Origin of the sequence: Sphingobacterium sp. SYP-B4668, assembly GCF_027627455.1 — a bacterium.
GTDB lineage: Bacteria > Bacteroidota > Bacteroidia > Sphingobacteriales > Sphingobacteriaceae > Sphingobacterium.
Window position 1 is genome coordinate 4152344 of sequence record NZ_CP115483.1, and the last position, 57671, is coordinate 4210014.

The following is a 57671-nucleotide window of genomic DNA, read 5'->3' on the forward strand; positions in this document are numbered from 1 at the left end:
GTACTCAATAGCCCACTAATTTGCCATAAGATTAGGAATAAAAAACAAAATATGCAAAAAAACGCAATATTATTTTTAAGTAGTTGAAAGGAATTATCAAATTAGCAGGCCTATAGAACAGCCATTTTCTTGACCATCGAGTATGGACAGGAATAACGTCACTCAACAACGAGCGCACAACTGGCATAAAAACGCGAAGTCACATCTGATATATACCGCCGCTTAAACGGCTAACATGGATAGCCTTCAATGGGGAGTGAAGGTAATCGTGACGCTGCCGCGTAGCTCTTTTGCTTTTATTGAAAATGTCTACTATATTTGCGCTTAAAGATTCAATACATCCACTATGATGTTTCTTTCCGTATAATCACCATATCGCAAGTTCGCTACTTGAAGCCAATAGGTAGCTCGGGTTCTATAAAAAGAGTCCCCTAATGTGGTATGGTAAATCTCGATAACATTTAAACACTATTTTTTTAATTACGAACGTAATTGCTTCTTCGCTTTTGGGGCTGGAAGTGAACCTCGTTCCTTACATTTTTGAGATGATGATTTATCCAGAAAGCTTTGAACATAAAATAAATTTTAATACTGTCCGCGACCTCATTTTTGAAAATTGCTTAGGTAAGCTAGGACAAGAACAAGTAGCAGCCATATATTTCTCCTCCGATTACAAGATGATAACGAAATGGCTACAACAAACGGCAGAATTCCTCCAAATCTTACAGAATAAAGTGGATTTTCCGACACCCTATTGCTCAGATATGCGAACCACATTGACGCAAATAGCAAATGACGATATCGCTTGGTTGGCTGAAAAAGAAATCTTACCCTTGGTGGAAGCATTAGAGACCATTGGGCAGATAGTCGATTTTTTCAACACGACCGATTCAGTGCGGGTCAAATATCCAGAACTCAAAAAACTAAGCGATTCGATTAGCACATTTCCGACTATCATTGAAAAGGCAAATTCGATCTTGGATAAGTCCGGTCAAATCAAGGACAATGCCTCAAAACTATTGAACGAGGTCCGTAAAAGCAAAATAGGCGCTGCCAAAGATATTACGAAAAACATGCATGCCGCAATTCGCAATGCGCAGGCTCAAGGATTAATCGGGCAAGATGTACAGGCCGATATGCGTGGGGGATACTACCTGATACCGGTAACGGCTTCGAACAAACGAAAAATAAAAGGAATCCAAAGAGATGGATCTGGCAGTGGCAAAACCGTATATATTGAACCCGAAGCAGTGGCAGAGGCTTCCAGTCGCTTACGCGACCTGGAGAATGATGAAAGAAGAGAAATCTCAAGAATTCTAATGGAGTTTACAAATCTTGTGCGGCCCGACCTATCAGCAATACGCGATCTATATAATTTCATGGGAACCATGGATTTTATTCGTGCCAAAGCCATGCTCGCCTTACGTATACGAGCATGCAGCCCTATACTGGAAAACAGACCGTGTATGGAATGGAATCAGGCCAAACATCCCTTGCTAGACATCGCGCTACGTCAGCAACGACAGGAGGCACAACCTTTGGATATCCGATTGACGCCCAGTAATAGAATTTTAATCATATCAGGTGTAAATGCGGGAGGAAAATCATTGTGCCTAAAGACAGCAGCTTTACTGCAATACATGCTCCAATGCGGTCTTTTGATCCCAGTTGACAGCCATTCAAAAGCTGGCGTATTTGATCATATTTTTATGGATATAGGGGATGGACAAAATATGGAAAATAGCCTCAGTACGTATACAGCCCACCTAACCAACATGAAGTACTTTATCGAACACTGCAATAGCAGGACTTTGCTGTTGATAGATGAATTTGGCGGCGGCACGGAGCCTCAAATCGGGGGAGCCATTGCAGAGACATTGCTAGCTGAATTTAATAAAAAACAAAGCTTCGGACTGATTACGACTCACTTTGAGAACCTCAAACACTTTGCATACCGCACAGCAGGAGTTATCAACGGAGCGATGTTATATGATTCCGAAAATATGATTCCGTTATATAAGCTTTCGATAGGACACCCAGGCAGTTCGTTGGCGATTGAGGTAGCCCGACGTATAGGACTCCCTGAACGTCTTATCTCGAATGCATCAAAAAAAATAGGCGAAGAATTCGTGAACATGGATAGCTTGCCGCAGTCGATAGTTCGAGACAAACTATATTGGGAATCACAAAGGAAAGAAATAGATACCAACACCGCATCTTGTCAAGCAGAAGTACGAAGAAAAGCCGTCGATGACATTGAACGTGTCGAACAAGTGAAAAATATATCACTTGAACATGTTACGAAAATGGGAGACAAAGTACAAGTATACGGACAGACTGCCGTGGGAACCGTCGTGGAAATCCAGGGAAAGTATGCCATTCTATCATTTGGCATAATGAAAAGCAAGGTATCGATAGACCGATTGATCCGAGTGCCTTAAAGGATGACATTGACAAATAACATTTCCCCCGTCCAACCAATACAACGGGGGAAATGTAATGACACCCAAATATGTAACAGTTTGCCTATTGATATTCTATAGCACCGATATCGATAACAGCATGGTATCTCGGATTTCCAAGAAAATCTAAGGTGCCAGCTGAAGTGCCGTGTGCATTATTGCCAACATTGATGGCTGGCGATAGAGCTTGTAGACTAAAGTCTGGAGGACTAGCAGCCACATTGGCAAAAAGAGGATTGCCGTAGATGCCGTTGCTATCTCCACCACTCCCTCCCTTCCAAGCACTAAAGGAATTGAGTGCAGACCCGTTCCAGTACCACCTATTGGTACTGCCGCTGCTGAAATATAGATTGAAATCAATACCATTAAATGACCCCGTGCTATCATGCTTGCGGATAAACGTACCCATAGTAGGTCGACTGACAAGAATGTTATTATGGATCTCGTTGTAATGGCAATTGGAATTCAGGCGAATCTCCCCCACGTATTCACCGTAATACCCTAATTCTCCGGCGTTGTAGTACAAGGTATTATTTAGTACCAGACAACTTTTGGTACCTCCAGTGGTATAATTGGCGTAACCACCTAGATAAATTCCTTCAGCTCTATTGTTGTGGACTACATTGTTTCTAACGACACAGAATTCGGTCGGGAATCCATCATTTTCACTAACAAGTCCTATCCCGCGGTCACTATCCCAGATCCGGTTTCGATCGACGACGATATGTCGGGCGCCATCTATATAAATACCGATGGTACCAGCAGCCTGGAGCAATACGGGGACTTGCCCAGTGCGACCATCAATATTCCAAATCTTGTTACCGATAACTTGTCCATTGCGGGCATAGTCTACAGCTGGCAGACCATTGGCACCATATCCGCCCGCTATACAAATGGCAATATTCTCTCCATTGTAGATTTCATTATTTCGAATGACAAATTGATCTACATAGCCATTTATAGTCAAATTTTCGCTTGTGCCGGTACGATTATCATGTATACTATTGCCTTCTACCAAAATATTGGTCATAGCCGTACTCCCGGTACCTTTGATATGTATACCGTGTGCCTCGCGGCCAACAGAAGGAGAAGCGTTATTATGGATATGATGTACATGATTGTTGGTAATCTCAATATTGGAAGAGGTACCATTCACCAACAATCCATCAAGCATCTTGCCTCCATCTGAAGTGCTGTAATGCGCGATTTCCATCCCATTAATCTTGATCCAATCCATTGAAGTAATCTTAACCAATGCATCGTGCCCTGATGAGGGCAGTCCATTGCCACTGATCAGGGCATTTTCTCCGGGATAGGATGTCAATGTGATATAGGCTCCAGAACTACCTGATCGGGGGAACACTAATTTTTCGAAATATATACCTGTCCGGACAATGACCGAATCGCCAGGCTGTGCAAGTGAGAGCGCATATGCGATGCTCTTTAATGGCGATGATATGTCACCCGTGTTACTATCGTTGCCGCTATTGGCCACATAATAGTTTTGAGTCGCTAATCGTGCTGTCAACAGATTTGCAGAGGACAACATCGTCTGTTCACAAGCAGTAGCTCCTGCCAATAAAAACAGTAAAAAGAATTGTACTTTTCTCATAACATGATTTTTAGGGTTTATAATAATATCAATACGAGTAAATTAAGTTATCGTCCCATGATACGAGCAGCCATCTCCAGCTTGTGCGTTAAATAAAGATGGGCGTCGTCGCTAAATACCTTCATCGATGGGGCTACTTTGCCCGCCCAATTGGCCGCCTCCTCTTTTCCAAAACGCTCCTCCAAGAGCTGGTAGTATTCGTACTCTTCCAAACCCTTTCGAATCTGCTCCATACGAATACTACTCAAAGGACCGGAGCTACCTGGATATAAAAGCAATCCATCGCCATGCAGCCACTTGTATTCATCCGTGGGGGTAGTAATCGATACTTCAAGCTTCGCAGGCGTATTCTTATCAATGGTCGCAGGGTATTTCCAATCAATCTTATTGTATTGATTTACGCCCCAATATAAAAATCCATCAAACCGTTCATGGTAAGCCATCGCACTTAACAGTACCCTAGCATCTAAATATGGATTTTCAATACGCCAATTAGGCATCGGATGGTAAGGCTGCAAGGAAATGTACCCCCATACCTTTTTGCCTACAGCTCGCACCTGATCAGCAAAAGCTGAGTTATAAATGTCATCCGTGATATGCAGCACCAGGATATCGATTTGTAACTCTTGGAGTTGTTCGACACTCGTAATATGCATCGAAGTGGTCGCAATTGGAATCTGGGGATAAATGGATTTAATATGCCGATGTACTTTTTTCATCGTTTCGAAATGACTTGCATCATTCTCATCGAACCCATAAAACACACCATTTCCCTGTGACACACAGCCGCTACTGACGAGGGCATCGATGTAGGGTCTATTTTTTTCAAATCGAGCTATCAATTCGTCCGCAGAAGCATCGCGATCACTCCAAGTCGCGGTTATCGGATACACGACAAAGCCATTCATACGGTCGAGATAACGGTGATATTCATTTGGCTCGATTTTCAACTTCGCATCAGCGCCTTCCAAATCAATATACATATCCGTCGGACTTATCCGTTGAGCCATTAAGAAGTCAAACCATTTTTCCCGAATAGCAGGTGTAAAAGTAGGATACACTTTATTCAAATATTCCAACGATAGGGAGAACAAAGTGGGCAATGTGCTCTTACGGGGTAAGGTAAAATCGAATACGGTCAACTGCATATCAATAGTTTCCAATTGGCCTCCAATAGTTAGGCTTACCTTACCAGCGTACAGTCCTGGTGGTGTGCCAGTGGGTATTGGACAATTGACCCATAATGTATTGGACCAACCTTTGACAAGTGTAGGACGTTCATTTTCTAACAAAGGATCTGGATACCAGCCCGGGAGCAACCCCTTGATATCCTCAGTGGCGGGATGTCCATCAAATGTCGAAACGTATACGTATCCTACCTGATACCAAACTAGGTCACGGATAGTATGTACTCCATTGGTCAACTCGCTAATACGAACATCTACCTGCCCTAAATCGGCTTCTGAACGAAGGACGATTTGAAAACTTTCGGTTTCATTGGCCGCCGCAGCAAGTTCAATACGTCTACTCTCTTTAACAATGTCTGACGGCAATACCTTTATTGAACTATCTAAAGCAGAAATTGTATATTTTGTGATACGATTTGGGGCAGCCTCATCTGGGTGAGTCTTTTTGCAACTGCAATTGCCAACCCCAAATACGACTAGCCCATAGCCTAATATGGAGCTGCTTTTTATAAATTTTCGTCGACCGATAAGGACCGGTGTAGGTTTGTGCTGTGACTTCATAGCACCTCCTCCTTGATAATGCGACGGATACTGTGGTTATTAGCATCGACAACGTACACATCCCCATTGGGGCCTACAGCAACTCCCGTGGGATTATTTAACCTTGCTTGGTCTTCTAGGCCGTCAACAAACCCTCTCTCGGTGCCACCGAAAAAAGTAGTCACCGCCCATTTGGTAGGCTTTATCAAGCGTATACATTGGTTGGTATTATTACCACCATCACCATACCATGGGCCTCCATAAGGCCCGGAATCACCCGCGAGATAGAGTTCGCCAGTCGTGGTATTGCAAGCAATACCCCAAGGGCGATCAAATTTGGCCGATAAACCAAGTCCATCGAGATACCCTGCAACGCCATGTGTCCCCGCTACGACGGTAGCTTGTAGTGGCTCGCCGCTAAATCCCTTGAGATCGACTTGATGGACAACGGATTTCCCAGTTTCAACAACATACAACATTCCTTGTTGATTGATAGTGATGCCACTAATCCAATCCATTCCGGAGACCACAGCTCTGAGGGAACCGCCATTATCTACTTCATATACGGTGCCATTGGTCAATGAGGATACGTATATCTTGTTGTTGCGCGGATCTATGGCAATATTGACAATATCACCTACACCTGTCACAGTAGAGACCTGCCCGTCAGGACTTATTTTTCTTAACTTGGCGTTCCAAGTATCTGCTACATATAGATTACGATCCTTGTCAACAGCTACATCAAATGGGGTATCGAATCGTGCTTGTAAAGCAGGACCGTCGAGATAACCTGCAACCCCATTTCCGGCAATGGTCTCAACCGTACCATCCGGACTGATTTTGCGAATCCGATGATTGCCCGCATCTGCGACATATACATTTCCATCAACATCAACGGTCAGACCTGGTGCCCTAGCAAAATTAAATTGGGCGGATTTACCCATGCCGTCAGCATATCCGGCGACACCACTTCCGGCCAATGTCTCCATACGCCAGCGGTATACGGGTGGAAATTTGAAGGGGACGGAGCTTTTGACTTGATTGTCTCCAATCTGGACCTCGACAAGCCCCGTACCTGCGTCTTGGGGAACAATCAACAGGATACGTTCGGTATTGATACCCGTAATTCGCGCTTTGACTCCATTGATGTATACGGTTACTTGATTGGTATCTAACGAAAAGTTGTGTCCAAAAATCATCATTTCGGTACCTCCTTCGCCCTCTAGGGGAAGAAATTTTTCAATCACGATGGGCTTGGTGCCATCGTGTCCTAAACTCTCTTTATCTTTGCATCCTACAATCTGCAATAGAAGAAGGAAGAAAATATATAGTGCAATTTTGTTCATAATAGTTGTCATCATATGCTAAATAATAGACTAATTATACCCGGGATTTTGTGTCAAAGCACTATTCCGATTGATCTCAGATTGAGGAATGGGGAATAAATCATAGGTATTCTTATAAAATCGACTCTCTATCTTGAAGGGTAGATATTTCCAGTCCGAACCACTTTTGGTAATTTTCATACCGTGGACCTCTTTCAATATTTGCTCTCCAATACGCCATCTCCTGAGATCCCAAAATCGATGGGATTCAAATGCAAGTTCTATCCTCCGTTCGTTTTGAATGCGTTCACGCATCTGGACTTTGGTCAATCCTGCAGGCAAAGCGGGCATAGAAACTCGCGCTCGTACTTGGTCTACAGCTTGATAGACGGATTGATCTGGAGCAGAAAGTGCTTCGTTTTTTGCCTCGGCATAATTAAGCAAGATTTCGGCATATCGAATAAAGACAAAAAAGTGACTTCCAGGTCGCCAAATAGGGGTGATACTTCCATTTACATCCAATGTCTTGGCTAGGTAATATCCTGTACGTGTATAATTATCCCCACTCCCGTTGATACCGTCCAAACCGCCTTCGAATGTTTCAATAGGCAACCCACGCCAAGGCATATTGTTGTGAACAATAGTCATCTGAAATCGTGGGTCTCGATTCTCATAGGGATTGTCAGCATCATATAAGGGTGATTCGCTATATTTTTTCCCATCTTTCATTTCAAAGGCATCAACCAATTCTTGACTGGGGTGAACAATGGCAAAACCACCTTGGCTAGGCATCAAGTTGTTACGAAGCTGATCTTCATAATTGGCCGTATATTGAAAAATATTTTCTGCGGAATTGCGCGTATGGAGCACGTCTTTAAAGGAGCCATGTAGGCTGTATACCCCCAAAGAGATGACGTCTTGGGCTGCTTTTGCTGCCCGCTCCCAGAGCTCTATGTTATTGGAAGGGTTGTGCAAGGGACTGGCGGCATACAACAACATGCGCGATTTCAACGCCAACGCTGCACCTTTGGTGGCCCTCCCCAAATCTTTAGTGGTGTAGTCTGTAGGTAGCAGGGATGCAGCTTTGTCACAATCCTCTACTATAAAACCAACGATTGCTGCTGCATCGGCCCGTGGAATATTCAGATCGTCACTGACTTGCAAGACACGATCGATCAATGGTACACCACCATATCTTTTGAACAATTCGGAATAAAACCAAGCTCTGAGAAAAAAGGCTTCTCCTTTCATACGTGCTTTGCCAATCTCTTCTTCTTGATTCTTCGCAGAAACCGGAAGACCATCAATCTTTTCGATAAAGAGGTTGACCCTGCGGATGGCCGCATACAAATCGGCCCATTGGTCTATGGGATTATTAGATGGAGTCAAATTGCCATCATACATAAACTTGGGGCTTGGCCAGTAGCGGTATGCACAATAGCCATTGTCGGTCGCACCGTCATAGGAAAAAGACCAAAGTCCGCTGCCCACCCAATCGATTTTCAACCCGCTCCCATAGACTTGTGCTAAAAAGCGCTCTGTCTGACGATAATTGCCAAAGACTTCCTCCTCTAACATGCCTCCAGATTCTGCTTTATCAAGGTATGAATCCAGTTTGCTGCAACTGAACAAGGTGGATATCGATAAAGCAATTGCGGTTATAAGGTTTTTATTAATTGAACTAATCATGATTTCTTTATTTAACATCTTAAAAACTAACCGATAAACCAAAGTTATAGACCTTCTGCTGCGGATAGTTGTTACCGCTGCCGCTCCTAATCTCGGGATCATATGACCCACCTATCTTGTCCCAGGTAATGAGGTTCATACCGTTGGTATAGACGCGCACGGAGCTGAATTTTTTATCCTTTGTCAATTTGACATTTTTGAATGTGTACCCTATCTCTGCATTTTTCAGCCTGATATAGGATGCATCTTTTAAGAAAAAAGAAGAAGGTCTGTGGTTGTTATTATTGAATCCATAGTGTAATACAGGATAATTGGCTGTAGAGGCAGTCTCTGGCGTCCACCGATCCAAATGATGCTGGAGGACATTGCGTCCTTCTACAAATTCATACACGGCCTGATCGCTCAACAACACATTGAAACCATCTGCGCCTTGGAAAAGACAGCTTACATCAAATCCCTTCCAGTTCAGACCTAAATAAAGACCGTAAAAAACCTCGGGCACATCGCTTTTGCCAATGGGCCCAGCATCATTTTGGTCAATGATATTATCGCCATTTAGATCTACATAACGGATGTCACCTGGAATAACCTGGCCAAATTGCTGTGCGTGGTTTTGAATCTCTTCTACATTGTTAAAGAAGCCATCTGCTTTGAGGCCAAAATATTGTCCTATGGGACGCCCGGTATTGGTCAAATACGGATAAGGCTTAGACTCTTCATCCATAAAAATAATCTTGTTTCGAGCGAACGAAGCATTTGCCTTAACGAAATAAGAAACATCGCCGACTGTCTTTCTATGATTAAGCTCTATTTCGAATCCCTTATTAACAGTCTCTCCGAAATTGACTGGTGCGAGATTACCACTTGGAATACCGATCATCGATGGGACAGAACCTCTTGTAATCAAGATGTCATTGCGTTTTTCATGGAATAGATCCACATTCAATTCAATCAAGTCTTTCCATAGCTTGAACTCCATTCCTAGATTGCCTTTACGGGCTACCTCCCACGAAACCAATGGATTGGCGATCGCACCTTCACCAACTCCGGACATCCAAACTAACGGATCGCCAAAGTTGTATCCAGAATAATCATTATATTCAGAAATGAACAACCAGCGTCTTCCACTCAATTGGTCATTTCCGGTGAGGCCATATGACCCTCTAATCTTCATAAAGGTCAATACTTGATTTTCTTTTAGGAAGGATTCTTCTGAAACGATCCATCCGGCAGAAAATGCAGGAAAGAAGCCATATCGATTGTCTTTAGCAAAATTGTCGGTACCATTGTATCCTGCGTTGAACTCTCCGAAGTACTTGTTGTTATAGTTGTAGGTGAGCCTGGTGACCAATCCTTGTGATACATAGGGTATCTGCCCCCCAATAACCTTCTGGGTCCTGTTAGCGAGTAATAAGCCGCTGACTGCATGGGGCCCAAAAGTATTGGAATAGTTAATGGACGCATCCATCCAAATATCCCTATTCTGGTTGAAGGATGAAGATGGAGCAGACAGGGGAAGATCTTCTTGGGTATAGGTGTAGCTATCCAAATTGTCATAATCTCCGGTACCATTATAATAGGCGGCGCGCTCACTTCGAGTACGAGTAAACTGATTCTTGAAATAGCCATCAAAAGAATAATTCCCTTTAATCGAAAGGCCTTCGACGATAAAGTCCAACTTGCGCGTAGCGGATAGCATACCAGAGAGGGATGAATTAAAATTTTGAGCATATCCCTGCGTATTAAGCCAATAGAAAGGATTTAATAAAGAGGGGGTTTGGGCATAAAATCCAGTTGGATATTTAATCGGAAAGGCATTTGGGGTAACTTTTTGCAACATATCAAAAAGTGTGGATGCACTGGATCTAGGATAGCGTCCATTTTCAATTGCACCGAACAAATTCAAAGACATGCTGAAGTCTTTGTCAAAATCTACATCCACGTTAGACCGAAAATTGTACCTTTTGAAAGATACATTTGGATCGTATTTGGGCTGTTTTTCGGATTTATAGATTCCATTTTGATTGGTATATCCAATATTGACAAAATATCGCGTCTTGGGACTGCCGCCGCTGATGTTAAAATTGGATTGAGACAATAAGGAATTTTTCATGGCCTCTTGCATCCAATTGATATTTGGGTACTTTAGGGGGTTGATTCCTGTGCGATAGGCTTCTAGACTAATCTCATCATAGGGAATCAATATGCCATCTGGATTATCATTGAGATAAGCCTCATTGGAAAGCCGTGCATAATCATACGAGCCGAGGATCAATGGAAGTCTAGTAGGTGTCTGTACCGCCGTCTGAGTGGACAACTGCATCTGGGGAGCACCTTCACGCCCCCTTCTTGTCGTGATGATAATCACGCCGTTGGCTCCCTTGACACCATACAATGCTGTAGCTGACGCATCCTTGAGGATTGTAATATTCTCGATTTCGTTTACATCCAACAGGTTAATGGCACTGTAATCCTTTTGGACACCATCTATCGTAATTAGGGGAGACACGCTGTTAAAAGTAGAACGTCCTCTAATCAATAAGTCAGAATTATCATATCCCGGCTCTCCGCTTCGCTGCAGTGTAATTAGTCCAGGAAGTCTTCCGGCCAAGGCATTGGTAACGTTGGCGACTGGGCTTTGCTTAAGGTCTTTTGTGGAAATGGAGGCCAAAGAGCCTGTTTGCGCTATCTTTTTTTGAGACTGTCCAAACCCTAAAACTATCACTTCTTCCAAATCTGAATTGTCCAAAGTTAATATAACCTGAAGTGCTCTTTGGTCCGTGATCTCTATATCCAAGGCTCGATATCCGATTGCGGAGAAAGACAAAATTTCTCCGCTCTTAGCCGGAATTCTAAATTTTCCATCGTTGTCTGTCGAGGTCCCTCGAGTGGTTCCTTTAATCTTAATGGAGACCCCCGACAAAGGATTTTTTAGGGAATCTGTAACTTGTCCAATAATATCCTCTTGCACTTTTAAGCTTTTACTAGGGATAATGGACGAATGGCTACCCAAAGGGTCGATTTTTTTGATGACAATAATCTTGTCATGCAGCGCATAGCCCAAAGGTTGATCCGCAAATATTTTATCCAGTGTGACGTCTAAACGTTCGTTGTTTACGACTATCGTTACAGGTTTAAGTTGCTGGAGATCTCGCTTATTGTAAAAAAAAGTATAACCGACCTGCTTCTCTATCTTGTTAAGAATTTGAACCATTTGGGCTTTTTTCTCATTCAAATTTATCCGTTGCGCATATACACTTGCAGAAAGATGCAAAGAAGAGACCAGTAAGGTGATGATAATAATTTTAACCCTCATAATCATAAAGAATAATTCCGGTGATAAGGACATATGCTTCTTCAAGTGGTATCGTATGCGACAAAACACAATAGGATACAACTTGAATCTTTGTTTAAAATTCATATTTTTGAAAAGTTTTGGTTTATAAATTTATTCTTCGATAAAACTCTCTTTTTACAAAGAGGGAAATGGGCCAAGACAACGCCGGGTGTGTTGCTGCACACCTGGCCTTTTAGCCTTCTTATATATTCTTTGTTTCTTCCATATAATGTTGATTTAGGTTAGTATATAATCAGTTTTCTTTTTTCCATTTTATACTCGACGCCAGTTGTTCTTAATATGGCTAATGCGGTAGACAGATTGGTGTTACGTGGTATCTTACCAAAGAAATTGTATTTTTTAGTTTTATCTTTGATTTCGATATCAATATCATACCAGCGTGAAAATTCGTCAAGAACAACTTCCAAACTTGCATTTTCAAAGTAGAATAATCCATCTTTCCAGGCCAATATGGGGTCCAGGGATACATCAGAAATAGAAGTTGTATTGGACTGTGCATTTAGATGCAACTGCTGTCCTGGCTTCAAAAATTGACGTTGTGTAGACTGTTTAAAGCCGGCCTTAACCGATCCTTCAAGCAAAGTGGTAAAAACTTGCGTATGGAGATAGGTGTTGATATTAAACCTCGTACCCAATACCTCCAGTTCTTGCTCCTGAGCATGGACGATAAACGGAATATTTTTTTTGGATCGTATCGATTTATTTATCTCAAAATAAGCCTCTCCCTCTAGAAGCTCGACTTCTCGACGGTCAGCATTAAATATCAAAGGGTAGCGCAATGACGATGCTGCATTGAGCCATACGCGGGATCCATCGGGAAGAACAATTTTGTACTCACCTCCTCTAGGGGTACTGATTGTATTGAATGCATAGGTTGCTGCATCAGTCCCGCCACTAGCTAATCTATAAATCAGTTGGCCATCGGTATCTTTTTCTATGATGATGCCATCATCCTCAACAAAACTTCCGTTGACAATACTATCCAAGTCTATTATACTACCGTTTGAAAGGGTTAATAAAGCCTTGGGACCTCCGGGCTGTACGACAGAATGTGCGTGGAGACTTTCTTTAGCTGAATAACTAGATTTCCATAATGCGCTTATTAATGCAATGAGCAAAAGTGATGCGGCAAGACCTACCCATACAGTAGTGGAAACTTTTCTTGGTTGGGGTAACTGATGTACGGGATGGATCTTTTTGGTAATGTGCTCGAACATACGTCGACTCAATTCTTCCTCATTCTTCGCAAAAGAAGCAGGTACTTGCAATTCTTCTTGATTCAACAAAGCATACCACGCCGAAAATTCATCCTTTTCCTGTTGGGTAATACGGCCATCCAACCATTTAGAGGCGAGGTATTCGTAGTAAAATCGATCTTTCATAATGAGGCTCTTTACATCTATGTATCACTAGGTGTAAAAATCCATTAGTCCAAATTGAAAAAATTTATAAAAGAATTTGAAAGAAATGGGCCAGACGAGAGCGCAAATATTTACGAGCCTTACCTAGATGTGTCTCTACGGTTTTCTCTGAAATATTCAATTCTTTGGCAATATCTTTTTGGGAATATCCTTGTTCACGACTCAACTGAAAGACTAGTCGACATTTTTCAGGCAACTCAGCTACGTATTTTGATAACTGTCCGCGCAATTCTTCAAACAGCAGGTTTTCTTGCGTTGAATCATCTACCAGTGACATATCGACCAATGAATTGAGATAATTCCGATGCCGATAATGCTTATCAAGTACGCGAATAACTCGATACTTAACAGATACAGATAGATAGTTGGACAGATTACCCTGAATTTCGAGATTCATACGACGTGTCCATAAGCTGAAAAATATATCTTGCACAATTTCTTCGGCCTCCTCAAATGAATTTATCTTTTGACTGGCTATCACGAATAGTCTCCTCCAATGTCTTTGATAAATCATAGAAAAAGCATGTTCATTTCCTTCTTTCAGTAAAGAAACTAATTCTTCGTCTGTACTTTCTTGGAATATGGACATATCGAAACGTATTGAATTACTTACTATTTGGCGCCTGTGGGCAATAGGTTTATTGTTGGTACTCGTTTATAAAAGTTCAACAAGATACAAATTCAATCGTGATTACTCAATTTTTCACTTTTTTTTGATGAGAGATCGAGATTTGGAAACAATATGATGGAATCATTTACTTAAAAAAAGCTTCGAAAAGGAACAAATGGAACATTGCGAGTACGACTCTGCAAGTACAATCAATCTGCTTATCAAACACTATGAAAATAAAATACTTGTTCATGAGGAACAACCGTATTAACGCAATAACGGTATAACAAGTCAAAAAAGTGCTTAAAATAGAGATTATTTAGAAAAAATATTGATCGATCAGGATTCTAAAGATATTTTCATCGGTACGAAATTTACGAAGCAGTCGGGTCCAAGTCCGTTCACCAAATTGAAAGCGATTGCCAATACTATCCTCATAACTCCACTTATCAAAAATATCTTTCTTTAGAGAGGCCTTATCTTTGCCGGAGGTGAATTCAAGATCGCCATGTATATTTCGCTTTACAGAAATTTTCTCTCCATTGATTTCCTCCTCAAAACTATCATGCCCAAAAATATCTTTCCCCTCTTCCAATTTGTATCCTCTATTATCTTCGATGATAAGCTTATTAAAAATATCAATTTGATACTTGGCCCGGTAGCCTTCGGACTTTCTATTTTGACGCAACAATTCATAGAATATGTCGGTTTTCATTTTCTTATTTTGGCGAATACCTGGATAGGTACGATCCAAGTATTTCTTCTCGTAAACGACTTCGTTATTCTTGCTGTCGGTAAAAGTTAAATCATCAAAAATATTCTTTTCGAGTGTGGCAGTGTATTTGCCATCCTTAGAAATATAATCCAAATTTCCGAAGATATCTGTTTCAACGCGGCCCTGTTGGGCAAATACCTCGCTCAAACTACACCATAACAGCATCAATAAAAAGATCTTTCTCATATGCGACCGTTTACATAGTAAGATGTATTTTTGTGGTCGAAGTTTAATATCGAAATGAAAAAAAATCGAATAGCGGAAACGTCTTGCACCTCCCTTTGATAGGGGCACAAAAGGGCATGTCCTCTGCTTTTGTTTTTCAAAAAACAGAGGACACCCCCCTTTATTTCTTTGCACGAAGCATCAATAAAGCACCGATTACAAGAAATCCTAAACCTGTCAATACAGGAGGTAATAGATCTGCTTTTACGCCAAGGTAAATCATCCACAAGGCAATCAAACCGAGTATCGTAGTCAATGCTATCTTCATATGCTTTATATCCATGAGAGGACAGTTTAAAGATAGTGATATATGTCCATCGAGCATAATTGCTTTGTGACCTTGTCCCATAAGTCCTACAATATTGCTTAAAGCGGAACAAAAGTAAACATCCATTTTACTGGATTCTGCCAATCCATTCCCTCAAACCTGGCAACAGGAAGCTTGAGCAGCACTTCATTCCATCCTTTCTTGAGAATAATCTGGGTGGGTGATCTATACGAATAGCCTTCATCAACCAAGGGGATTTCTAAATCGCCTTTTGCTCCAGCTCGTTGCCACGTTGGCGGTACTATTAATTGTCGATTGACCCACACCTGACTAGACCTATTATCCCACTGACCTAAAACAGGTGAATCACTGGCGTAAGATCTTGATAGGTTATCAAAGCCAATCCAAAAAGGTCGTACCTCTTCCCTATCACTCCAGATACGCGTGCTAGCATACCAAGTTGTATTGGGCTCAGGATTAGGAATAGTACCCTTTATGATATTGGCCCACCAATGACGGAGGATCAACGTTCCCCCATCTGCGACAAAATTTGCTTTTAACGAGTTTAGATCAGACCCAATGAGCTCGGGTTCAAATACACGCTGTAAATGCCCCTCGTTGACATATGGACCATAGAAGTTCCACTGCAAACCTGCTTGGCGAGTATAAGGAAAGGGAAGATGCTGAAAATACAAACGCTTGTGGGCGAGAAGCCGCTCTTCGAAAGCTCGAAATTCCTGACCAGCAGGATGCGAGGCAGGATACATATTGCACACCCAGCCAGCCAGCCCACCGCCGTGCCAACTTCTCTCCGCAAATGTCAATAAACCGGGATACACGGCATTTTGAGTGAACACATCGCGTTCATTCGCCACTGCCCGATCGGGCCAGGCGCACAAGATACCTCCCAATAGATTGATATTGCCTCGACTCTGCTCACCAATCCGCCTGTGAAACAGGGTCGTAACAGTCTCCAAGGGATCCATATGATTGATATATAAATGCTTGGAATCAATAAACTGTTGAACTGAATCTGTCGTAATGGGCTTTGGGCCACCCATCCAGAGTTGACGGATGGTATGTGAACTTAAATTTCCTCCAGGTTCCCAGCCGAGTGTCTGCTTGCCCAGACTATCTATAAAGGTAGTCATCTCGGGCAGAAACTGCTGATTGGTGATCTTGACCTCATCCCCGCCAATATGCAAATAGGACAACTCTGGGTAAGTCATGACAAACTCTCGAACTAGCTCCTTAACATAGGTCATACCTTGTGGAGATTGCATATCGACGTTAAAATACCGACGGAATGCCCCACTGTGCCCTGGCATGTCAATCTCAGGTACAAGCGTAATATGCCGCTCCGCACAATAGGCGATTAAGCTCTTAAAGTCGGCCTCACTATAATATTTACCTGCCCAACGCAGCATGTTGGAAGCCTCGGTGAGTCCAGGGTATTGCTTACTGACCAAACGCCAAGCAATATCTTCTGTAAAATGAAAGTGAAAAATATTCATCTTATAGCTCGCCATGACGTCGATCTGTTCTTTAAGCGTCTCCAACGACTGATAATTCCGACCTACATCAACCAAATAACCACGCCATGCATAGGCTGGGCTATCGCTAATCATACAGCTCTGTATCGAGCTTACACTATCAAAAAGTTGCCTAAAGGTCTGCAAACCGTAATATATGCCTACAGCACTACCAGCCGTCAAATGAATGGCAGCCCCTTGTACCTTTAAGCGATATGCTCCTTCGGTGGTGTAATATTCATCTAACGAATCAAGTTGAAGTGTGAAAGTTATCTCACTCGATTGCTGATGGGGAAGTGATGAAATCGGCAACATCTGACTTTGAAGGATGGTGACCAAGACATTCACTTCATGCTGCAATGTTGGTTGTAACGATACAATTCGTACTCCATTCTTCAAATCGATTTTTTCTTGCCCCCACTGTACTTCCTGAGGCAGCGGGATAAGCGCAGGGATAGATTGAGCATACCCCACAGTACTGAAACCCAAAAGAAAAATATAGCTTAAATATTTTAAAAGATGCATCTTACTTGTAAGCTACAGGAACAAATACAATCTCTTTATAATCATCTTTTTCGTATAATACACCTATCTTCTTTTTACCAATTTTCACCATATCCGAATAGGCAGAAAAAGATCCCTTATATCCCTCAGGTGCTTTGGCGACAATTTTATTAAAATACCAATCCTTGCCTTGATTTTTGGAAACCCGTAATGTCAGATTGTTCCTATCTTGTTGATCGGCGGCATTGCATACTGCCAGGATATATTTATTTCCTTCTTTCCAAGATAATGTACTGCCTTGATTGACTGGATCGGGAAGATTTTTATCATAAAAAGTAGTATCCCATGTCACCCCTCCATCACTGGAGTAAGATACAATACGATTCCTGACATTGCCCTGTTGATTGCGGGTATTCATATACAGTCCATCCTTGGATATCTGAGCAGCCATGGTCTCATTGCCTCCTTCAAAAGTGATGGTCTCCGCTAGCTTGAAACTCTTACCGTGATCATCTGAATAGTATGCATGTGCATAGTAGTCCCGCCCTGCTGACTTGGGCACACCTGCAGAGTGGTTGGCAGGAATATAGAGACGTCCCTTATAAGTACCTGAATCAAATTGCAGACCGTGTCCAGGTGTATTGGCATAAGCTCTCCAATCTTGTTCAAAATTATACTCGACATTAATTTGTGGCTGCTTTGGACGATGCGCTTGTGTAGTGATATTCACCGCTTCGGACCAAGTCCTCCCTCCATCAGTCGAGGTGATATACCAGAGCTCTCGGAGTCCATTCCCTTTCCTCACCTCTCCTTCATGGTTATTGCCGGTATTGTAGAACAGAAAGATACGTCCTTGTGGATACTGAGGATCTAAAAGATCAACCACCGGCGCAGCATTTCCAGCTTGCAATTTATCATAGTCAGCAGCGACTTGAAGCTTTCCCCATGTCTTTCCATTGTCCGCACTAATTTTATAGACGATATCCACATTTCCATAGTCACCGGAATGATCGACTCGTCCTTCGGAAAAAGCTAATAGCTCACCCTGTTTATTCTTGACTATTGCGGGTATACGGTAACTGGCGTAACCGTCATCACCTGATTTAAAAACGATGGTCTCTTGTGCCGTCAAACTGGTAGCTAGCAGGGTAAGTCCCAGTAATGCTGAGATGGAGTTCTTCATATCTATATGTTGTTTGTTAAAAATTCATTTAATATTTGTAAACAGTACCATTCTTGTCTTGGTAGATGAAAAGGCCCTTTAAATAGGTTGCCTTTGGCGGTTTGTGCAAGCTGTCCATCTCGATGCAAATAGCCAAACCACTCGCCATGTTCAGGATCATGGAAATGGGTATATGCATAGTCATGAATCATTTTATGCCGCTCGGCATATTTCTGGTCACCCGTCATCAAATAAGCTAAAAGTGTGGCTATAATGGCTTCGTTCTGAGGCCACCAAAACTTCATATCCTGCCAATATTCTTGTACTGGCTTACCAAATACGTCTCTAAAATACAATATTCCGCCGTGTTCTTGATCCCATCCCCTATCCCACATATAATCCAACATACGGCAACCCAAATCGATCAGATGAGAATCATTACCGCGATACCTTGCTTCATGCAGGATAAACCAAGCACCTTCGATGGCATGTCCAGGATTGAGTGTCCTGCCGTCTATATGATCGATAATACTACCATCAGATGCTACTTGCTCCATCACGCAACGCAAATCATCCTTGACAAAGTTGTGCTCAATTTCAGCTATCCAATGTCGTATAGCTGAATCACATCTTTCATCTCCAATGGTCTCACGTAATTGCTGTGCAGTATTGATCATAATCATGGGAATCCCAATACCTTTACTGGGACGTGTGTTTTCAAATTTGGAAGTCATGGTCCTCGATCCATTTGCATATTCCATACAAACACCAAAGATTTCTCTAGCCAATCGAGCAGCCTCTTGGTCTCCTGATGCCTTTGCATAAGCCGCAAAAGCAATTACTGCAAAAGTCTCCGAAAAGAAATATCGGCGCATGCGAATAGGGGTACCTTGTCGATCTACATGAAAGTACATTTTACCACTGGCATCAAAACATTTGTTACGAAGGAATTCATAGCCCAATCGGGCGCCCTCAAGCCACTCCGGATTAGGAGCTACTGTATTATATAAGGTGGCTAAAAGCCAACATGCCCGACCTTGAATCCACACCGCTTTGTCAGTATCAATCAATGAGCCGTCGGCGTCACGCATAAGTAGATACCCTCCAAATTCGGTATCGTATGACCGTGGAAACCAAAAGGGCACGGTGTCATTTAGAAGCTGATTTTTATAAAAAGAAGCTAACGCTTCCAATTCCTTAGTATCGTACATTATTCTTTTATATTAAAGTTAAAAGTGGAAACAGGGACGCCTGCTTCATTTTCCAGATTAGCGAATGTTCTATCCTCGTAGACAAACCAACCATCCCCGTGTCTTTGTGCCTATCCTAGGCTTTCCATCGTCTCTAAGAATCGTAATGTGCTATTCAACCGCTTCGTGTTCTCTAGGTTTTAAAACAGCCAATTGGATAATCAACACCACAAACACAACAATGGCCAGCAATGCAAAATCACGTCCCAAACGGCCGGAGTCTGCCGATGCACCCAAAGCCCTTGTAATATACGCTCCGGCCATCACGCCTACCATATTCATGGTTCCATAGGCCGTGGCTCTGTACTTAGGAGACACAAACTGGCAGAGGATGGGCATATTATTGGCATCGAACATGCCAAAGCCAAAGCCAAACGTCAAGCCGGCGGCTACGATGGTCCAGACTTGGTTACCATAGCCAATTAAAAAAAGGGCAGGTATAGTCAATCCTAGTCCTATAGCACTGGTATAAATCCTGCCCCTTTTATTCTTTTGCACCCATCTATCGGATAATATGCCCCCAAGAATCACCCCTAAAAAGGAGGATATGGCAATAGTCACCGTCGATAAGGGACCTGCTTGGGTCATGGGTATATTGAGATTGTCAGCAAAGAGTGTAGGAAGCCAATTTTTTGTCGCCCATCCAGGTAAACTAGGGGCCGCAAAATAAAGTAGTATCACCCAAAAAGAGATATTAGATAGCAATACGGAGAAACCTTTCCATAACGGAACTCCGGGGGCTGTATCCGTCATGGCTTTGGTATGACCACGTGTCTCAAAGAAGGTGAAAACAAGTACAAACGCATAAATGATGCCGACGAGTCCAAAAATTTTAAAAGTCAAATGCCAGGAATAATTTGCGGCGACCGTGGCTCCAAACCCACCGAGAGCTTGTCCAAAGTAGAGCCCAGTCATGTGAATCCCTACCGCCAAAGACCTGGTCTTATCCGAATGATAATCAGCTATGAGCGACAGACCTGCCGGAATATAAAGTGCCTCACTCACGCCCATGATCGCTCTTAATACATAGAGCTGATTATAGGTAGTGGCAAATCCCATTCCGAAGGTAACCGCCGACCAAACGAACAAGCTACCAACGATCAACCATTTACGGCTAATCTTGTCAGCAATCACTCCTGCAACGGGACTCATCAGCCCATAAATCCAAAGAAAGATAGCCATTAAGTATCCAAAATTAGTCGCCATACGGAGCTCTGCAATGTCGATTTCCATCGCAGGACGCATAGTGGATAGCATCTGCCGATCCAAATAGTTGAGCAATGCAACAATCCACAGGAGGGCAACCACGACCCAAGGGTAATATTTTTTTGTACTTAATGACTTTATCATCTTCTTTAGTTTATAGATTAGTGATTCTTATTGAAGTTGACCACAAATTATTTTTGCTGTCCGTACACCTGCTTTTATCTCTCCACTTGGAATAACAACGTGTTTTCCCCATCGTACAGCGGTAGTGGTAACTGGCCCCTTAGTGGGCAATTCGCCAGCTTTATCCCAGACATTCCGTTTGAAATCATAACGCCATATTTGCTGCCCAAAACCAGGATGTTGTTCCTGCATGACATTTTTTTGTCTGATTAAATCAGCTCTTTTGACCGAATCTGCTTCCATGGATATGGAAGCAAGAAGGGTCTCTACTCTTCCAAAGGTGCTCCCATCGTCCCCGCTGAATACCCAAAGACCTCCGTCAGAGAGCAAAAGAGCCGTACCTGCCGCCGATTTTTGAGGCATAGATTGTAAAGCTTTCCACTGGTGCGTCTTAAGATCGAATTTCCAAAGACCATCATAAATGTCGCTTACCATGCCGAAGTTTCTCTTGCGCCCGCCTACTAAATACAGTGCATGACGATCGGAAAGGAGTTGAAGATGGGACACCTCATAAGGCAAATCAGCAACATGTCCCCAGCCTAGAGCTGTCTTTTTAAGATTCAAAACATATAATGCTTTAGAAACCCCCTCTTGTAGCTCACCTCCCGCTAGATACAGATAGTCACCCACAATGGAGGCTCCGGCATTGGTAATGGCAAACGGAAGGGCCGGAAGTTCTTGCAGTTCGAGAGCTTTCCTAACAGGGTCATATTTCAAAATATAGCAGGAGGACAATAAACCTGTTTCATTCTCGCCTCCAAGGATGAATATTCCATTTGAAGAGCTCACACTGGCACCATATGCCCAAGAAAATGGCAAAAGCAAGCTTTGGACAAACTGTACTTGACCTGCATGTTGTTTGTAGATAAAGAAATCACGATGATACTCTTTGCTCCCCCCCTCCCAGGGCATCTGCAATGGAAAATTCGCTCCTCCTCCTATACACAAAAAATCACCTTGAACACCTACCAATGGACCTGCCAACCCTTTGTGCGACATTCCCTGTTGACGAGGCAACTCGAGCCCAATGGACCAGTCGATGACAGCACTATGCTCCTGAGATTCACTTATTAATGGGACCATTGCAAATACCATCAAGCTGGAAAGTAGTGTGAGAGATTTCATACGATGTGCTTTAAGTTGTGGAATTGAAATTCTGAAATCCCAAGGCCTTAACATCTTGCCGAAATTGTTGAAAAGCCTCAGCTTCCATATTGCGTACGGGCAGTCTAAACTCTCCACAATCTAGCTCAATTAACTTCATATAGGCTTTGCCCGTCGCGATACCACCGTATTTACCTAATAAGGTGATCATATCAATTGCTTTTTGTTGTAATGCATTGGCTTTATCAAAATCTCCCGCCTCAAAAGCCGAAATTAGTGCATGATAGAGTGGAGCTGCATAATTGTATGTACTTCCTACAGCACCCTTACTTCCCAAGACCAATGAAGACAACATATTTTCGTCTCGTCCCCAAAGCATATCATACTTTTTATTCTTGTAATTCAAGCAGGACAAGAAATCCATAAAGTCTTCATGGGTATATTTAATCCCTTTGAATGTGGGAACTATGGATTCCACTTCTTTAAGCAAATCAAGCATGGCGTAATTACCACCAGTTAATACGGGAATATGGTAGTAATAGAATGCGGTATTGGGAGCGGCCTCAGCAATGACGGCACAACACTTAGCCAATTGAGTGACATTCGCAGGTTTAAAATAAAAGGGAGAGGTAAATGAAATTGCGTCTGCGCCCTCTTGTTCTGCAATAATCGCTAATTCCCTACATTCCTTTACGTTGGTGCCGCCCAAAAACATCATCAACACAAATTCTGTATCGTCTTTCGTTAGGCTTGTCCAAGCTTTCAACACACTCACTTTTTCGTCAAAAGTGAGTGCAACTCCCTCTCCAGTAGACCCACAAATAAATGCGCCCTTGACATCATTGCGTTTCAAGGATTGATAATATTCGGGAATCAGTTCCAAATTCAATTCACCATTTGCATGAAAAGGTGTGAAGGGTGCGGATATTAAACCTTCAATTTTGTGATTAAGCATATATAGTTTTATTTAATTTTCTAAACACAATTTACTATCCTGAAACAAACCAATCCCCTCTAGGGTTTGGTTGTTTCGTAGCCTGGAGTCTGATCCACCAAAGGATCATTCGTCCATACATCCCTACCAACCGGCCATAAAACCTTGTACCCTTCAGATACTTTATTTAAGACACCATAGGGATGTCCAGAAGTTTTAAAAACCAATGGGTCGCTTCCAAACTTCATGCGACGTATGTCGTACCAACGCTTGCCCTCCCATACGAACTCCTTCATCCTTTCCTCAAAAATAGCAATCTCGTTTGCGTCTTTGCTCCCATTTACAAACGGAGCCGGGTCAGCTCCATTGAAAGCTCGATTACGAATAGGTTGTATGAAGCTGCCAGGATCGGTCCCTTCTGCATTGGCAATTTCTGCCAACATCAATAATCTGTCAGCCTCGCGATATATTGGCCAGTCATCCGTCCAGTTACGAATGTTATTGTTGATAGTTCCCATAAACTTCGTCAACACCGTATTCCGTATGGTAACCTTATTAGGCGTTACTGTCCTATCTATCCCGTAGAAATCATAAAATGTTGCATTACGTCGCTGATCATGAATACCATAAGACTGAAACAGTTCATAGGTGTATGCATATCGTTGGATACCCCCGGCACTCGCTTGGGCTATATTAAGGGGATCGACTAGTTTAGGTGCATTTACATCAACCGTATCTTTGTAGTAAATACCATTAAAATTTGCAACAGGATATAGGAATAGACTCACATTTGCAGACTCAGCCTCATTAAATGCATAGGGGAGCGTAAAGATAATCTCGGCATTTTTCTTTTGTTTGAATACATCTCCAAAATTTGAAAGTAAACTATAGCCTGTTACCGCATTTAGTGCAGATTTGGCTTCGGTTAGATCTTCTATATTGCCGTACACTTTTGCTGACCAAAGAAATACTTCACCTTTCAGCATACGGCTAGCGTTTAAGGTCCAATAGGCTTTGTTGCTTCCCTGACTAGTCCCGAAATGTGTCAATGACTTAGCGATGTCAGCTTTGATTGCCGTTAACACATCCATCTCGGACGACCTTGCCAAGCGCAAGCTCACAGCATCTGGCTTGCCTATTAAAGCATCTGGACTAAGACGCAAGGGTACTCCTCCATAGGTTCTCAGCAAATGAAAATAGTAATATGCTCGCAACCCATAAGCTTGCCCTAATAGCATATCTTTTTTGTCGGTTGACAAAAAAGATAGGGGCTCCACTTTATTGATAAATAGATTGATTTGCAAAATGCTATTCATAAATCCAGCCCATGCCCCTATACCAGGGGACACTTCTGTCATTTTGTGCTCTATAACTCCTAATTCACTGAGTGACACTTCCATCCTCGCTGCATTGGTAAGCCCACCTCCGCGCATTTCACCCAATCGAAATAACATGAATTGCTGCGCTCTGAGGTTGCTGTGCACACCAACCATAAAATTATTGACCTGCGTTTCATTTTGCCAATAGTTTCCATCGGCAAAATAGTCTTCAGGTACGAAGTCCAAGCTTTTATTACACGCTGTCAAAACACAAGCTGACAGTGTAATCACTACTATTTTGATATATTTTCTCATGACTTTATCTCCTCTAGTTAAAATGTTATCTTACCTCCGAACACCAACATGGTGGGTACGGTATAGGCACTATTTTGGAATCCTGTGCGCTCGGGCAGCGCGTTCAATTTATTTGAAATATAACCCAAATTCTGTCCTGTAGCCGTCAGGGTCAAACCACTTATCTTTGCCTTACCTAGCCACTCTCTAGGGACTGAATAAGACAAGGATACTTCTCTGAATGCTAGATAGCTGGAATTCACCCAGAAAAGATTACTAGGTCGGTCAAAGTTTTTCATATTCAATTGGTCGGCCCACATGTACCTAGGATATTTAGCATTGGGATTGTCGGGAGTCCACGTATCTTTTACAATAGAACCTGCATTAAACTCTCCTTGCATGTAGCCTAAAGACCAGACATTCATCCTGTCCATTTGGATATGGCCCAACGCAAAATCTATCCGCGTAAAGAGGGATATTCCTTTGTAACTCACAGACGTATTGAAGCCACCTGTCCATTTGGGCAAAGTATTTCCTAATTTCACACGATCGCTTTGATTGATGACGCCATCGCCATTGATATCATCCCAGATCGCATCCCCCAACTGTGTCGGCAGATAGCCTGTCAATCCTTGTTCAGCTATTATTTTCTGACTAGCCACTCGTTTACCTGCCGCACCACCGATACTATAAGTATCACCAGCAGCATCATCCCTTACATTATAATTTGCTAAATCTTGTTCGTTACGGATGATGCCTTTCATCCTAAATCCGTAAACATCGCCCCATTCTTTACCTTCTTGCATACCTTCGACCCAAATCAAGCCATTTGAAGACGGATCGTACACCTGAGTGCCACCTTGTCTGTTCAATTCGTTACCATTATTAGGCAACTTGATAATCTTGTTGCGAACATAAGCCGCATTGACATTTACCGTCCAGTTAAATTTATCATTGTCAATGATTTTGTATCCTAACTCCAATTCGACACCTCTATTGCGCATTGTTCCATTGTTAGTACGGATGCGTTCGATACCTGCAGAGCTAGGTAAATCAATGTAAGCCAATTTGTCCGAAGTAATCCTGTTGTAATATGCTGCGGAGAAATTAAGTCGGTTATTTAACAATCCGATATCCATTCCGACTTCGGTAGTGTTGGTTTTTTCCCACTGGAGGGAAGACAATGTTGGATTTCCAAATAGGAATCCCCTCACCTGGTCATAGGCTGTCTGAACATTGTACGACCCCTGCACCTCATACTTTCCGATAGCCTGACTGGTACCGATACCTATATTACCATTCTTACCCCAACTGGCCCGAAGTTTCAAAAAGTCCAACCAAGGGGCTTGCTCTTGAATAAAATCCTCACGTGTTGCGACCCAACCCACAGATGCAGCAGGGAAAAAACCCCATCTATTCTCTGAATTCAAACGAGATATGCCATCATTACGAAAGGTAGCAGACAACAAATACTTATCGGCATAATCATAATTGACCCGGCCGAACTGGGAGATTATACGGTCATTCTCATGCGAGGAAGATGTCCCTCTGGTCGGGTTGGTAGCTGTATTGGTCGTCAAGCCTAAGGACATGAAATCATCTGTAGGTGCTAATGCGCCAGAGGCTCCTACTGAACGATAGTAAGAATCAAAAAATTCACCCCCGGCCAATGCGTTTAGGTTGTGCTTACCAAATGACTTGTTATAATTTAATACCGCATTATAGGTTTGTTGGATATCTCTCCAGAAAGATGCTGCACTATTTCGCTGTCTATTCCACCCTGCATCAGGATTGGTAGTGCTTAAGAAGCCTGTCCTGAAATCCTTATTGAAAGATTCAGCATACTCCTCGTGGTAATATAAAATACCCTTCATGCGCAAGGATAATTCTGGCAAAAAATTAATAACCAATCCTTGACTAAGGGTAAATTTATCGTTTTGATTGCGTCTTATATATTTATCGATGTTTACTAATGGATTGCCATCACTTGCGTCTCGTCCCAAAATCCAATCACCGGTGATAGGGCTTTTGCTACGCAACGTTGGTGGCGCAGAGAGCATGCGTCCCCAATAGTTTTCCTCGCCGTTTGTCAAGGTTTGATCCCGCCAATTGGCTCTTGTGTAATTAATACTTGATTCCGATTTGATCCAATCTTTGATTTTATAATCCGCATTTACTGCAAAATTATATCGACGATAGAAGGTATTTAATGATAATCCTTTTTCATCATAAATTCCGACATTACTATAGTAACTCGCTTTGTCATTACCCCCAGAGAAGGCCAGATTGTAATCCTGTGATGGTGCAGGTGAACGAAATGCAAGATTGCCGTAATTAAAATCTTCGTAAATCAAGTCATAGTACTGACCATTAGCGTCATAGTTTCCAGCTGCATTGGTAGGAACGACATCCTTCAATGATTTCCAACCCTGGTCTAGCAAAAAACGATTCTGATCGGTCAACCGCATCACACTCCAACGTGCTTCATTCACATAATTTCCATCTAAGGGCGTCTTGCCATCAGGTCCGAAATATACATTGCCGGTCCCGCGAGCACCTGGATTACCAAGTGCCGTATTTGCCAATGTACCAGCTTGTATAGCAGCAGTAGCGCCTAAGCGACTCCATTTAATATATTCTTCCGAGTTCAAGAAATCATAGGGTATATTTAAATAATTGATACCACGATTCACTTTAAAATCAAGCGAAGAGGACCCGGATTTTCCTTTTTTTGTCGTCACAATGACCACACCATTAGAGGCGCGCGCACCGTATATAGCGGTAGCAGCAGCATCCTTCTGGACATCGATTCTATCGATTTCCTCAGGATTGATATCTGACAGGTTACTCCGAACCTGACCATCTACCAAAATTAACGGGCTACCTGTACCATCAAAGTTTGTACCGCCGCGCAAAGTAATATTGGCCATGGCTCCGGGACGACCTGACCCGGTTGAGACGCGAAGCCCAGGAATCGTTCCAGCTAATGCTTGTGCCGGATTGGCCCGCATACCAGTTTCTAATACTTTCTTATCCAAAGTGGAAACTGAAGCTGTCATTTTAGAGCGCTTTACCGTTCCGTATCCCATGACCACGACTTCATCCATGGTCTGGATATCTGCTTCTAGCATGATATCGAATGATGTTCGATTGCCAACAGCAACTTCTTGCCGCTTGTAACCTGTGTAAGAAAAAACCAATACGGCAGAAGGGGAGACTGTTAGTGAAAACCCCCCGTTTTGATCGGTTTGGGTGGCCTGAGTACTGCCCTTCACCAGTATGGTAACTTTTGCAAGGACCTCCTTTGTAGACAGATCTACTACCTTCCCCGAGATAGTTTTGGTCTGTGCCCATCCATAGGTGAAGCTACCAAGCAACACCATTAGCAATGGAATCATTTTGAATGTTAGGTTTATTTTCATGTGGTTTATACTGTATTAAGTATTACATAATAAAGCAAATATAGACACAATATCGTAAAAACAAATTTTATTTTTAATATTATGTATAACATAATTAGAAACAAAAATTGTATATATTTGCTTCTTCAGCAGCGTTTGCGGATTTTCGTAAACAGTTAATCAATCTTGCATGGACACAAAACAGTCAATCATCGATCAATTAGGTACTATCGACACATCCAGTCTGGTAGATAAGGTAGAAATGAAACTTATTGACCTTTTTATCAACAAGGGTTTTAAAGTTGGAGATGCGCTACCTAAAGAAATCGAACTTTCGGATACATTGGGTGTTAGCAGGACCGTTGTAAGGGAGGCCATGCTACGGTTAAGAATGGTGGGACTCGTAGAGTCTAAAAAACATAGAGGGGCGATATTGACCAATCCAGACCTTTTATCTCCGTTGAAAAAATCCCTTCATCCAAGTATACTTGCTGAAAAGACCCTTCAAGATATTTTTGAAATGCGTCTAGTGTTGGAAGTAGGCATGGCCGATTTATTATTTGACAAGATTACAGATCAGGATATCGAAGATTTGGAAAAAATAGTTGCAAATGAGCCCGCGAACCCAGATGCTACGCTATTTAACATTGAAGACGAGGTCTTATTTCACGGTAAACTTTACGAAATCTCCAACAATCAAATGTTGAAAGATTTTCAACATATGCTCCTGCCCGTGTTTCAATATGTGCATACTAGTGGAATGCTAAGCAAGCCCAGCCAATCCAAAACTTTCATTTCTCACCGAGGTCTGGTGGATATTCTAAAAGTGGGTAATCCAGAAATTTTCCGCAACGCAATGCGCAAGCATCTGGACAATCATTTCGTCCGTTTATTTGAAAAATCGACAGAGCGAGTCGGCTAGAACAAGTCTGCCCCATGATTTCTCGATCATGGGGCAGACTGCTATCTGATATCTCTTAGAAACCAATGAACTAGAGTTCTTTCAGATGTTTATAATTTGATTTTATAGTATCAAACACCTCTTGCATCTTCCCTCCCAACATCAACTTGGTCATAGACTTGGCCATACCGACCATTTGATCTAGGTGTATTTTTGGTGGCATAGCCAGCGCACTCGGATTTGTAAATACATTCAACAAAACAGGTCCTGGATGATGGATGGCCATCTCGATTGCTCCGACGACCTCCTCAGGTGTACGCACATTTACCCCTTTAAAACCCATTGCCTCGGCTATCATGGCAAAATCTGGGTTGACCATATCGGTCTCATTGTCCATCAATCCTGTCACCTGCATTTCTAACTTGACCATGCCTAAAGAACGGTTGTTGAAAACGATGATTTTAATCGGCAAATTATATTGTTTAATAGTAGCCAAATCGCCAAGCAACATAGAAATACCGCCATCGCCACACAGCGCGAATACCTGGCGCTTCGGATAAGCCAAGGACGCTCCTATTGCCATGGGCATAGCATTGGCCATGGAACCGTGATTGAACGAACCTAGCATCTTACGTTGTCCGGTAGCTGTAATGAAACGCGCCCCCCATACACAAGTCATCCCAGTATCTACCGTAAAAATAGCATCGGAGGCCGCTTTATTGTCAATAATATGGGCTAGATATTCGGGTTGAATGGTGTCTTCAGCTCCTTTGGCATCGATATAGGTTTTCATATTTTCCTTTACCTTTTCGTAAAAATCAAGTTGGCTTATTAAAAAGCTGTCATCTATTTTTTGATTAAGTAAGGGTAGTAACGCTTGAATTGTGTGTCGTATATCTCCCACCAAGCCTAAGGTTAGTTTTGCTCTTCTTCCCAACCGCTCGGCTTGGGTATCAATTTGTACGATTTTATTGTCTGTAGGCATAAAATTTTCGTAGGGAAAATCAGTGCCTAATAAAATGACTAAATCAGAATCATGCATACTCTGATAGGCCGAGGGCATCCCCAAAAGGCCGGTCATCCCAATTTCATTGGGATTGTCATATTGGATGCCCATCTTTCCTCTAAAAGAATAACCTACTGGAGCCTTGAGCTGGTGGGACAGGTGAACGATTTCAGTATGCGCATGGGTAGCACCAATACCACAATAAATAGTGGTGCATGTACTGGAATTGATAATATTCGCCAACTTTAGGAGTTCGGCATCGGAGGGTCTAATGATGGGCTCACATTTAAAAATCTGAGTAGAAGTATCAGTCTCGACAGCCTTGAGTTCGGTCACATCTCCAGGAAGTCCAATAACAGCTACTCCCTTATGGCCGATGGCATGTTGTATAGCCGTTTGGATAATCCGGGGTGCCTGCTCGGCCGTTGTAATCATCTGATTATAACAACTGCAGTCATCAAATAGCTTAATCGTATTGGTTTCTTGAAAATAATCCATGCCCATTTCATGTGTATTAATGGTGGAAGCAATCACAATCATTGGGACATGTGACTTATGCGCATCATACATCCCATTAATGAGGTGCACATGACCGGGGCCACAGCTTCCGGCACAACATGCTATACCGTCCAATTCTGCTTCTGCAGCGGCAGCATAAGCCCCTACCTCCTCATGACGCACATGTATCCATTTTAAACGACCGTCTTTGCGAACAGCCTCATTAAAAAAATTCAAACTATCACCAGTAACTGCATAAACTCTTTTCACTCCAGCTTCGACAAGCATTTCTACCAACTGCTCTGCAACAATCTTTGCCATAAAATCACTTTTTAAAGTTAATACTAAGAGACCCGTGCCTCCTTACTACTAACGTTAAAAACCATAATGTGTTTTAAAATATTGAAAGCTATAGGAGCTTGCCGCTCAAGAAAAATGCTGCAATAGAGAAATAGATGACCAATCCAGAGACGTCTACCAAAGTAGCAACAAAAGGTGCTGAAGCGGTCGCAGGATCCATTCCTAATTTACGTAACACAAATGGAATAAATGAGCCTGAAAGAGTGCCCCACAGAACAATAAATACTAGAGAAACAGATACACTCAAACCAATGTAAATCCAATATTCGCCATAATCATAGATTCCGAGCTGCTGCCACAAAAGGATACGGACGAATCCAATAGAGCCCAAAATAAGACCTAAAATAATACCAGAAGAAATCTCCCGTTTCATCACATACCACCAGTCGCGAAGCTTGAGCTCACCTAAGGCCATTGCTCGAATAATTAACGAAGCCGCTTGGGAACCAGAATTGCCTCCAGATGAAATAATCAACGGAACAAATAGGGCCAATGCGATTGCCTTTTCAATCTCACCGTCGTAATAGCTCATAGCAGAGGCCGTCAGCATTTCGCTCAGGAATAGTATGACCAACCAGCCAGCTCTTTTCTGGACAAGCCGTAGTAGTGGAGTCTTTGTATAAGCGACGTCCAACTCATCCATCCCCCCGAAACGGTGGATGTCTTCTGTATCACGGTCCTCAACTCGATCGGCAACATCATCAAATGTTACAATTCCTACCAGTACACCGCTGTCGGTAATGATGGGAAGAGCACTGCGGTCATATTTTTGAAAAATCTCAAAGGCCTCTTCCATTGGTGTAGAAGCTCTAATGGCTGCAAAATTATAATCCACTAAATCCGAAATCTTACTTTCAGCATCAGCAAGTAACAACTGACCTATCTTGAGGTCGTCGATCAAGACATTGTTTTCGTCAACAACGTATACAAAATTCAGTGTCTCGGCTTTTCGACCAAAAAGCTTGATATGCTTAAAGACTTCTGATACCGTGTATTCTAGTCTAACTTGCACGTACATGGGCGTCATGAGCCTAGCAATACTGTCTTCCTTGTAGCCGATTAGTTCCAAGGCCATCTGCTTCTCGCGTTCATTTAGCAGATTAATCAAGTATTTGATTAGCTGATCGGGTAATTTAGAGAAAAGCTCGTTACGCAAATCGGGCTTGAGATTGTTCAGTAATTCGGTGAGTTCACGCTCTGAAAGCTGCTTCAATAGCGTGTATTGAACGGCACTATCAAAAAAGGAGAATATCTCAAGCCTTAACTCCAAAGGAAAGGAAGAGAAGGCTGTGTAAAGCTCCTTGCCCTTTAAATCGGATAACTGCTCTGCAATATCTGCTGGATGTAGGAGAGGATATTTGTTCATAGCAATATGGTTTCAATATTCACTAATAGATATATTTTTACTTCTGCGTACGATTCTAAAAGATTAGAAGTCGATTTTGCCTGGGGAGAGTTCTATGGGAGCCTTCCCCTTCTGAAACAAACGGGCTTGCAGATTTCCCTTCAATTGAATCTCCCCCTCCTCAACCAACAGCCAACTTCCTTCTCTAATACCCAAAACGGGTTGTTCATTATAGAAGTGGAATTCATTAATACGCGTCTCGCGTGTTTCGCCCTTATGTGTAGACTGCGGATCGGGGTCCAAATAATGGGGGTTGATGTTAAAAGGGAGTAGTCCTAATGCATCAAAGTCAATAGGTAGCACAATCGGCATGTCATTGGTGGTGCCTATCGTTAAACCTGTGATATTAGAGCCGGCTGATGTTCCTACATAAGGAATACCATCACCGAGACGCGCTTGCAGCACAGATAGAAGTCCTTGCTCCTGCAAGGTTTTGAGCAATAGAAAGGTATTGCCCCCACCCGTCAATATTGCCGAAGCCTCTATTAAGGCTTTTCCAGGATTTTCAAACTCATGGATCCCAGACACCTTAATCCCTAGAGGGGATAATGCATCTGCTACCCGCTGGGTATAATCCTCATATGATACACCCGATGGTCGAGCATAAGGAATGAACAAGACATCCTTTACTTGGATAAAATCTGCTATTCTATCTCGTATATAGGCCAAAAAGTCACTTCCATATACCGTACTGGTACTGATGACCATAAGACGAAGTTTATTGTTAATTTCCATAATCACGCTATTGTCTAGACAAGTAAATCAATATTAAGCAAAAAAATTAGAAGGTACCCCATTATCATCAAAATTCTCCAGACCCCGTATAGCCTTCCTGTAACGAAAACATAGAACTCTAACAATTAAATCATAATATAAAATGTTTTTTATAATTTCATTTTTAGATACAAAGTGACATTAACCTAACATGCCATATCACATACTAGAAACAGAATTAGACAAGCTGGAAGAAAGCCTTTCGCAAAACGGAATACTAACCCCATCATGTGTCAAAAAAGATATTTTCCTAGAGATTATCAATAGTAGCGAATACTTAATAACAATCCATGATGTAGAGTTTTATAGGCCAATCTGCATCAATAACGCTATGGCTGAATTTTACGGATTCAAGAGTAATAGGCTCTCGGGTATGGATTATGTATATTACCTAAAGACAATTCACACTTCTACCTACCATACACTTATTGACTCCATTGCATTTTTCAAACTGGATAAACAGCGCTACCTAAATCTAGAGTACAAACTACTCCATCGGGACAATGAGTGGAAAAATGTAATCGGTAGCACCAAGACCATACTTAGAAATGCAAAAGGTAAACCGTGCTATGCCCTAACACTTGCAAAAATCTTCGAAGGGGAGACAAAATCATCTTTACTTGAGAAGATAAAAACATTGACGAAAAGAGAAAAAGAAATCATTGCTCTCCTCACGACAGGGTACTCAAAAAAGGAAATCGCGAGCAAATTATTTATAGCCACCTACACGGTCGAGACACACACGAGAACAATTTATAAAAAATTAGAAATAAACAAAGTGTCCGAGTTGGTATCCATTGCCGAAACCTATAACATCTAATCATCTTACTCTTCTCATCTTGAGAGAATGTTAAACAACAATCTTTATCTATTTTGTGAAGAAGGCATAAGTGAGGATAAATCAGTAAATTTAGCACATGTTGAAACAGTCCTTTCCTCCTATTTATAGCGAAAATGCCAAGTTTCTAATTTTAGGTTCGTTACCTGGAGACAAATCCCTAAAGGAAGAACAGTACTATGCACACCCACAAAATAGATTCTGGAAGCTAGTATTCAAGTTAATGAATACCCCTTTTCAACATGGCTATAATGAGCGCACCCAACTGCTGAGGGACCATCACATTGCATTGTGGGACACCTGTGCATCAGCAATCCGGCCGGGCAGTATGGACAACGCGATACTAGCAGAGGTACCTAATGATATAATAGGGCTTCTAGAACGGACTCCTTCCATACATACTGTTCTCTTCAACGGCAACAAGGCTCGCCTTCTTTATGACAAATACCACAGGAGGGTAGCTGATATAACCTACCATAGTCTTCCGAGTACAAGTCCTGCAAATGCGCAATTTTCCTTTGAAAGATTGTTAGATACTTGGAGCATCCTTAAATCAGGTTAATATTATGCAATAAACTTATAAATATCAGGATGATTGATTATTTTTGCCCCAAGATGTCAGATTTAAAATATAATCAAAGAGGAGTATCCGCTGGAAAAGAGGATGTACACAATGCAATAAAAAACATTGACAAAGGTCTGTTCCCCAAAGCTTTTTGCAAAATCATACCAGACATACTTGCTGGAGATGAGCAATGGTGTAACATCATGCATGCAGATGGCGCAGGTACAAAATCATCTTTGGCCTATATGTACTGGAAACAGACAGGGGATATTTCAGTATGGAGAGGTATTGCGCAGGATGCCATCATTATGAATCTAGATGACTTGCTTTGTGTGGGGGCAATAGACAATATCTTACTTTCATCGACTATTGGTCGTAATAAAAATGTAATCCCTGGTGAGGTTATCGCCGAAATCATCAACGGGACCGAAGAGATTTTGGCCGAATTAAGGGATTTGGGAATCGGTATCTATTCGACTGGAGGTGAAACTGCAGATGTGGGAGACCTTGTGCGCACGATTATCGTAGATAGTACTGTTACCTGCAGAATGCGACGTCAAGATGTCATCTCCAATCACAATATTCAACCGGGAAATGTAATCGTAGGACTAGCTTCATCCGGCCAAGCAACATATGAAAAAGAATATAATGGCGGGATGGGCTCGAATGGACTGACTTCTGCTCGTCACGACGTATTCAACAAATCTGTAGCGGAACAATATCCCGAAAGCTATGACCCTGCAGTACCCTATGATTTGGTATTTTCAGGCAGTAAGTCGTTGACAGATATTATTGAAGTGGAAGATGGGCAGCAGATTACGGCTGGCAAGCTTGTGCTATCACCTACGCGTACCTATGCTCCTGTAATTAAGAAAGTATTAGACAAATACCGTTCGCAAATAAATGGAATGGTTCACTGTTCAGGAGGTGCGCAGACGAAAGTCTTACATTTTGTAGATAATGTGCATGTTGTTAAAGATAACTTGTTCCCCATTCCCCCACTCTTCGAATTGATTCAAAAGGAATCAAAAACGGACTGGCAGGAAATGTATAAAGTATTTAATATGGGACATCGTATGGAATTATATGTTCCAGAGACCATTGCTCAAGACATCATTGCCATATCTGAATCCTTTGGTATTCCGGCACAAATCGTTGGAAGAGTAGAGGCCGCTGACACGAAAAGGGTGACCATCAATTCACCATACGGAACATTTGAATACGAATAAGAACCCATGGCGGAGATGCGAACAATCGGTTGGTACGAAACGGTAGACCTCCCCGAACTGGGACTATACAATTTTAAAGCAAAGATTGATACCGGTGCCCGTACTTCTGTACTCCATTGCGAAGAGTACCATATTGAAGAGGAAAACGGGCATAAGTTTATACAATGTACGATTATAGATAATTTTGAAACGGGTGAAACACGTGTGATTCGATTCCCTATCGTACGGCAGGGTGTCGTGAAGAGTTCATTTGGTCACTCCGAGATTCGCTATATGATTTTTACAAAAATTAAACTTTTTAATAAACTATACTCCATTAAACTATCGTTCCGAAATCGTTCGGGCATGAAATTTCCCATGTTGCTGGGACGTAATTTTATAAGTAAAAAATTCTTAGTAGACGTATCGCAATATAATCTTTCTGAAAATTCTTCATTGTAAGAAAAAAAACCAAGCAGCGTATCTTTTGTTATAATACTACAACATCATCATTTCAGTGAAAATCGCTATTCTTTCAACTAATAAAAATTTGTACTCTACACGAAGACTCGTGGAGGCTGCTGAGAAAAGAGGACATGAATGCGTGGTCATGGACCATAGCAAATGTTATGTAGGCATACGTCAGGATACTCCAACAATCCATTATCGGGGTCAGGAAATCGCTGAAATAGATGCTATTATTCCCCGCATTGGATCTTCTGTGACATTCTACGGATCGGCCATTGTTCGTCAATTTGAAGTGATGGGCGTAATATCGGCGAATCCTAGTCAAGCCATCACGCGCTCAAGAGACAAATTGCGCTGCATGCAGATTCTATCTGGTGCAGGAATTGGGCTTCCCATTACTGGCTTTGCTAGAACAATCTCGGATGTCGATGACTTAATCAGCATGGTAGGCGGCGCGCCTTTGGTCATCAAGCTCTTGGAGGGGACACAGGGAATAGGGGTGGTCCTCGCAGAGACAAAAAAGGCAGCTTCTTCTGTGATTGAGGCTTTTTACGGGCTCGGAAACAACATACTGGTGCAAGAATTTATCAAAGAATCCAAAGGAACGGATATTCGAGCATTCGTTGTAGGGGGCAAGGTGGTTGGAGCTATGAAAAGAACTGCTAAGGAAGGTGAATTCAGATCAAACATACATAGAGGAGGAAGTGCCGAAATCATCAAATTGACGAAAAAGGAAAAGGACACTGCTATTGCTGCTGCAGCCGAATTGGGCCTTACGGTATGTGGGGTAGATATGATACCCTCAGATAGAGGTCCGTTAGTATTGGAGGTCAATTCTAGTCCTGGTCTAGAGGGAATCGAAAAAGCAACAAAAAAAGATATAGCGAGCGAAATCATTATGTATCTCGAAAGACAGTATGAAGTCAAAAAAGCTTCAAAACCAGAAATCAGAAAGAAGAAAAAGGAAAGCAAACTTTAGCCAACCTTACTTTAATTGCTATACTAAGAAAGCCACTCTATCCTATTGTTTAGCGTGGCTTTCTTAGTATGGTTCAAAAGACTATCTCAAAATCTTCTTGATTAAGCGCTGATAAGCGACAGCAATCTTCATCATCCCCAAATCATTGGGATGGGCATAGTCCACTGTAGACTCCAAATCCATCGACATCTCTTTATTGGTCAATAAATATAGGTGTTGAACTTTTTCCTTCTTCATACGTCCCATAAATGCACGTAATACCCTTGTAGAGCCGGTGTACTCTTGCGTGGACCCAAGATTAAGGACATTGGCATCAAAGCCAGCGCTTTGCTCGGTAAGGATAATTGGCGTATTTGGATGTTTCTTCCGCAAAAAAGATACTGCATTGGTGAGCAAAGAGTCCAATTGGCGTTCGGAAAGATTGGCGTTCAGGGAGAGGTTGGGAATACAATCCAGTACAAAAATACGGGCATCCACCTCACCAATCAGCGACAATATGGGTTGCTCTAGCCGTCCATTTCCCGAAAACCCTAAATTGACCACAGGAAGTTTCAATTGACGCCCTAAGATATTGGTCCATGCCAAACCGGGTCTACTGGCGCATGCACCTTGGGCTATTGAAGTGCCATACACAATTATGGGTTTTTCTTTTTCAAGGACAAATTTAACCTCTTGTCCGTCCTCTACTCCTATTTGCATCCACTCCACCGTATTATACAAGGGGAGATATAAACGGTATGTACGAGAGGTGCCATTTCCTAATTTGGAAAAGGTAAAGGACGTTGTATCTCCAAAACTATAATTACCATAGGCCCATTTCCAATCTTTGGAGATATCATCATAAGCATATAAATCCAGACCGCTTACACCGGTGGTGGGCATATGAGGCATATTTAACGACCCGCTCATCTTGTATCGTACAGTCACGGCGGATGCTCCAGTATGAAAATCAATATATAAGCCAGCAGCATTGGTACCTAGTGACCATACAGGAGGACGTACGACATCCTTTAAACCGGCAGGCAGACGGTGATAGGTAGTGGTAGCCTGTTGATGATCTGCAATACGCCCACTCACAGCTTGCTGTTCAAGAGGGTTGTACCAATTGAGAGATTGCTGACCATAACTTACGAGGGCGGACAGCATGACGAGGACTAACAAACAAGGCTTAAGATTCATTGTTATAGGTTTATGAAGTAATATATAGAAAATGACTAATTTTACGGAAACGAATATCCTAATAAAAAATTAAAACATCGTGCTATTCCTGAAATCTATTCAGAATAAAGGTTTACTTACAGCAAATAATCAATGTTTGGATCAAAGAAGGTGAATTAATTAGAAAACGAAGGCTAGTAAACGTCTTTAGAAACAAATGACAAGGACAAAGCAAACTATGTTGATGAAATCATCACGGATATATACTTACAAACAAAAATGCATAACGGACTGATAATAGGTCAGTCGACTTTAAAAGATAATTTTATTCGAATGAAAATACTAGCATTTGCAGGCAGTAACAGCTCTACCTCGATCAACAAAAAATTTGTCACAAGTGTGGCTAAATATTATAAAGAGATAGACGATGAAATCAAAATCGTCGATCTTAACGATTTCAAAATCCCCCTCTTCAGTAAGGATACGGAAATCCAAGAGGGTATTCCAGCTACTGTTTATGATTTTGCAGCGTTGATTGACTGGGCGGACTTTTTGATTATTTCACTTGCTGAAAACAACGGCAATTATAATGTAGGATATAAAAATCTTATCGATTGGATATCACGTATCCCCCGGAGACGCATATTTCAGGATAAGCCAGTATTCTTACTAGCAACTAGCCCCGGAGCGCGTGGTGGGCAATCTGTACTCAGCATTGCCGAAGCCAGACTGCCATTTGATGGTGCAGAGGTACTGGATACGTTCTCCTTGCCAAGTTTCAATGACAACTTTGAAGAGGGAAAGGGAGTGACCAATATGTTATTGAGAAGTCAACTGGAGGCAAAAGTGCGTAAAACCAAACGAACACTTGCGACAAAGAACCTGCCTAAATCATGACGTATATTTTACGGTACAGATTCTAGCAAACAAGGGATAAGTAGTATATTTCGTTGAACAAAAAAATGACTATCATGGCAAAAAAAATCTTGTTATTAGTAGGTGATTATGTAGAAGATTATGAAGCAATGGTACCCTTTCAAGCAATGGGGGCTATTGGGATCGAAGTCGATGCAATTGCACCGGATCGTAAAAAAGGAGATGTAGTGCCAACAGCAGTACATGACTTTACCGGAGACCAGACATATAAGGAACTGCGAGGTCATAACTTTGGAATCAATAAGGATTTCGAACGTGTGAATCTGGCCGACTATGATGGGCTCTACATCGCTGGGGGACGATCAGCGGAATACATTCGCCTCAATAAGCGCGTCTTAGAAATCACAAAGCATTTCTTTGATGAAAATAAACCAGTAGCTGCTATCTGTCACGGTATCCAGGTATTAACAGCTGCCAAGGTATTAAAAGGTCGTACATTAACAGCATATGTAGCAGTCGGACCTGATATTGAGCTTGCAGGGGGCACATGGAAGAATGTACCGGCTGACCAAGCTGTAGTAGATGGAAATTTAGTAACCTCGCCAGCATGGCCAGGGCATCAAGCCATACTCAAAGAATTCTTCAAACTACTTAACATCCAAATCTCGCTTTAATGAAAGGAAATAAAAAGAGAGCTTGGCTACTTTTAATTCCCATCGTTTTGATAGTAGCCTTTATTTTTAAGGATTCATTGACCCAGAAAAAGATCGAGGATTTAAAAGGCGATTTCAAAGAAGTAGCTTTCATACGCAATGAACAGAACAAAGGAGGCATTATTCGGATATATGCTGTAGCTGTAGGGGATATCTCGAATGCCGATTATGAAGGTGCAGCAGACTTATTTCCGACTAACGACTATGGAAGTTCGACAACGGTGTACTTCTTTGACAAGGATTATCCTTATCCCACAACACTTACGATAGAAGCTCCTCATTTTGATTTAAACAAATACAAGTCGATTATGATCATTAAGAGAACTGGATCTAAATAATTTAAAAACCTTCCTTTGATACGCTTGTTCGTGATGAGGAAAGTTTTTTTGTCCCTCCGTCCTAAGTACATCTATTGCCAAATGACCAAACAAAACAACGGACTATCCATACATCAACTGCGCGCTATACATAGAGCCTTGATATCATTTACTATGGCCTTAGGCATCTTCTTGATTATCCCCGAATATGAACCGCATTTGGTACAATACCTATACGCATGGCTTGCGTTTTGTTGCTCTTACATCATTTTGTCGTGGATTACATTTTATACTATGCCTATACGCCAGATCATAAGATTGGCAACTATTGAGGACGGTAGTCGTTTATTTGTCTTCCTCTTAATTCTTGTGGCTTCATTCGCGTGCCTATTCGCAGTACTGCTACTCATCATTTCACATTCGGAGCATACACCACAACATCCATATTATATCGTCATCGCTGTAGGGAGTATGCTCGCTTCTTGGGTATTGGTACACACGATATATACCTTCCACTATGCACATCTCTATTATACGACAATGGGAAAATCGGGCTCAGGACTACTATTTCCGGGTGAAGAACAACCAGACTATCTTGATTTTGCATATTTTTCATTTGTGATGGGTTGCACATTTCAAGTCTCAGATGTGCAGGTGACGAGTAAAAGAATAAGACATGTCAGTCTTTTTCATGGCCTGTTATCCTTTGCATTGAACACTTTTGTGGTCGCCTTGACTATAAATATCATTGCTGGACTAATCAACTAACCAAGATGTAACAAACTAATAAACAGAACAATACCCACACATCACCATTTCTTGGCACCGCCTTTGCATTTACACAAGTGAAAAACAAATTCTTTAAACGCAAAAAACATATTACAACTATGGAAAAAATGATGAAAATTATGGGATTACTGTTGGTGGCTACAATATTTTTCACGGCCTGTAGTAAAGACGATGACCCTGCTGATAACGATATCTTTATTGGCAATTATAAAGGCAAGATATCCTACACAGACTTAGGAAACAGCGAAAATAACAAACCGCTTGCCGATGGCACTGTAAATGTCAAGAAATTAGGAAACACATATTATTTTTCATTTTCCAATGATATCCCTGATCTAAATGGGGTCGAGTTTGAGAAAAAAGGAGATAATGTATTGGTTAATATAGACTCTAAAGAAGGTGCATTGATCAGAATCGATGCAGGAAAGCTCACCATAGCCTTCACAAAAGATAATAAAATATGGACGGCTGATTGTCAGCGATAAAATAAGAGCTACAGCAAATAATAAAATAAAAAAGCAGCTCAAGAGCTGCTTTTTTATGTGAATCTATTATCGCTCCCAAAAATAAGGAGGTTCAATGTTGAGTGCACGCAAATAAACGTATCCTTGTCCCCTATGGTGGATTTCGTTATCGATAAAATAAAGAATATTGTCATAAACTGGTGAGTTATATTGACCGAAAAGATTAAAACTATCGTGAAAATCTTCTTCCTTAATCTTGTTGAAATACACATCTACCGCGTCGGTCGTCTTGTCCCACTGTTCCAATATTTCCTTCTTGGTCCTTAGGTCTATTTTTTCTTCGTAAGGTTCCTCAACACGGTTCACGATACCTTGTAGACCAGGACCAGCGATAGAGATAAGTTCCTGAGCTAAATGAGCGAAAGAACGCATCCCTCCAATTGAGAATTCAAAAAGGTCTTGCTCTGGAAATGCTTCGATAACTCGACGTGTCAAACTGCGATGGCCTTGCCAGTGTTTCAACAATTCTGCTTTGGTAATAATCTCTGGTGTTTTCATATGCTTGATTTTAAATTATACCCAAATTTAGTGTAGCACAATGACAGCAGTATGTCAACAGTTAAAGTCGTCATAAAAAAAGAGGGATGTGATACACATCCCTCTTTTTTCTTATTTGCTTTCGGCCTTATCCTTTTTTTTAATCTCGGCAACGACCGCCTTCTTTTCGAATCCACGAGGTCTACGCTTTCCGTACGAACCTGCTGTAATCTTTCCTTTTCTTGTCTTTATATCTCCTTTTCCCATTGCTGTGATTTATTTAAGTGATTTATTAAAACCTAACAACTTCCAATTTAAGCAATTAGAATGACAAAAACAAGGATGGGTAAAATTACCTCCGTGCAGAATGCTCTCTGATAAGGGTGAACGAAATGACCTAACGAGTCTACTGTATCTATGTGTAAACAAAAGAAGGGGCTGTCCTTAATCAGACAGCCCCTTCCATGTTTATTTAATTATAGATTAGCCCCTACTGTTATAGTTGGGTGCTTCTTTTGTTATCGAGATGTTGTGTGGGTGCGATTCCCGTAATCCAGCTCCAGTAATTTTAACGAATTGGGCTTCTTGCAACCTCGCGATTGTAGGTGCTCCACAATATCCCATAGATGCTTTCAATCCGCCGATGTATTGGTATACGACTTCAGCCAAAGTTCCTTTATAAGGCACTCGCCCTACGATACCCTCTGGAACCAATTTCTTGATATCATCTTCGACATCTTGAAAATAACGATCTTTGGATCCCTTTTCCATGGCTTCAATAGATCCCATACCACGGTATGATTTAAACTTACGTCCTTCATAAATGATTGTCTCTCCAGGAGCCTCTTCTACCCCAGCAAATAACGAGCCTGCCATAATCGTACTTGCCCCTGCTGCTATTGCTTTGGCGATATCGCCGGTCTGCTTGATACCCCCATCAGCAATCAATGGTACCCCAGTACCCTTTAATGCTTTGGCGACTTCATACACCGCATAAAGTTGAGGAACCCCTACCCCAGCGATGATACGAGTAGTACAGATGGAGCCCGGACCTATCCCTACCTTAACTGCATCCGCTCCGGCTTCAGCTAAAGCTGTTGCCGCTGCACCAGTAGCAATATTACCCACGATAACCTGTAATTCAGGAAATTGTGATTTAACTAATTTTAATTTATCAATGACTCCTTTGGAATGACCGTGTGCCGTATCGATGGTCACTACATCTACCCCTGCTTTGACCAAAGCATCCACACGATCCAATGTATCAGGTGTAACCCCTACAGCCGCCCCAACCAATAGTCTACCGTGAGAATCCTTTGCCGCATTAGGATAATGCTTATATTTTTGGATATCTTTAAAGGTAATCAATCCTTTTAGTACGCCTTCGTTATTAACGACTGGAAGCTTTTCAATCTTATAATTCTGAAGAATCAACTCGGCTTGTACCAAATCCGTTCCCTCTGGAGCAACAACTAGATTATCCTTTGTCATCAACTCGTTAATAGGGCGTTTCATATCTTTTTGGAAACGCAAATCACGATTCGTCACGATACCAACCAAGCGGCTATCCGGATCTACCACAGGAATACCTCCTATTTTATGCTCACTCATGATTTTAAATGCATCCCCTACTGTTGCAGTCGCTAACAGGGTAACGGGGTCTTGAATCATTCCACTTTCAGAGCGCTTCACCTTACGGACTTCCGCTGCTTGTTCGGCAATTGTCATATTTTTATGAAGCATACCTATACCACCAGCCTGCGCAATAGCGATAGCTAAATCTGCACCCGTCACGGTATCCATTGCTGCAGATACTAAAGGAATATTCAATTTGATTTTCTTGGTCAAATAAGTACTCGTATCTACATCACGAGGCAATATTTCTGAGTAAGCGGGGATTAATAATACATCGTCGTAGGTAAGTCCTTCAGCAACGAATTTTTGTGGATCTAATTGCATGGCAAATATGTGTTGGAGTTTCTATTTGCCAGGCAAAATTACAAATAAATATCGAATATTAAAACGTTTTTTAACAATTGACATCTAAATGATGAAACCCTGCATAACCAAATGTAAAGAGAATGTGAAGTGAAAATTAAGTTTGGCAAGTTATTTGCTAATCTAGCTATAGATTAAAAATGAATAATATTATTGCTATGAAAAAATTACTACTTTCTTTCGCCGCTGCAGCTGTTTTAGCACTTGGTGCTCAAGAAGCAAAAGCACAGACTCCTTATAGAACGGCTCTTGGTCTTGGTATCGATTTAGGAGATGGTGAGACTTTGTTCGGCCCTCAAATCAAACACTCATTTGGCGGAGCCAATGCGGGTAATGCACAAGTTTTATTTGGAGACAACCATATTGTAATAGGGGCTGACTATTCTTATAACAGACCATTCGCTGGCACAAATGGCTTAGGTTGGTACGTAGGTGTAGGTCCTCAATTGTCATTTATTGACTTTGGAGATGAAGACAGAACTTACTTTGCCATCCGTCCAGCAGCTGGATTAGAATACAAAATCCCTAATACACCTTTAGCGGCACATTTTGATTGGAAACCATGGTGGAATTTGAGCAATAACTCTGATTTTGAACCTTCGCGTTTCTCACTAGGATTTAAATTTGTATTGAAATAAGCAACTCAAAACAAATACAGGAAAAAGCCTGATGGAGTACCATCAGGCTTTTTTTACGCACTCTTCCTTCCAATTCCTATCCTGAATCTAGACAGAATGGGACTTCATCTGTATTTAAATCGGTATAATCCATGATGATGCAAATTTTATGATGTTAAAATCACGATCCATATTTGCATTTTATAATTATTTTAATCATGTCGGGTTCATTATATAAAAATTTTATACCTTTGCCATTCTTGGTAAAATGTAATAAAACCAAAGTAAAACTATAAATATACTATATATCAAACTAATACACTAAAGAGACAATGCAAGGTAAAGGGCTGATTAAATTTTTGGTGATAGTGGTATCGTTAGCGTGCCTCTATTCCCTATCATTCACTTTTGTGACGCGTAAAGTTGAGAAAGAAGCGGAGGCGTTTGCCAAAGGTGACATGGCCAAGGAAAAAACTTACTTAGATTCGATGGCTGGACAGGTTGTATACAACCTTGGATTCGCAAAATTCACTTATCGGGAAGCTAAAGCTAATGAACTCGCTCTAGGGCTAGACCTTAAAGGCGGTATGAACGTAACGATGGAAATATCGTTGGATGAATTGATTAGCAATTTGGCCAACAATCCAAAAGACGGTAATTTCAATACAGCGTTAGGGAATGCAGTAAAGAAAAGTAAAACTTCCAATAAGTCATTAGTCGACTTGTTCATCGAAGAGTATAAGGCTACAGGTTCGTCTACTCCAATTGCCAGCTTTTTTGCGACCCAATCTAATGCTGCTCTGATCAAAGCGACAAGTTCAGATGGAGATGTTGCTAGATTTTTACAGAAAGAAGCAGATAACGCTATCCAAAATTCGTACAAGGTACTACGTACCCGTATTGATAAATTCGGGGTGGCTTCTCCAAACATCCAGATTCAACAGGGAACTAATCGTATTCTAATCGAACTACCAGGTGTAAATGACGAGCAACGTGTTCGTAAGCTTTTACAAGGGTCAGCAAAATTAGAGTTTTACGAAACACATAATAACCTCCAAGTATATTCTTTGTTAGAAAATGCGAATAAGACGTTGGCTTCGACGTTGAAATCTCAAAAGACAGTTGCTACTGCTGATACAGCAAAAACAGATACAACTAAAAAGGAGAATTTATTGGCTAACTTAGGTGCTGGAAAAGGAAAATCGGATTCAGCAGCGATAAATGCAAAATTAGGAGAAGAAAACCCACTATTCGCAGTATTAAGACCTGCGGTGTACATGGGACAAAACAACCAAATGCAATTGATGCCTGGCCCAATGGTTGGTATTGCTGAATTGAAAGATACAGCAAAGGTAAATGCACTATTGGCTAAACCAGAAGTTAAAGCAATCATCCCAGGTAATCTTAGATTGTTATGGGCTGTAAAACCAGAGCAAAATTCACCTGATGCATTGTCGTTATATGCTATCAGACCCTCGGGAATTGACAATGGAGCAATTTTGACTGGAGACGTTATTACAGATGCTAGGAATGATATCGACCCTGTACACAATCGTCCAGTGGTATCTATGCAAATGAGTAACGAGGGTGCGCGTGAGTGGCGCAAAATAACTGCAAAAGCAGCACAGGGTCAGGAAGCAATCGCTATTGTACTTGACGATGTAGTCTACTCCGCTCCTAATGTAAATGAAGAGATTCCGAATGGTAGCTCACAAATATCCGGTTCTTTTACAACGGATGATACCAAAGATTTGGCTAACGTATTGAAAGCTGGTCGTCTACCGACTACGGCAAAAATCGTGGAAGAAGCCATCGTAGGTCCATCTTTAGGACAAGCGGCAATTGATGCGGGTGTCAACTCAGCAATCATCGCATTCGTAGTTGTTCTTATTTTCATGGTAGCTTACTACAACCGTGGGGGATGGGCAGCTAATATAGCTGTTATCATCAACGTATTCTTTTTATTAGGAGTATTAGCCTCGCTGAACGCCGTACTGACCTTACCGGGAATCGCGGGAATCGTGCTCACGATGGGTACCGCCGTGGATGCCAACGTACTGATATACGAACGTATTCGAGAGGAGCTCGGCCTCGGAAAATCTATGAGACAGGCGATTGCTGATGGTTACAAACACGCAATGCCTTCTATCTTAGATTCGCAGATTACAACATTCCTCGTTGGTATAGTACTCTTCTTCTTCGGAAGTGGACCAATCTTAGGTTTTGCAACTACGTTAATGGTGGGTATTGTCACTTCATTATTCACGGCAATCTTCATCTCCCGCTTGATTTTCGAATTCATGCTGGATAAGGATATGAAAATCTCCGTGTCTTACCCATGGTCAGCAAATACTTTGAGAAATGCTAATTTTAAATTCATCCAGAAACGTAAGACATTCTATATTATCTCTATCATCGCTTCTGTAATATGTTTGGCTTCTATCTTCACTAAAGGATTTACCCTAGGCGTGGATTTTCAAGGTGGACGTACGTATACCGTTCGTTTTGATAAAGTAGTTAATTTAGAAGAAGTGCGTCAAAATCTAGATGAGGTATTCCAAAAGACGACGGAAGTAAAAACGTTTGGAAGTGAAAACCAACTTCGTGTTACTACGACATACAAAATCGATGAAACTAGTGATGCCGCAGATAAAGAAGTATTGGATAAATTAAACCTTGGTTTATCAAAAATCGCAGACAGCAAGCACGAAATCCTATCTCAACAAAAAGTAGGACCGTCTATCGCGAATGACATCAAATCAAGAGCCATGTACTCTGCTATATTCTCGATTATTATTATTGCAGGATACATCCTTATCCGCTTCCGTAAATGGCAGTATTCAGTAGGTGCAGCTATTGCAACGGTACATGATGCGCTTATCTTATTGGGCTTATTCTCCATCTTAGATGGGCTGGTACCATTCTCTTTGGATATAGACCAACACTTCGTAGCTGCAATATTAACCGTAATCGCATACTCGGTCAATGATACAGTTGTTGTATTTGATAGATTGAGAGAATTCGTGAACAAACCGCATAGCCATAACGAGAAAATGAGTGATATCATTAATCATGCAATCAACACCACATTAAGTCGTACAATCATTACATCGTTAACGATTATCTTCGTACTTGCGGTACTATTTATCTTCGGCGGTGAGGTAATCAGAGGGTTCTCATTTGCAATCCTTATCGGTGTAATCGTAGGTACCTATTCTTCTATCTTTTTGGCGGCACCTTCAGTATATGATTTACGTCAAGGACGTCATTTAGCTGAAAAAACTGACGTAAAGAAAGTTGAACCAGCGAGACCCTAATTAACTTACATATTCTCAAAAAGAGGCTTCTGTTAAAAAACAGAAGCCTCTTTTTTTTTGTAATGCCCCCCTCCTTTCACAAATACGTACATCGGCACTTGTCCTATTTGAAATGTCAGGTCCTTTTGAGTACACTTAATATTGACATTTATTCGACAAATAAAAGCACTAGGTGATAAAGAAATGAATATATTTGTTGCACTAAATATTGTTATGCAAAAAGAAAAATTCAACATGTATTCCTTTATTTTAGACCGAACGGCTAGAAAGGTAAAACAGTATGCCCAATCCTCATTTTCGGAAAAAGGATTTGATTTGACAATCGACCAATGGGCAGTCATCAAAACCTTGTACGAAGAAGAAGATCTTTCCCAAAAAGACCTCGCCGAGAAATGTGGGAAGGACCAACCTACCTTAACGCGGATAGTTGACCTGTTGATTAAAAAAGAACTGGTCGTTCGTCAGAATCATCCTACCGATAGACGGAGTCTTTACCTTAATCTGACTATCCAGGGAGCTGAGAAAGTGGAAACACTCTCCCCTCACATTGCCAATATCAGAATGAAAGCATGGGAAAATCTGACAGAGGATGATTTCCAGCATTTCACTAGAATACTCAATACTATACACGACAATTTAAATCAAGATAATCATGGTGACAACTGACATATGTATCATTGGCGCAGGCCCCGTAGGTCTATTTGCAGTATTTGAGGCAGGACTTTTAAAGATGAGATGCCATCTTATTGATGTATTGCCTCAAGTGGGTGGACAACTATCTGAAATATATCCCCATAAACCTATATATGATATCCCTGGATACCCTACTATCAAGGCGCAAGAACTGATTAATAACCAAATGGAGCAGATTGCCCCATTTCACCCGACATTCAGTCTGGGTGAGCGGGTCGAAGAACTCAACAGGCAAGAGGATGGGTCGTTCTATGTTATGGGATCTGAAGGGACAATAATCCATTGTAGAGTAGTTGTAATCGCCGGAGGATTAGGATGCTTTGAACCGCGTAAACCTGAAGTAGCTAATCTTGAAAACTTTGAAGGACAAAATGTACATTACATGGTCAAAGACCCAGAGCGCTTCCGGAACAAAGAAATTCTAATTGCGGGCGGAGGTGATTCCGCGTTGGATTGGACAATCTTTTTGGCAGATGTAGCTAAAAAAGTTACTTTAGTCCATAGAAGCGATAGCTTTAGAGGAGCACCTGATTCGGCTGAAAAGGTATATTTACTTGCTAATGAAGGTAAAATTGATCTTCTTCTATCTCATAATCTTGTTGCCCTGACAGGCAACGGCTCGTTGGAGCAGATTCAATTGACCAATAAGCAGAAGGAACTAGTAAACGTCAGCACGGAGCACTTTATTCCGTTATATGGTTTGAGTCCGAAGCTGGGTCCAATTGGCGAATGGGGTCTCAATATCGATAAAAATGCCATCGAGGTCAATACATTTGATTACTCGACTAATGTAGAGGGTGTCTTTGCGATAGGCGACATTAATACGTACCCAGGAAAGCTGAAACTTATTCTGTGTGGATATCATGAAGCAGCACTAATGGCTCAAAGCGCATTCAAGCATGTGTACCCGAATCAGAAATTGACGTTTAAATATACAACTGTAAATGGAGTAAATGCCTTTTAAACATGGAAAATTTAATCACGATATACATCGAAGACAGAGACGGCAGCTCGAGATTGGTGGAAGTGCCTACAGATATCAACTTGAGTCTAATGGAGATCTTGAAAGCCTCTGAATATGATATCCTCGCTACCTGCGGAGGAATGGCGCTATGTGCGACCTGTCATGTACAAATCCTGGAAGGGGCGGACCAACTTCCTGAAGCTCAAGACCAAGAATTGGACATGTTAGACACGCTTCCTGATGCTGATGATGAAAGCAGGTTGGCGTGTCAAATCAGATTGAGCAATGACAATGATGGACTCCATGTGAGGATAAGAGGAGCTTTACAATAAGACTCATAATCGACAAGAAAATGACCATGTATGAGAGGAGAAATCTCATTTTCATATTTGAAGTCATTCAGATTCGTCAGCCGATACTATAACTATCCGTATTTTATCCATCCTATTTATCTCTGTTTACTAATTTCAGAAGAAATCCATCGGATAGATACTTTTACATCGTCTTGCACAAAATATACTCGTGTAGTACGTTAATCTAGTCGGAAAATATTTTCATATCTCTTGGTGTAGATAGTGCATAAAGGTTCTAATTATTATTCTTAAATTTGTGTACTTTGTACACTATTAAACATTCTGATTAGAAAGCGATAAAACAAACAAAATCAACTGATTTCTGTTGTTATAAATAAAGTTGTTGTGAAATCTATTTCTTTTAAAATTTTTCTAAGTCAGTGTGCATGGTTAATTGTAGATAATTTAGTTTTCTGCAATAAAAATTAAGATATTTGCAAAAACTTGCAAAAGTTTATAGAATTAAGATAAAACAACTAATATGCTAAGCAGTCGTTCAGAGAGAAGTTTTCCAAGAGTTATCGTAATTGGCGGTGGATTTGGTGGAGTAGAGGTATCTAAACACCTCAAAAACAAAGACGTAGAAGTATTACTTCTTGATCGCAATAACTTTCATACATTTCAGCCATTACTTTATCAAGTGGCAACCGGTACCCTAGCCGCGGATGCTATATCGTTTCCACTCCGGAAGATGTTTAAATCTCAAGAGAATTTCAAATTCAGAATTGCAGAAGTTGCCAACATTGACGCTGTCAATCAAGTTGTGCAAACGGATATCGGTGAATTTGACTATGACTATCTAGTTATCGCGACTGGTGCTACAACCAATTTTTTTGGAAACCAACAGGTAGCAAAATACTCGCTTCCGATGAAAAGTATCAAAGAAGCGCTTAACATACGCAGCTATGTCCTTCAAAACCTAGAGGTGGCCGTCACAAAAGAAACAGCAACACAACGTGCGTCATATCTTAATTTTGTGATTGTGGGTGGGGGACCAACAGGTGTTGAACTTTCTGGAGCTATTGCGGAAATTCGGAACCACATACTACGTAAAGACTACCCTGAGTTATCTACTCAAGAGATGAACGTATATCTTGTCGAGGGGCAAGACAAAATATTAGCAGCCTTATCACCTCAAGCATCTGAAAAAGCGGAAACGTATTTGAAAGAACTGGGTGTTAAAGTTTTGTTGAACAAACAGGTCACAAATTATGACGGCAATACTATTTCCTTCAGTGATGGAGAGAGCATTGATACCAAGACCGTCATCTGGGGCGCTGGAGTAATGGGACAGTTTCCTGAGGGATTGGACAAAGAAATCATCCAACGCGGCAACCGCATCAAGACTGATGCAGAATGTCGTGTAGAGGGCCTAAAAAATGTCTTTGCTATTGGTGACGTATCTGCAATGATTACAGAGGAGCTTCCACGCGGACTTCCTGGAGTAGCTCCTGTAGCACAGCAACAAGGAAAATTCGTGGCGCACCAAATCATGCATCTTCTTAACGACCAGCCGCTTGAAAAATTCAGTTATTTCGATAAAGGTTCGATGGCAACTGTAGGTCGTAATAAAGCTGTCGTGGATATGGGAAAAATTAGATTCCAAGGCTTCTTCGCTTGGTTCGTATGGATGTTTATTCACTTGATGTCCATCTTCGGATTTAGAAATAAATTGGTTACTTTCGTCAATTGGACGGTCAAATTCTTTACAATGAATGGTGGGATACGCCTCATTATCAACAAGTATGAAAGACCCAAAATAGAAGCTGAAAAACAAATAACCACTGAATAACGATAGTAAAAATGGAAAACAAAGTCATTGCCAAGTTGTTTAAATTAGGGAGTCAACTTATGGAACTTCATAATGAAAATCCTTTTAGAGCTAAGGCAATGGCTTCTGCTTCCTTCAAAATAGATAAACTTCCCTTTCAAGCCGCTACGGCTACGATTGAAGAGTTGAGTGCACAACAGGGCATCGGAAAAAGTACAGCCGAAAAGATACAGGAAATCTTGCGAAAAGGATCTTTTGCCGAATTGGATCAGCTTATTTCGATTACACCTGAAGGACTTCTAGAAATGCTCCAAATAAAAGGTCTTGGACCAAAAAAGGTTCAAGTTGTCTGGAAAGAATTGGGCATTGAGACCGTTGGAGAACTGTATTATGCTTGTAATGAAAACAGACTGATCGAGGCTAAGGGATTCGGTCTCAAAACGCAGGAAGAAATCAAAAAAGCAATAGAGTTTTCAATTGCAAATCAAGGTTGGTTTTTATTCGCTAGGGTGCAACCTGCTGCTGAGGCGCTGTTAAATAGGATAACAGATGCATACCCTGTAGGTACCCTAATCTCCTTTACGGGAGACTATCGCAGAAAAGTGGAAGTGCTTGACCACGTTGGCTATTTAGTCTCGGTAACAGTCGATCAATTGAAACAGACTCTCTCAGGTATACCCGATATAGAACAGATTGAGAACGTCCAGGACCATTTAGTAGCGAAGGACAGCAATGGCTACCTCTTCAAATTATATTCGACAACTCCTAAAAATTTTGCGCGAGACCTGCTCATATCCACAGGTTCGACCACTCACATCGATCAACTGGAGGCTATCCAAAATCCAATTCCGCAGGGAATGTCCGAAACGGATATCTATCATGAATTGGGTCTACAATTTATCGCACCAGAGTTGCGGGAAGGAATAGATGAGATTGTGCTGGCAAAGAAGCATGCTCTTCCAGACCTCATCACATTCGAACAGCTGAAAGGAACAGTACACAATCACTCTACATATAGCGACGGTGTACACAGTCTAGCTGAGATGGCCAGATTCTGCAAAGAAGACCTTTTACTAGAATACCTGGGTATATGTGACCACTCTCGTACCGCTGTATATGCAAATGGATTATCGATTGAACGCCTTGAACAGCAATGGATCGAAATAGATACCCTCAATCAAAAGCTCGCGCCTTTTAAGATATTCAAGGGCATAGAATCCGACATTCTATCTGACGGTTCGTTGGATTATCCTGATGAAGTACTCTCTAAATTTGATTTTGTAGTGGCCTCTGTTCACTCCAATTTAAAAATGGCAGAGGATAAGGCTACCGAACGTCTCATCAAGGCAATCGAAAATCCGTATACGACGATACTTGGCCATCCGACTGGCCGTCTTTTGCTAAGTCGATCGGGCTATCCATTGGATTTCAAAAAAATCATTGACGCTTGTGCTGCAAATCAGGTGGTCATCGAAATCAATGCAAATCCGCTCCGGTTGGACTTGGATTGGAGATGGCATCGATATGCATTGGAGAAGGGAGTATTGCTGTCGATTAATCCAGATGCTCACCGCACAGAGGGACTACTCGATATGCATTATGGAGTACATGTGGCTAGAAAAGGAGGACTGAGCGCACTTAATTGCCTTAATGCATTCACTTTGGAACAGGTAACAGATTTTTTTAAGACCAGAAAAGCAGCTAAAGGAATTTAAACCTTTCTTTATTGGCTTGTTTTAGTATTTTTATGGCCTGATGATGAAGTCAAGTTACAAAATGCGTTATATCCTTTTACTCCTATTATTGGTTTTGACGGTGTCCTGTTTTGGACAATTTTTGAACCAAACGACCACATTCACAAAGGCAGATTCGCTAAGGGGCCAGCTCTCTCCTCTTCGGACGTGCTATGATGTCACATATTACCACTTAGACGTAGCCGTTGACCTGCACGGCAAATCGATTACGGGGAGTAACCTCTTTACCTTCAAAGCCGTAAAGAACTTTCAAGTGCTACAATTCGATTTGTTTGATAATCTCAAAATCGAGAAGATATTATACAGAGGGATTGAAATACCATATACTCGAGAATTTAATGCGGTATATCCCAAATTCCCGAATATGATTTTAGCAGGCTCGATAGACTCTTTTCAAGTATTTTACTCCGGAATACCTATTGCTGCAAAAAAAGCACCTTGGGACGGTGGATTTGACTGGAAAAAAGATCAAAATGGTAAAGCTTGGGTAGCAACAGCCTGCCAAGGCCTAGGTGCAAGCTCCTGGTGGCCCAATAAAGACCATCTCTCGGATGAGGTGGACAGTATGCTCATCTCTGTAACTGTCCCTGAGCCACTTATGAACATTTCGAATGGACGCTTGAAAAGCATAGAAAAGCCGCAAGCGGGATACCGCAAATTCAATTGGTTTGTATCCAATCCGATAAACAACTATAATGTTGCCCTCAATATCGGTGACTACGTCCATTTTAACGATAGCTATCAAGGCGAAAATGGCCCATTGGACATTGACTACTACGTCATCCGAGGACATGAATCTATTGCAAAGAAACATTTTGGTGCAAATGTAAAACCGATGCTAGAAGCATTCGAACACTGGTTTGGCCCTTACCCTTTCTACGAAGACAGCTTTAAACTAATAGAGACTCCACACTTAGGCATGGAGCATCAAAGTGGTATCGCATACGGCAATCAATACAAAAACGGATATCTAGGTCACGATGGTTCGGGCACGGGTTGGGGATTGAAATGGGACTTTATCATCATACATGAAGCGGGGCATGAATGGTTCGGCAACAACATTACGGCCGGGGATATCGCAGACCTTTGGATCCACGAAAGCTTTACCAACTATTCGGAGGCCCTTTATATAGACTATCATTTCGGTAAAAAAGCCGGCCAGGAATATGTGCATGGCAATAGAAAGGGAATTCAAAATGACATACCCTTACAGGGTCCTTATCATGTCAATAAAGAAGGTTCGGGTGATATGTATGTAAAGGGCGGCGTACTGCACAATATGATTCGGACAATTATCAATGATGATGACAAATGGAGAAGTATATTGAGGGGTCTCAATAAGGACTTTTTCCATCAAACAGTCGATTATCAAGATATTGTCTCTTACCTCTCTAGACATTCGGGGATAGATATGTCAACGATATTCGAACAATATGTACAACATACTGATATCCCGACTTTAGAAGTCAAATGGGGGAAAGACGGCTTACCGCAGGCGAGATGGATCAGTGACGTGAGGGACTTTAAGATGCCTATCGCGATAGGTATAAAAGGAAAGGAACGTCAACAGATACAGCTGACCACGGTATTCAAACCATTAGAAATATTGGGATTGAGTAAAGCAAACATTGACATCGACACCTTTAATTACTATATTAAGGTATCGATGTAATCCTAAATTGGCTCTGTCTACTTCCATGTGGGCGGGTCTACACCCAACAAATGCTTGACAAAGAAGTCCCGCCGCTTGTGTTCTCCATACGCACCACCACTGGTATGATCCAAACCTGGCAACAGGATGAATTCGTGGGGCTTACCGGCTTTGATCAACGCATTCACAAATTGATAGGTGGATGAAGGATCCACGTTGCTATCCAGCTCTCCTACAAGAAGCATCAGCTTACCTTTGAGATTGCTGGCATGCACGATATTAGAAGATGCAGCATAGTGGGCACCTATGGGATAGCCCATCCACTGTTCATTCCACCAGATCTTGTCCATCCGATTGTCGTGACATCCACAAGAAGCAACTGATACCTTGTAAAAATCAGGATGAAAAAGCACCGCTCCGGCAGCATTCTGACCACCGGCAGAGGTGCCATAAATCCCAACCCTATCTAAATCCATATATGGGTAATGCTGTGCAGCGCTTTTCATCCAAGCAATGCGATCAGGGAAGCCGGCATCTTTTAAATTCTGCCAACATACATCATGAAATGCCTTAGACCGATTGGCTGTGCCCATCCCATCAATCTGTACGACAATAAATCCAAGCTCTGCAAGCTCAGCCATCCCGCCACCGGTCAATACCGTAAATTGCTTCGGCACAAATGAATCATGGGGACCAGCATAGATATACTCAATTACGGGATATTTTTTTGCAGGATCAAAGTCCTTTGGACGTACAATGATTCCCCAAATATCCGTCACACCGTCTCTTCCCTTCGCCACAAAGGATTCCATCGGTTTCCATCCGGCAACTAGTAACCCTGTTATATCCGCATCGACTAATGATTGTACGACTGTGCCATCTTTTGCGGATCGGAGTACGCTCTTGGGAGCCTGATCGATACGGGAATAGGTATCAATGAAATAGCTATGATCTGGAGAGAAAACCGCGCGATGGGTTGCATTCTCGTCGGTCAACGCAAGCAGCCCCGTCCCGTCAAAATTAATCTTGTAATATTGAATAAAATAAGGATCTTGTCCTGCGACCATACCACTTCCCTCAAAGATAATCTCTCGCTTGCTAGCATTGACGTCAATAACTTTCCGAACGACCCATTCACCTTTTGTTATCTGATTTTTCACCTGTCCAATGACCGCATCATAAAGGTACAAATGTGTCCATCCATCCCGCTCCGACATCCAAATAAGTTCCTTACCGCCATCGACTTCGTATCGATAGGTCTTACCATAGTAATTGACAAAAGTCTTACTCATCTCTTTCACTATAGTACGCACCTGTCCAGTAAGCGCATTAATTTCCATAATTCGGTATTCTTGATGACCCCGCTTGTTGTAATCAAATATTAAGGACTTACTATCATCCCGCCATCGAAAGTTGCTGACAAAATACTGATCTGGAATAAGCTGCATATCTACTTTATACTGCACCTGCTGAGCGAGATCAAAAAGTATAGGTTGGCGTTGGGGAATACTATCCCCAGGCTTGACGTAGTCCCTGTCAAAAAGCTTGGGTTGTAACTGATCGGTTGGAGAGGATTCAATCAATGGAACTTTACCAACTTTGACTGTCGTGAGCAAACTAGTCAAGAGCTTCTCTCCGTCAGGCGACCACTCTATATCACTCGAATAATAACGGGCAGCTGTCCCATCAGTAGTTAACTGCTTACCTGACTGTTCATCAGAGGTACGGACGTATATATTATAATTCTGGATATAAGCCTCTTTCTTGCCATCGGGAGATTTGGCTTTATCTGCACGCTGTTCATTTCTGAATCCGCCTTCAAAATTCCATTTACGCTCTTGACTTCTCTTAATATCCTCTTGCACCGTCAACTGTCCACGTTTCGTATCAAAAACCATTTCCTTGTCGTAGGCCTCAAATTTAAGTAGATTGTCTTTTTCGACACGCAATCGAATTAAAGATAGCTTGGACGATGTAATCGACATTCCTAAAAGCGCACTCATCTTGTCTATCAACAACTGATGATCAAACAGCGGTCGGCGACTCCCATTGACATGCTGCAAGACATACTTAGCACCTGTACCATCGTCCAAGGTATACCAAAACTGTTGACCATCTTCTAGCCATGTAAAGTTGGTTGGATTGTTTAATACTTTATTCCCGTATCGGCTATAGTAACTATTGGCGCTATCGTAATCTTCCTGTCTGCCTTGCCCAAATACCGCCAACTGACAACCTATAATTACCAACGAAATGCCATACTGTACTAGTCGTCCTACCATTTTACAAATTACGTTTTATACTCTTTGTACTTATTTTCATTTTATTGCTCCGAA

The 57671-nt window shown here is 41.7% G+C and carries 45 protein-coding genes; 20 read left to right on the plus strand and 25 right to left on the minus strand.

Annotated elements, in window-relative coordinates; translation table 11 throughout:
* The first annotated feature begins 545 nt into the window (after positions 1–545).
* A complete protein-coding gene (locus tag OQ289_RS16945) occupies positions 546–2441 on the plus strand; it encodes an endonuclease MutS2 (RefSeq protein WP_270088031.1) in 1896 nt (631 codons plus the stop codon).
* Positions 2442–2526: 85 nt separating this feature from the next.
* On the opposite strand, the gene OQ289_RS16950 is transcribed toward OQ289_RS16945, so the two are convergent.
* From OQ289_RS16950 to OQ289_RS17030, 17 genes are all read right to left on the minus strand, one after another.
* Positions 2527–4074 carry a choice-of-anchor Q domain-containing protein gene (locus OQ289_RS16950; protein ID WP_270088032.1) on the minus strand — a complete coding sequence of 516 codons (1548 nt, stop codon included), beginning with the start codon at positions 4072–4074 and terminating at the stop codon, positions 2527–2529.
* 47 nt (positions 4075–4121) lie between these two features.
* Positions 4122–5822, minus strand: coding sequence for a DUF4091 domain-containing protein (locus OQ289_RS16955; RefSeq protein ID WP_270088033.1), 1701 nt, complete (start codon positions 5820–5822; stop codon positions 4122–4124).
* A complete protein-coding gene (locus OQ289_RS16960) occupies positions 5819–7147 on the minus strand; it encodes an IPT/TIG domain-containing protein (RefSeq protein WP_270088034.1) in 1329 nt (442 codons plus the stop codon). Before OQ289_RS16960 ends, OQ289_RS16955 begins: the two co-directional genes overlap by 4 nt.
* A gap of 30 nt (positions 7148–7177) precedes the next feature.
* Positions 7178–8815 carry a RagB/SusD family nutrient uptake outer membrane protein gene (locus OQ289_RS16965; protein ID WP_270088035.1) on the minus strand — a complete coding sequence of 546 codons (1638 nt, stop codon included), beginning with the start codon at positions 8813–8815 and terminating at the stop codon, positions 7178–7180.
* Positions 8816–8834: 19 nt separating this feature from the next.
* Positions 8835–12131: a TonB-dependent receptor gene (locus OQ289_RS16970; protein WP_270088036.1), complete on the minus strand. Its 3297-nt coding sequence runs from the start codon at positions 12129–12131 to the stop codon at positions 8835–8837.
* A gap of 263 nt (positions 12132–12394) precedes the next feature.
* On the minus strand, positions 12395–13555 hold the full coding sequence (locus tag OQ289_RS16975) for a FecR family protein (protein ID WP_270088037.1): 1161 nt from the start codon (positions 13553–13555) through the stop codon (positions 12395–12397).
* A gap of 64 nt (positions 13556–13619) precedes the next feature.
* Positions 13620–14183, minus strand: coding sequence for an RNA polymerase sigma-70 factor (locus OQ289_RS16980; RefSeq protein ID WP_270088038.1), 564 nt, complete (start codon positions 14181–14183; stop codon positions 13620–13622).
* A gap of 340 nt (positions 14184–14523) precedes the next feature.
* Positions 14524–15165 carry a hypothetical protein gene (locus tag OQ289_RS16985; protein WP_270088039.1) on the minus strand — a complete coding sequence of 214 codons (642 nt, stop codon included), beginning with the start codon at positions 15163–15165 and terminating at the stop codon, positions 14524–14526.
* Between the two features lie 160 nt (positions 15166–15325).
* Positions 15326–15487: a hypothetical protein gene (locus OQ289_RS16990; RefSeq protein WP_270088040.1), complete on the minus strand. Its 162-nt coding sequence runs from the start codon at positions 15485–15487 to the stop codon at positions 15326–15328.
* Positions 15488–15570: 83 nt separating this feature from the next.
* Positions 15571–17529: a family 20 glycosylhydrolase gene (locus OQ289_RS16995; protein ID WP_270088041.1), complete on the minus strand. Its 1959-nt coding sequence runs from the start codon at positions 17527–17529 to the stop codon at positions 15571–15573.
* A gap of 1 nt (position 17530) precedes the next feature.
* Positions 17531–18691 (minus strand): sialidase family protein, encoded by a 1161-nt coding sequence (locus OQ289_RS17000; protein ID WP_270088042.1) that lies wholly within the window; start codon positions 18689–18691, stop codon positions 17531–17533.
* A gap of 2 nt (positions 18692–18693) precedes the next feature.
* Entirely contained in the window at positions 18694–19881 is a 1188-nt protein-coding gene (locus OQ289_RS17005) for an AGE family epimerase/isomerase (RefSeq protein ID WP_270088043.1), read from the minus strand.
* A gap of 150 nt (positions 19882–20031) precedes the next feature.
* Positions 20032–21270 (minus strand): MFS transporter, encoded by a 1239-nt coding sequence (locus OQ289_RS17010; RefSeq protein WP_270088044.1) that lies wholly within the window; start codon positions 21268–21270, stop codon positions 20032–20034.
* Positions 21271–21297: 27 nt separating this feature from the next.
* Positions 21298–22434: a kelch repeat-containing protein gene (locus tag OQ289_RS17015; RefSeq protein ID WP_270088045.1), complete on the minus strand. Its 1137-nt coding sequence runs from the start codon at positions 22432–22434 to the stop codon at positions 21298–21300.
* Between the two features lie 10 nt (positions 22435–22444).
* A complete protein-coding gene (locus OQ289_RS17020; protein ID WP_270088046.1) occupies positions 22445–23368 on the minus strand; it encodes a dihydrodipicolinate synthase family protein in 924 nt (307 codons plus the stop codon).
* Positions 23369–23427: 59 nt separating this feature from the next.
* Entirely contained in the window at positions 23428–24981 is a 1554-nt protein-coding gene (locus OQ289_RS17025; protein ID WP_270088047.1) for a RagB/SusD family nutrient uptake outer membrane protein, read from the minus strand.
* Positions 24982–24998: 17 nt separating this feature from the next.
* On the minus strand, positions 24999–28382 hold the full coding sequence (locus tag OQ289_RS17030) for a SusC/RagA family TonB-linked outer membrane protein (protein WP_270088048.1): 3384 nt from the start codon (positions 28380–28382) through the stop codon (positions 24999–25001).
* Between the two features lie 169 nt (positions 28383–28551).
* Between OQ289_RS17030 and OQ289_RS17035 the strand changes: the two genes are divergently transcribed.
* The gene (locus OQ289_RS17035) at positions 28552–29283 is read left to right on the plus strand and encodes a FadR/GntR family transcriptional regulator (protein ID WP_270088049.1); all 732 of its coding nucleotides are present in this window, start codon (positions 28552–28554) and stop codon (positions 29281–29283) included.
* Positions 29284–29353: 70 nt separating this feature from the next.
* On the opposite strand, the gene OQ289_RS17040 is transcribed toward OQ289_RS17035, so the two are convergent.
* From OQ289_RS17040 to pepE, 3 genes are all read right to left on the minus strand, one after another.
* Complete coding sequence (locus tag OQ289_RS17040; RefSeq protein WP_270088050.1) at positions 29354–31087, minus strand: thiamine pyrophosphate-dependent enzyme; 1734 nt, start codon at positions 31085–31087, stop codon at positions 29354–29356.
* 88 nt (positions 31088–31175) lie between these two features.
* Positions 31176–32492 (minus strand): magnesium transporter, encoded by a 1317-nt coding sequence (gene mgtE / locus OQ289_RS17045; protein ID WP_270088051.1) that lies wholly within the window; start codon positions 32490–32492, stop codon positions 31176–31178.
* A gap of 63 nt (positions 32493–32555) precedes the next feature.
* Positions 32556–33266: a dipeptidase PepE gene (gene pepE, locus OQ289_RS17050; RefSeq protein ID WP_270088052.1), complete on the minus strand. Its 711-nt coding sequence runs from the start codon at positions 33264–33266 to the stop codon at positions 32556–32558.
* A gap of 190 nt (positions 33267–33456) precedes the next feature.
* Between pepE and OQ289_RS17055 the strand changes: the two genes are divergently transcribed.
* The 5 genes from OQ289_RS17055 to rimK all read left to right on the plus strand — a co-directional run bounded on the left by OQ289_RS17055 (position 33457) and on the right by rimK (position 37363).
* Positions 33457–34125 (plus strand): response regulator transcription factor, encoded by a 669-nt coding sequence (locus OQ289_RS17055; protein WP_270088053.1) that lies wholly within the window; start codon positions 33457–33459, stop codon positions 34123–34125.
* Positions 34126–34222: 97 nt separating this feature from the next.
* Complete coding sequence (locus OQ289_RS17060) at positions 34223–34705, plus strand: DNA-deoxyinosine glycosylase (protein WP_270088054.1); 483 nt, start codon at positions 34223–34225, stop codon at positions 34703–34705.
* 53 nt (positions 34706–34758) lie between these two features.
* A complete protein-coding gene (locus OQ289_RS17065; RefSeq protein ID WP_270088055.1) occupies positions 34759–35937 on the plus strand; it encodes an AIR synthase related protein in 1179 nt (392 codons plus the stop codon).
* Between the two features lie 6 nt (positions 35938–35943).
* Positions 35944–36378, plus strand: a complete 435-nt coding sequence (locus OQ289_RS17070; RefSeq protein ID WP_033564268.1) for an ATP-dependent zinc protease family protein — start codon at positions 35944–35946, stop codon at positions 36376–36378.
* A gap of 55 nt (positions 36379–36433) precedes the next feature.
* On the plus strand, positions 36434–37363 hold the full coding sequence (rimK, locus tag OQ289_RS17075) for a 30S ribosomal protein S6--L-glutamate ligase (protein ID WP_033564267.1): 930 nt from the start codon (positions 36434–36436) through the stop codon (positions 37361–37363).
* A gap of 81 nt (positions 37364–37444) precedes the next feature.
* On the opposite strand, the gene OQ289_RS17080 is transcribed toward rimK, so the two are convergent.
* Positions 37445–38542 (minus strand): SGNH/GDSL hydrolase family protein, encoded by a 1098-nt coding sequence (locus OQ289_RS17080; RefSeq protein WP_270088056.1) that lies wholly within the window; start codon positions 38540–38542, stop codon positions 37445–37447.
* 312 nt (positions 38543–38854) lie between these two features.
* Between OQ289_RS17080 and OQ289_RS17085 the strand changes: the two genes are divergently transcribed.
* The 5 genes from OQ289_RS17085 (at position 38855) to OQ289_RS17105 (ending at position 41701) form a co-directional block, all read left to right on the plus strand.
* Complete coding sequence (locus tag OQ289_RS17085; protein WP_270088057.1) at positions 38855–39418, plus strand: NADPH-dependent FMN reductase; 564 nt, start codon at positions 38855–38857, stop codon at positions 39416–39418.
* A gap of 74 nt (positions 39419–39492) precedes the next feature.
* Positions 39493–40071: a DJ-1/PfpI family protein gene (locus OQ289_RS17090; protein ID WP_033564353.1), complete on the plus strand. Its 579-nt coding sequence runs from the start codon at positions 39493–39495 to the stop codon at positions 40069–40071.
* Entirely contained in the window at positions 40071–40448 is a 378-nt protein-coding gene (locus tag OQ289_RS17095; RefSeq protein ID WP_270088058.1) for a hypothetical protein, read from the plus strand. Before OQ289_RS17090 ends, OQ289_RS17095 begins: the two co-directional genes overlap by 1 nt.
* 81 nt (positions 40449–40529) lie before the next feature.
* A complete protein-coding gene (locus tag OQ289_RS17100; protein ID WP_270088059.1) occupies positions 40530–41195 on the plus strand; it encodes a DUF1345 domain-containing protein in 666 nt (221 codons plus the stop codon).
* 128 nt (positions 41196–41323) lie between these two features.
* Positions 41324–41701, plus strand: coding sequence for a hypothetical protein (locus tag OQ289_RS17105; protein WP_270088060.1), 378 nt, complete (start codon positions 41324–41326; stop codon positions 41699–41701).
* 66 nt (positions 41702–41767) lie between these two features.
* On the opposite strand, the gene OQ289_RS17110 is transcribed toward OQ289_RS17105, so the two are convergent.
* The 3 genes from OQ289_RS17110 to guaB all read right to left on the minus strand — a co-directional run bounded on the left by OQ289_RS17110 (position 41768) and on the right by guaB (position 44176).
* Positions 41768–42238 (minus strand): DinB family protein, encoded by a 471-nt coding sequence (locus OQ289_RS17110; protein ID WP_270088061.1) that lies wholly within the window; start codon positions 42236–42238, stop codon positions 41768–41770.
* 111 nt (positions 42239–42349) lie between these two features.
* Positions 42350–42484, minus strand: a complete 135-nt coding sequence (locus OQ289_RS17115; protein ID WP_081981181.1) for a 30S ribosomal protein THX — start codon at positions 42482–42484, stop codon at positions 42350–42352.
* 216 nt (positions 42485–42700) lie between these two features.
* Positions 42701–44176, minus strand: coding sequence for an IMP dehydrogenase (gene guaB / locus OQ289_RS17120; RefSeq protein ID WP_270088062.1), 1476 nt, complete (start codon positions 44174–44176; stop codon positions 42701–42703).
* Between the two features lie 197 nt (positions 44177–44373).
* Here guaB and OQ289_RS17125 point away from each other — a divergent pair, with 197 nt between their 5' ends.
* From OQ289_RS17125 to OQ289_RS17160, 8 genes are all read left to right on the plus strand, one after another.
* Positions 44374–44853 carry a hypothetical protein gene (locus OQ289_RS17125; RefSeq protein WP_033564351.1) on the plus strand — a complete coding sequence of 160 codons (480 nt, stop codon included), beginning with the start codon at positions 44374–44376 and terminating at the stop codon, positions 44851–44853.
* A gap of 311 nt (positions 44854–45164) precedes the next feature.
* A complete protein-coding gene (gene secDF, locus OQ289_RS17130; protein ID WP_270088063.1) occupies positions 45165–48149 on the plus strand; it encodes a protein translocase subunit SecDF in 2985 nt (994 codons plus the stop codon).
* Positions 48150–48362: 213 nt separating this feature from the next.
* The gene (locus tag OQ289_RS17135; protein WP_270088064.1) at positions 48363–48815 is read left to right on the plus strand and encodes a MarR family winged helix-turn-helix transcriptional regulator; all 453 of its coding nucleotides are present in this window, start codon (positions 48363–48365) and stop codon (positions 48813–48815) included.
* The gene (locus tag OQ289_RS17140; protein WP_270088065.1) at positions 48802–49806 is read left to right on the plus strand and encodes an NAD(P)/FAD-dependent oxidoreductase; all 1005 of its coding nucleotides are present in this window, start codon (positions 48802–48804) and stop codon (positions 49804–49806) included. The genes OQ289_RS17135 and OQ289_RS17140 overlap by 14 nt, the downstream gene beginning before the upstream one ends.
* Positions 49807–49808: 2 nt before the next feature.
* On the plus strand, positions 49809–50138 hold the full coding sequence (locus OQ289_RS17145; RefSeq protein ID WP_270088066.1) for a 2Fe-2S iron-sulfur cluster-binding protein: 330 nt from the start codon (positions 49809–49811) through the stop codon (positions 50136–50138).
* A 502-nt stretch (positions 50139–50640) separates the two neighbouring features.
* Positions 50641–51951, plus strand: coding sequence for an NAD(P)/FAD-dependent oxidoreductase (locus OQ289_RS17150; protein WP_270088067.1), 1311 nt, complete (start codon positions 50641–50643; stop codon positions 51949–51951).
* 11 nt (positions 51952–51962) lie between these two features.
* Entirely contained in the window at positions 51963–53645 is a 1683-nt protein-coding gene (locus OQ289_RS17155; RefSeq protein ID WP_270088068.1) for a DNA polymerase/3'-5' exonuclease PolX, read from the plus strand.
* A gap of 40 nt (positions 53646–53685) precedes the next feature.
* A complete protein-coding gene (locus tag OQ289_RS17160; protein ID WP_270088069.1) occupies positions 53686–55356 on the plus strand; it encodes a M1 family metallopeptidase in 1671 nt (556 codons plus the stop codon).
* A gap of 17 nt (positions 55357–55373) precedes the next feature.
* Here the strand turns inward: OQ289_RS17160 and OQ289_RS17165 are convergent, their stop codons facing one another.
* A complete protein-coding gene (locus tag OQ289_RS17165) occupies positions 55374–57617 on the minus strand; it encodes a S9 family peptidase (RefSeq protein WP_270088070.1) in 2244 nt (747 codons plus the stop codon).
* Between the last annotated feature and the right edge of the window lie 54 nt (positions 57618–57671).

Excerpts from the sequence above, each read along its gene's own strand:
- OQ289_RS16945 (WP_270088031.1), top strand. The coding sequence starts at position 546 with ATGATGATTTATCCAGAAAGCTTTGAACATAAAATAAATTTTAATACT.
- OQ289_RS16950 (WP_270088032.1), bottom strand. The coding sequence starts at position 4,074 with ATGAGAAAAGTACAATTCTTTTTACTGTTTTTATTGGCAGGAGCTACT.
- OQ289_RS16955 (WP_270088033.1), bottom strand. The coding sequence starts at position 5,822 with ATGAAGTCACAGCACAAACCTACACCGGTCCTTATCGGTCGACGAAAA.
- OQ289_RS16960 (WP_270088034.1), bottom strand. The coding sequence starts at position 7,147 with ATGAACAAAATTGCACTATATATTTTCTTCCTTCTTCTATTGCAGATT.
- OQ289_RS16965 (WP_270088035.1), bottom strand. The coding sequence starts at position 8,815 with ATGATTAGTTCAATTAATAAAAACCTTATAACCGCAATTGCTTTATCG.
- OQ289_RS16970 (WP_270088036.1), bottom strand. The coding sequence starts at position 12,131 with ATGAGGGTTAAAATTATTATCATCACCTTACTGGTCTCTTCTTTGCAT.
- OQ289_RS16975 (WP_270088037.1), bottom strand. The coding sequence starts at position 13,555 with ATGAAAGATCGATTTTACTACGAATACCTCGCCTCTAAATGGTTGGAT.
- OQ289_RS16980 (WP_270088038.1), bottom strand. The coding sequence starts at position 14,183 with ATGTCCATATTCCAAGAAAGTACAGACGAAGAATTAGTTTCTTTACTG.
- OQ289_RS16985 (WP_270088039.1), bottom strand. The coding sequence starts at position 15,165 with ATGAGAAAGATCTTTTTATTGATGCTGTTATGGTGTAGTTTGAGCGAG.
- OQ289_RS16990 (WP_270088040.1), bottom strand. The coding sequence starts at position 15,487 with ATGGATATAAAGCATATGAAGATAGCATTGACTACGATACTCGGTTTG.
- OQ289_RS16995 (WP_270088041.1), bottom strand. The coding sequence starts at position 17,529 with ATGCATCTTTTAAAATATTTAAGCTATATTTTTCTTTTGGGTTTCAGT.
- OQ289_RS17000 (WP_270088042.1), bottom strand. The coding sequence starts at position 18,691 with ATGAAGAACTCCATCTCAGCATTACTGGGACTTACCCTGCTAGCTACC.
- OQ289_RS17005 (WP_270088043.1), bottom strand. The coding sequence starts at position 19,881 with ATGTACGATACTAAGGAATTGGAAGCGTTAGCTTCTTTTTATAAAAAT.
- OQ289_RS17010 (WP_270088044.1), bottom strand. The coding sequence starts at position 21,270 with ATGATAAAGTCATTAAGTACAAAAAAATATTACCCTTGGGTCGTGGTT.
- OQ289_RS17015 (WP_270088045.1), bottom strand. The coding sequence starts at position 22,434 with ATGAAATCTCTCACACTACTTTCCAGCTTGATGGTATTTGCAATGGTC.
- OQ289_RS17020 (WP_270088046.1), bottom strand. The coding sequence starts at position 23,368 with ATGCTTAATCACAAAATTGAAGGTTTAATATCCGCACCCTTCACACCT.
- OQ289_RS17025 (WP_270088047.1), bottom strand. The coding sequence starts at position 24,981 with ATGAGAAAATATATCAAAATAGTAGTGATTACACTGTCAGCTTGTGTT.
- OQ289_RS17030 (WP_270088048.1), bottom strand. The coding sequence starts at position 28,382 with ATGAAAATAAACCTAACATTCAAAATGATTCCATTGCTAATGGTGTTG.
- OQ289_RS17035 (WP_270088049.1), top strand. The coding sequence starts at position 28,552 with ATGGACACAAAACAGTCAATCATCGATCAATTAGGTACTATCGACACA.
- OQ289_RS17040 (WP_270088050.1), bottom strand. The coding sequence starts at position 31,087 with ATGGCAAAGATTGTTGCAGAGCAGTTGGTAGAAATGCTTGTCGAAGCT.
- mgtE (WP_270088051.1), bottom strand. The coding sequence starts at position 32,492 with ATGAACAAATATCCTCTCCTACATCCAGCAGATATTGCAGAGCAGTTA.
- pepE (WP_270088052.1), bottom strand. The coding sequence starts at position 33,266 with ATGGAAATTAACAATAAACTTCGTCTTATGGTCATCAGTACCAGTACG.
- OQ289_RS17055 (WP_270088053.1), top strand. The coding sequence starts at position 33,457 with ATGCCATATCACATACTAGAAACAGAATTAGACAAGCTGGAAGAAAGC.
- OQ289_RS17060 (WP_270088054.1), top strand. The coding sequence starts at position 34,223 with ATGTTGAAACAGTCCTTTCCTCCTATTTATAGCGAAAATGCCAAGTTT.
- OQ289_RS17065 (WP_270088055.1), top strand. The coding sequence starts at position 34,759 with ATGTCAGATTTAAAATATAATCAAAGAGGAGTATCCGCTGGAAAAGAG.
- OQ289_RS17070 (WP_033564268.1), top strand. The coding sequence starts at position 35,944 with ATGGCGGAGATGCGAACAATCGGTTGGTACGAAACGGTAGACCTCCCC.
- OQ289_RS17080 (WP_270088056.1), bottom strand. The coding sequence starts at position 38,542 with ATGAATCTTAAGCCTTGTTTGTTAGTCCTCGTCATGCTGTCCGCCCTC.
- OQ289_RS17085 (WP_270088057.1), top strand. The coding sequence starts at position 38,855 with ATGAAAATACTAGCATTTGCAGGCAGTAACAGCTCTACCTCGATCAAC.
- OQ289_RS17090 (WP_033564353.1), top strand. The coding sequence starts at position 39,493 with ATGGCAAAAAAAATCTTGTTATTAGTAGGTGATTATGTAGAAGATTAT.
- OQ289_RS17095 (WP_270088058.1), top strand. The coding sequence starts at position 40,071 with ATGAAAGGAAATAAAAAGAGAGCTTGGCTACTTTTAATTCCCATCGTT.
- OQ289_RS17100 (WP_270088059.1), top strand. The coding sequence starts at position 40,530 with ATGACCAAACAAAACAACGGACTATCCATACATCAACTGCGCGCTATA.
- OQ289_RS17105 (WP_270088060.1), top strand. The coding sequence starts at position 41,324 with ATGATGAAAATTATGGGATTACTGTTGGTGGCTACAATATTTTTCACG.
- OQ289_RS17110 (WP_270088061.1), bottom strand. The coding sequence starts at position 42,238 with ATGAAAACACCAGAGATTATTACCAAAGCAGAATTGTTGAAACACTGG.
- OQ289_RS17115 (WP_081981181.1), bottom strand. The coding sequence starts at position 42,484 with ATGGGAAAAGGAGATATAAAGACAAGAAAAGGAAAGATTACAGCAGGT.
- guaB (WP_270088062.1), bottom strand. The coding sequence starts at position 44,176 with ATGCAATTAGATCCACAAAAATTCGTTGCTGAAGGACTTACCTACGAC.
- OQ289_RS17125 (WP_033564351.1), top strand. The coding sequence starts at position 44,374 with ATGAAAAAATTACTACTTTCTTTCGCCGCTGCAGCTGTTTTAGCACTT.
- secDF (WP_270088063.1), top strand. The coding sequence starts at position 45,165 with ATGCAAGGTAAAGGGCTGATTAAATTTTTGGTGATAGTGGTATCGTTA.
- OQ289_RS17135 (WP_270088064.1), top strand. The coding sequence starts at position 48,363 with ATGCAAAAAGAAAAATTCAACATGTATTCCTTTATTTTAGACCGAACG.
- OQ289_RS17140 (WP_270088065.1), top strand. The coding sequence starts at position 48,802 with ATGGTGACAACTGACATATGTATCATTGGCGCAGGCCCCGTAGGTCTA.
- OQ289_RS17145 (WP_270088066.1), top strand. The coding sequence starts at position 49,809 with ATGGAAAATTTAATCACGATATACATCGAAGACAGAGACGGCAGCTCG.
- OQ289_RS17150 (WP_270088067.1), top strand. The coding sequence starts at position 50,641 with ATGCTAAGCAGTCGTTCAGAGAGAAGTTTTCCAAGAGTTATCGTAATT.
- OQ289_RS17155 (WP_270088068.1), top strand. The coding sequence starts at position 51,963 with ATGGAAAACAAAGTCATTGCCAAGTTGTTTAAATTAGGGAGTCAACTT.
- OQ289_RS17160 (WP_270088069.1), top strand. The coding sequence starts at position 53,686 with ATGATGAAGTCAAGTTACAAAATGCGTTATATCCTTTTACTCCTATTA.
- OQ289_RS17165 (WP_270088070.1), bottom strand. The coding sequence starts at position 57,617 with ATGGTAGGACGACTAGTACAGTATGGCATTTCGTTGGTAATTATAGGT.